Origin of the sequence: Desulfuromonas acetoxidans DSM 684, from assembly GCF_000167355.1 — a bacterium.
Taxonomy (GTDB): domain Bacteria; phylum Desulfobacterota; class Desulfuromonadia; order Desulfuromonadales; family Desulfuromonadaceae; genus Desulfuromonas; species Desulfuromonas acetoxidans.
Genome location: NZ_AAEW02000002.1, coordinates 173,014 through 230,684, shown reverse-complemented (window position 1 = coordinate 230,684; position 57,671 = coordinate 173,014). Strand labels below are relative to the sequence as shown.

Below are 57,671 nucleotides of genomic sequence, written 5' to 3'. Positions count from 1 at the left end.
GTCTCAACCGAAGCCGGTGGCACCTCGGCCAACGGCTTGCGCGATGACCGCGACCAATTGTTGCAGGAGCTCTCCGAGCTGGTCGGCATCAATACCTATGAAGGTGGCAGCGGCATGGTTTCGGTGCAGCTCAGTTCCGGGTTGCCGCTGGTCGAAGGCGGCATTGCCAGCAGCATGAGTTCCAGTCGGGTTGATGGTTTGACCACTCTGAGCCTGGATATGGGCGCGACCACCGTTGAATTGGGACTGGATGATTTCGGCGGCGAAATCAAAGGCCTCATGTCGGTGCGCGATAACGAGATTCCGCAGGTCCGCGACAGCCTTGACCGTCTGGCCTACACCTTGGCCAACGAGGTTAATGCCGTCCACGAGGCCGGGGTGGATCTTGACGGCAATCCCGGAGTGAGTTTCTTCAGCTACAGCACCTCGACGGCGGCAGATGCCGAAGCCTGGACCGGTGCCGCGGCCACGTTGGCCGTGGCCATTACGCAAACCGATCAGGTCGCGGCAGGAGCAACTTCCTCCTCCGGAGACAACACCAATACTCTGGCGATGGTTGCCCTGCAGGATGCTGAAGTGGTTGACGGCAGCACCTTCAATGAGTTTTACAGCCAGATCGCCTCCAAGGTTGGACTGGCCGTTGACCAGAACACGTATGAGCTGGAGACGGCGCAAGATGCTCTGGTCCAGGTGCAGAACATGCGCGATAGCGCCGTTGGCGTGTCCACCGACGAAGAATTGTTGCTGTTGACCCAGTATCAGACCGGTTACAGGGCCGCCGCCCAATATATCAACGCGATTAACGAAATGCTCGACACGATGCTGACCATGGGAGCCTGATTATGATGCGTACGACGACAACCAGTGTTTATCGCAGCATGCAGCTGAATATCGCCAGAGCCGAAGACGAGCTGAACCGGCTCTATATGCACACCGAAAAAAGAGTTAACGTCGCCTCCGATGATCCGTCTGCGGTGCGTGCCATTGAAAACGCCCGTAGTCAGATGACCATGAGCGACCGCTATATTGAAAATATTGAGACGGTTCAGGACGGCATGGACATTGTTGACGGTTATCTCGACACCGTTGAAAATATTATGCAGCGTATTCAGGAGATCACCACCGCGGCAATTAACTCGTCCCTGTCCGATGCCGACGCGGTAACGTACGCGGATGAAGTGGCAACGTTAAAAGAGCAGCTTGTTGATGTCGCCAATACCCAGGTCAACGGCAAATACCTGTTTGCCGGGTTTACCGACGATACCCAGCCGTTTAGCGTCGATGCGGTCAGCGGTGATGTGAGCTATGACGGCACCACGGATATCAAGTATGTTGAAGTGGGGCCCGGAGAAACCGTGCAGAGCAATCTGACCGGCGATGTGCTGTTCACCGACCCGGTTGACGTTTTTGCCGTGTTTGACGATCTCGAAGCCAACCTGCGTGCCGGTGACGTGGCTGCCCTGCAGGTGTCGCTGGACGCGATTGAACCGGCCACCGACCAGATCCGTACCCAGCGCAGCCTGATGGGCAATGACAACGCCCGCCTGGAAGACAACAGGGCGATGCTTGAAGAGGTCAAGCTGCAGATGAAAACCACCTTGTCACGTTATGAAGATGCCGACATGATTGAAGTGTTCAGCGACATGACCCAGGCGGAGACAGCCCTGGAAGCGGCGCTGGCGGTCAGTTCCAGGCTCAACAGTCTGAGTTTACTCGATTATATGTAATGCCTGCGCCGTGCAGCACGAGCGACTTTTTCCGACACTTTTTACCCCACCTCGCCAAACCGGCAGGTGGTTGAAAAGCGGTCTGCAAGAGGGACGTCGCATGGTCTGCTTTCGCGGTTGAAGCTGGCGGCATAAAATTTTAAGACGGCGAAAAATACAGCGGATTTGTCCATATGCAAGAAGAAATCTGGTATGGTTTATCACGTGGAGCACAGCCTTTTGACCCTGTCAGGCTGATGAAAAACAGACTGTGGAGTCCATAGACCGGTGATCAAAATCAAGGACAGGTTTTCAGGTTCTTGATTTTTTGAGCAAGACGCAAATCGCCTTTTCGGCTTGCGTCGTTGGGAAATCCCCGGACGGGACTTTTTCAACATCCTGCCATAACACATCAATTTTGCGCCGTCCGGCCACAGGCCACAGGCCACAAGCATGCGGAGAAGACCATGAAAATCCAGACCATCGGCCGCCCCCAAGGGACGAATCAACACGTTCAGTCCGCAAAGAGTTCAAAAGACGCCTCCAGCTCAGAGTCTTTTGAGTCAATTCTGAGCTCTAAAACGGCAAAGTCTCCTGCCGATTCAAAGGGATTAAATGAGCAGCAACGACAGGTGGATTTTACAAACATGACACGCCAAGAGATGGTTGATTGGATGAATCGCCAAATCCGCAACGGTCGCATCTCGCTGGATGAGACCAGCTCCCTTTTGTCGATGACAATGAAAGTTTCGGTAGCGACAGGTCAGCCTGTTGATATGGCAACAGACCATGAGCACATCGATTTTATAGAAAGGGCCAGTCAGGGCATTGAATGGGCACGGTCGCACAGCGATCAGCAACTGGCCGAAAGGCTGCAAGCAGCCATAGAGCTTATGCAGCGATTCCAAGGTAAAACGACTGAAGAGCAAACGCAGGCAGGGTAAAGATCCGGGTCCGCGCGCTGTCGGCAAACTTCGCCGCAGTTGAAGCGATGGGGTGGCTGTGAAGACGCCTCTCCCTGGTGGGTCTGAAACATCAAGACATGACTCAATCGCCGGTGGATGCTGCGAAAAAATACGGGCGGACAGTGCTGGGGATGGGGAGACTGCCCGCCCATTTCATAGTGACATGCCTAGCCCTGATGGCGGGCCAGATCCCAAATTGATTCCGCGAGAGTCGGATGGGCATGCACCACCTCTTTGAGAACGCCGAGGCTGATATCCTGACTGATCGTCAGGGCCAGTTCGTGGATCAGCTCTGTGGCGTGCTCACCGATGATGGTCGCTCCGCAAATGGTGTTGCTGTCGTTATCTACCAACAGCTTGATATGGCCCTCCAGACGTTGATCGACCAGGGCCTTGGCACTTTCACCGAACGGTTGAAACAAAGCTCGATAGCTGTCTTCCGGCAATTCCCGTTCGGTCAGGCCAACGGCGGCCACTTGGGGGAAAGAGTATACGACGCGGGGGATGGTCGCAGTATTCAGTGTTTTGTTATTGCCGAGCAGGTTGGCGGCGACAATGTCACTTTCCAGCATTGCGGAATGGGCCAGCATCATGGTGTTGATAACGTCACCGGCTGCGTAGATATGGGGCTGGCTGGTTTGCAGTTGATCGTTGACGCAGATGGTCTCACCATCACAGTCAATCCCTGCGGCGGCCAGGTCTAACCAGTCGGTGTTTGGCTTTCTGCCGACTGCCACCAGCATTTGGTCGGCCACCAGTGGTTGGTCATTGCCTTGTAAAACCAATTCTACCTGAGTATCCGTTTTATTGACACGGACAATGGTTTTTCCTGTTAACACGCGAATATCGCGTTGTTCCAGACAGGTCTGCAGCGTCTCTCCTGTATCGCGGTCTTCGCGCGGCAGTAGATGTTCGGCGCTTTCAATCAAAGTCACGTCAGAACCGAAGGCCTGAAACATACTGGCAAATTCACAACCAATGGCACCGCCGCCGATGATCAGTAACCGTTCGGGCAGGCGGGTCTGTTGTAGCATTTGATTGCTGTTCAGGATCAGTGCACCATCGATTGGAATCTCGTCCAATTCTCTTGGGCGGGATCCGGTGGCGATAACGATCTTTTCAGCCTGAAGCTCGACGTGCCCGTCAGGGCCATCGACCGCAATCCGTGTGGGGGAAACAAACGAGCCATGACCGGGTTGAATGTGCAAGCCGCTCTGCAGGGCCATTTGCTGCAGCCGGTTGTTCAGTGTCTTAAGATGGTCGTTTTTGCGCATCACGGTGCAATGGAGGTCCAGCGGAGCCGCTGTTGCTTCGATGCCGTATTCTTCGGCCTGTTTGATGGTCTGGTACACCTCGGCGGTTTTCAGCATGGATTTTGTTGCCATGCACCCTTCATGGAGGCAGGTGCCGCCGAGTCGTTGGGGCCCTTGTTCGACCATGCACACCTTTTTACCGCTCATGGCCAGTTTTAATGCACTCATAACCCCTGCGGGGCCTCCTCCGAGGACGACAACATCCCAGACTTTCTCCATGCGCTAATCTCCGTGGTGTGAATTGAACAGCAAAAGACTCATTGCTGTGACGGGGTGTTTACTGGTAAAACAAAACGGGCGTTCTTACGATAAAAAACCTTCGAAAATCTGACAAGTAGGCACTTTTTGCTACCGACTTTCCTCATGGAAAGTAGAAAGATGAAACGATATGGCGATTGAGAATGTGGCGACGACATTGAGTGTCATGGGAGGAAAATGGAAGCCGCTTATTTTATGTCAGCTATTTAAGAAACCGCGCCGTTTTACCGAACTGCAAACCATTCCCGGTGTGACGCCAAAAGTACTGACGCAGCAACTTCGCGAGTTGGAGCAGGAGGGATTGGTCCGACGAATTATTGTCCAGGTGGTGCCGACCCATGTGGAATATCGGATGACCGACTACGGTGAAACCTTATGTCCCGTGTTGAGAGCCATGGGCCAATGGGGTGAAAAACATGAGCAGCGTCGCGCACAGCACAAAACGGATCACCCGATGGGGGAATCCGCCTGACGTTCAAGCGCTAGCGAAATCGCAGAGATAAAAAACGGCCTTACCGATGGGGAAAGGCCGTTTTTTTTGTCGCCTATGGTTGTGAGGATCAGGAGAGCTTGAGTCGTGCCGGGCTTCCCCACTCGCCGGAAGGCTCTGATGAATCATCCTGGTGGGACACTTGCGGTAACGACAGGTGTTTTTGCGTGACGTTTTTGAGTTTGAATTGTTTGAGCATCTCCTGCATCTGGCTTGCTTGTCCCGACAGCTCCTCTGAGGCGGCAGCACTCTGTTCGGCGCTGGCGGTATTTTGTTGAGTAACCTGATCAATCTGGCTGATGCCGATGTTGATCTGGTTAACCCCTTCAGCCTGTTCTTTGCTGGCGATGGTAATTTCAGAAATCAGATCTGAAACTTTACCGATTTCGCTGACAATCTCTGTCAACGCTTCAGCGGTTTGCTCGGCAATGGCACTGCCATTGGTGGTTTTGGCGACTGAACTTTCAATTAACTCAGCCGTTTCCTGAGCAGCTTTGGCGCTGCGTGCCGCCAGGTTGCGAACTTCTTCAGCGACGACGGCAAATCCTTTGCCGTGTTGACCTGCGCGGGCTGCTTCAACCGCGGCATTGAGAGCCAGAAGGTTGGTTTGAAAGGCAATTTCATCGATGGTTTTGATGATTTTGGAGATGTTCTGGCTCGAGTCGTTAATCTCCGTCATCGCGATGACCATGTTGCTCATCTGCTGGTTGCCTCTTTCGGCCGATCGTTTGGCACTGTCTGCCAAGGCGTTGGCCTGTCCGGAATGTTCGGCATTAGTTGCGGTTTGTGCCGCGAGTTCATTGAGCGACGAGGAAACCTCTTCCAGGGAACTGGCGGATTCCGTTGCCCCTTGTGACAGGGCCTGGCTGGCATCAGCAATTTCATTGGCTGCCGAGGAGATCTGACCGCTCGCTGTTTGAACCTGCCCCAAGCTGTCGTTGAGCCCTGCCACCATTTTTTGCAGCGCCAGACCGAGTTGGTCTTGCGGCGATGCCAGCGTGACATCAACATCGAGATTGCCCTCTGCAATCTGTTCGGCTGCCGTTGCGTTTTGCGCCAGGCTTTCAGCCATATCGTTCAGAGCTTGGGTCATCTGGCCGATTTCATCATGCTGTTCAATGGCCAGTCGTTCGCTGAAATCGCCACGGGCGATTTTTTTTGCCAGCCCGATGCCGGCAATGATCGGCTTTGTGAGGGTACGTACAAGTATCACGGTGGCGATGAATCCCACGACCACGGACAAAATCACCAACGTGACGATGAGTGTCACGGCATGTTGATTTTTATCTTGTAATTCTGGCCCCAGAGTGTCCTGCTCTTTTTTGATATCCAGTTTGACCTGTTCAATCATGTGGGCGATCTCCGGTCCGATCACATCGAGTTTTTCATGGATCAGGGTGTTGCGTGCGCCGATGATTGTGACTACCTCATCAAATGCCTGTTGGTAGGCTTTTTTATCTCGAATCACGTTGTCAAGCAGCTCACGGCGTTGAGGATTTTGTAGTTCTCGATCAAGCTCTTCCAGCATGGTGCTCATTTCGGAGAACTCTTTTTTCACGTGCTCAATCTCACTTTGATTATTGGTGTCCAGGAACTCTTCGGCGTAGAAGGTTGCCAACAGGAAGTTTCGCAACACCAGGGCTGCTCCATAGGCGGCGGTTATGTCATCGTCTCGTTTTGCCGAGGTGAGAATCGCTGTCAGGTCTTGTTCAATAGCCGGAGCCCGGCCAGCCATGACGTTATGGACCAGATTGTTGCGTTTGTGAATATAGTCAACCACGGCGTGAAACGCTTTGTTGTAGCTTTGCAGTTCATCATCGATCCGGTCGATGAGTTCGGCACGTTGCGGTACTTGGATCTCTTTTTGCGCGGAGGCCATGAACGTAGCGGTTTTTTGCCAGTATTTTTCGTAGTCTGAAAAATCTTCTTCGCTGGCCGTAATGATATAGTCCTTCACATTCATGCGAACCATCAGCAAGTTGGCTTGAACCCGTCCTGCCAGATTGGTATCGCGGGCCATGGCTCGATATTCCTGGAATCCCCGTGATGATGTGTCGAGGGTAGAATAGGAGATGCCGCCGACCATCATGAGTAGAATAAGAATGGCGCCAAAACCGGCTGAAAGTTTCTTAGCGAGACTGAGATTCTTAAGCATGATTTTTCCTTCCGAAGTGCACTCATTTGTTTTATGTTATAATTAAACATGCTCCCGTATCATTAAGCAGTCAAGTTAGAATTTTTTGTTGCTAAGGGGTTGTTTTTTCTTTGAAAATGACAATTTTCAAAGAGCCTGAAGTCGGTTTTTGTCGTCTGTTCGCTACGTGGTATTTGCTGCGCCTTGTGTTTGCCTGTCCTTTAAGAGTTTGAAAGCTGAAATATTTTGTAAAATCAGCATGATAGGATTTTTAGTGCGGTGCTTTTGAACGGCCGGGCTGGCTTTTTTCTCGCTTGATTGTTTTTACTACGCAAATCGTGATTTGTTTGTGTTTGCTGGATCCTCTTTCATGTTTTTTGTCGGCCGTATTTTTTATCGAAGCGCTGCAAATTTTGGCTGTGGTTTGAAGATTCTGCTTGACCTGTTTCACTGTTTGGCTAAAATGCCAAATAGCCAAACAGTGAAAGGGAAGACATGATGGATCAGATCAAAAAAGAGCGGTTTGACGCTCGTGCGCGGATTTTGAAAGCGTTGGCGCATCCGACCCGGTTGTTTATTGTTGATCAGCTTGAGCAGCAAGAGCGCAGTGTCAACGAGCTGACCGCCATGGTTGGAGCCGATGTATCCACGGTGTCCAAGCATCTGTCGCAACTCAAGCAGGTCGGTATTGTCCGTGATGAAAAACGGGGTAACCACGTCTTCTACCACTTGGCGGTTCCCTGTGTGATGAACTTTTTTGACTGTGTCGAAGCGGTGATTGAAGAGCAGCACCTGCGGCATATGCGATTGGTAAACGGTGACGGCGATTAAAGAGCGGGATTTTCCCGAAGGAGATAGAGCAAAGAATGCAGTGGAATCGTGAATGGAAATCTGTGGCCCTGATTCTTGGGGTCTTTTTGGTGTGCTACTACTTGCCTGTTGAGGTGATCAGTGCATCGTTGTGGCCGACAAACCCGCTATGGGAAGCGTTGTATTTGGTCCGCTGGTATGCCCAGGAGCATGTGTTGCTGTGCCTGATGCCCGCCTTTTTGATCGCCGGTGCTGTCGGTGTGTTTGTCAGCCAGGCGTCGGTGATGAAATATCTCGGACCCAAAGCCAACAAAATCCTGGCTTACGGGGTGGCTTCGGTGTCGGGTACCGTGCTGGCCGTATGTTCCTGCACCATTCTACCGCTTTTTGCCGGTATCTATCGCATGGGTGCAGGGCTGGGGCCAGCCAGTGCTTTTCTTTATTCCGGACCGGCAATCAATGTTCTTGCCATTGTTCTCACGGCATCGGTGTTGGGGCCGGAGATGGGCATTGCCCGCGCCGTGGGGGCGGTGGTTTTCAGTCTGGTGATCGGGTTGCTGATGCATTTTTTCTTTCGTCGCGAAGAGATGGAAAAGGTGGCTGCTGCCGCTGCAATGCCTGAACCGGAGGTCGCGCGGCCGTTATGGCAGGTGGGCGTGTATTTTGTCAGCATGGTGGGCATTCTGGTGTTTGCCAACTGGGGTAAGCCGCAGCAGATGGAAGGCCTGTGGGCGACCATCTGGATGGAGAAATGGTTGATCGTCGGTGGCTTTGGCCTGTTGCTCGGTCAATGCCTGGTCTGGTGGTTCCGGGTCAAAGGGAGCGCCATCATGGGTGTTGGTATCCCGGTGGTCTTTCTGGCGATTCTGTTTCCGGAGCAACCTGTGATCGCTTTTGTTGCCGGACTGTTTGGCTTAAGTCTGATTCTCAATACTCGCACCGACAATGAGGAATTGCAGGAATGGTTTGATACTTCATGGGATTTTGCCAAGAAAATTTTACCCCTGTTGTTTTACGGAGTGCTGATTGCCGGTGCTCTGCTTGGTCGGCCCGACCATGAGGGATTGATTCCATCGCACTGGATTGCCTCGCTGGTCGGGGGCAATGGTCTTATGGCCAATGTCATGGCCTCGGTGTTGGGGGCGTTTATGTATTTTGCCACTTTGACTGAGGTGCCGATCCTTCAAGGACTGATCGGTGCCGGGATGGGTAAAGGTCCGGCGCTGGCTTTGTTGTTGGCTGGTCCGGCGCTGTCGCTGCCCAATATGCTGGTGATTCGCAGTGTTATGGGCACCAAGAAAACCGTGGTGTTTGTCTGTCTGGTTATTGTCATGGCGACACTGAGTGGTCTGTTTTACGGGGCCATGGTTTAAACCAATATGATGTGAAGGAGAAGATGTATGGTAACGATCCAAATTTTGGGAACAGGCTGTCAGAAATGTACTGAGCTGGCAAACAATGCCGAACAGGCTGCAACAAAATTGGGACTGGAGTACAGCTTAGAGAAAATCACCGATCTGAATCAGATTGTGACATTCGGTTGCATGACGACGCCGGGATTGGTGATTAATGGTCAATTGGTCAGCCAGGGGAAATTACTCAAAGCGGAACAGGTCCAATCGTTGTTAAAAAAATAAATTCAGCAACATAGAACACTATCAAAGGCCACTGCTCTTGCAGTGGCCTTTTTGCGTGGCTTTGCAGCTCTGGAGTGGTATGCAATTTGCTCATTTTTATAAGTAAAACAGGAAGACGCTCAGATGCTCCAAAACAGGACGTATCTTGTAAGTCTCTGATTTTTTTAGAAGCTTTATGCTTTGACCGTGAGCCGATTTTGTCTGTTTGCTGTCGGGAATGTCAGCGCGTGCTCAGATCGGGTTCCCAGAAGCTGCATCATCTCAACACAGACTGTTCCAAAATGCGACGGCATGCTTGTCGTCAAGGAGATGTGCCATGTCACAACCGGTTATGGATATCGTCAACGCGATTGTGTCCGAAGGCGAACACTTGCTCGAAGCTCAGCAGTATCGGCGTGCTCTGCCGTGTTTTATCGAGTCGGCCCGTTTGTGCCGCCAGATCAGTCAGGACGCCTACGTGCGACAGATGACGATTGTTGCCAGTCTTTATTTTGAACTGGATCAGATTGAGGAGTGCCTTGATGTGTATCGCTCCCTTTATGATGGGTTTGCCGCAGAGCAGAATCTGGCTGCCCAGGCACGGGTCCTCAATAACATGGGGTTGATTTATCGGCGCAATGGCCAGCACGATGCGGCGTTGGCGCATTATCAACGCGCTCGTGAGCTGTTTGAAATTCTCGACGATGTTTATCATATTGCCGAACAGTTTGAAAACATCGGCATGGTTTATCGCGATAAACAGGATTACCTGCTCGGTCTGAAAAACTATCACGATGCCCTGAAGTTGTTCACGTTACTAAACAATCGCGGAAAAATTGCCGACTTACATAGTAATGTTGCACAAATTACGGCGATTCAGGGAGATACAGATGCCGCCCTGCAATGGTACCAGGCGGCACTGGATTTGTATGAAGGCGTCAATGATGGGGAGAGATGCCAACATATCGTGCAACATGTTGAAAAATTGCGAGCTGTCGCCAGCTAGCAGGGGCTTAATTGCCACTTGCAGGGATTGGCAATGCGGATGACTGGTGACGAGGTTAAGGCCTGATGCCGGGAGAAACAACCGATGATGACACAGCCGACACAACTGATTGAACGGATCGTCAAGCGGGAACTGGAGATGTTTTTAACCATGCCTGCCCGCCATCAACGCCTTTGTCACGAAGATCCCGAAAGCTTCAAGCAGCATCGTCGTGCGCGCTTTATCTGTTGGTCATTACGTACTCTGGCCAGCTATCTGCAAGATCTTGATACCTCCCATAAAGCCGGAGTCAATCTGATGACGGTAAAATACGCCCACATGGAAAAGCTGATTCCCCGTCACAACGATACGGCTCTTATTGATGCTCTAGTCGCCGCGTTCTGTCACTGGGAGAAGGAGTGTGTTCAACGATATCCTCACTTCATGGCTCAAGGGCAAGCCCCGTTTGTCAATGGCGGGCAGTCGCAACTGGTTCCCTTTGAAAACAGTCTGCGCGGTGAACTGGAGAGTTATTCACTGCAGACTCTGAAGTTGCTGTGGCGCGATGTGCTGCGGCTGCAACAACGGGGGGACAATCTCTCGGAAAAGACCTATCAGTATCTTATTGAGCAATGGGGTCTCGACAGTATTGAACATCTTGAAGAGTTCATGGCCCGACATTCGGCCAGCATGTCGAGAAAAGTGGCCAGAGGTACCAACGAGACTCACGCTTCAACACATCGAGCGCCAGCCTTGAAAGTGCCGGTCCATTAGGCTTCTCCCCACCTCCAGTTAAAATCACGACATACCGTCTTCGTCTTTCAGCGCGCGACGGAGCCCAGTTTCCCTCTTTCGTATTCGCTTTTGAACGTACTGCAGTAGCTGCTTAAATTGTTAGTTATCGCTCACATTTGACATTGTCTTATATATATGTTTGATTAACTCGAGGTGTGTTCCCCCGGATCTGATGCATTTGATGGGAACCATGCTTGGAACGGTCAACATATTTCCGTTCTCAATCGGTTTTAAAACCGTCTCTTTTCGGTCTGGACTGTAGTCCCGACTGTCTATGCAGATCCCGTGTTGCTTCATGAAACGCAGCAAGGGATAACGCAACAATACTAATAGCGCCTGGTCGTGCTGGCTTTTTCTATCGTTTTGCGGGAATTCTGTCTCGTTGAAGGTCGTTTTGACCAGGAGTCATTTAATGGCTGCCGTCATGGTGAGCTGTTTATAAATGCGCTTGGAGAAAAAAGTCATGAGTCATTATGTTGACGAAAAAGACGCCCACGAGAAACAGCAACTCGCTGAAAAATTGAAAAAAGCCGAAAAAGAAGCACGCCGTAAAGCGATCGCCGAGCGTGAACGTTTTACCGGGCTGCAGATTCGGCCGACAGCATCCATCTATGACGATGCTGAGCGTAAGGAGCCCGGTGAAGACAACTGGGTTGGCTTCGGTTTTGACCTGCATCCGCAGGTGACGTTTATGTCGACGGCGGTTCTGATCGCGTTTATTCTGCTCACGATCATGTTTCGAGAGCAGGCAACGGAGCTGTTCAGCACGACAATGTCTTTCATAACAGTCACTTTTGGCTGGTTTTTGGTTCTGGCGGCAAATATTTTTATACTTGCCGCTTTGTTTTTTGCCTTCGGCCCGTTCGCTCATATCCGTATCGGTGGTAACAAGGCCAAGCCTGAATTTACCACGGCAGCCTGGTTTACCATGTTACTCAGTGCTGGCATGGGCATCGGTCTGATGTTCTGGAGTGTCGGCGAACCCATGTACCATTTCAGTTCGCCCTCGCCGATGTTCTCAGGGGTTGTCGGTGGTTCTCCAGAGGCGGCCCAGGCGGCCATGGGCATCACCTATTTCCATTGGGGGCTGCACCCCTGGGCCATTTACACTATTGTCGGCCTCGGACTGGCGTTTTTTGCCTACAATCGTGGCCTGCCTCTGACCATTCGCTCCATCTTCTACCCCATTCTCGGCAATCGAATTCACGGTTTTTGGGGTAATTTTATCGATATCCTCTCTGTTATCGCCACCCTGATGGGGCTGGCCACCTCCCTTGGCCTGGGAGTCAAGCAGGTTAACGCCGGTTTGAATTTCCTGTTCGGCATCAATGTCAGTGTCACGACCCAGGTGATTCTTATTGCCGTGATTACCTGCTTTGCCACGTTGTCGGTGGTGTCCGGTCTTGACGGTGGCGTCAAGCGCCTCAGCCAGTGGAATATGGGGTTGGCTGCTGCGTTAATGTTGTTTGTGCTGATCGCCGGACCAACGGTGTTTATCCTCAGTGGCTTTACTCAGAATCTGGGTTTTTATCTGCGCGAGCTTCCTGAACTGAGTTTGTGGACCGAGACGTTCCGCCAATCCAACTGGCAGGGCTCATGGACGGTTTTTTACTGGGCTTGGTGGATCTCCTGGTCGCCGTTTGTCGGTATGTTTATCGCCCGCATCTCTAAAGGGCGGACCGTACGTGAATTTGTGCTTGGTGTCATGCTGATTCCGACCTTGCTGTCGTTTGTGTGGATGGCGGTGTTTGGCGGCGCTGCCATTGAGATTCAGAGCAGTGGGGCTGCGGATATCATGTCTGCGGTTAAGGCCGATGTGTCAACGGCTATGTTTGTCATGTTTGAGCAGTTTCCCATGACCCATGTTTTGTCGTTTGTCGGTATTGTCCTGGTAACCGTCTTCTTTATCACCTCTTCGGACTCCGGTTCGCTGGTGGTCGATCATCTGACGTCTGGTGGTAAGCTTGATTCTCCGATACCGCAGCGCGTGTTCTGGGCGGTTATGGAGGGTGTGGTTGCTGCGGTGTTGTTGATCGGCGGAGGTCTGGTAACCTTGCAAACCGCAGCGGTGAGTACCGGGCTGCCGTTTGCCGTGGTGTTATTACTGATTATCTATGCGCTCTACATCGGCTTTTCCCAGGAGTTATTTGTGGAAAATGCGGTCAAAAAACGGTTGAGACGCGTGGAGGAAGATCATCGCCTGACCGTGGCCATTGAGCTGGCCAACAGTGATGATGAGTAGCGGTTTAAGCGCCGTGGCCGGGTCTTTTTCAAGACCCGATTGATTTTCCAAAAGTAGAGTACAGAGAAAAAGGGTGCTGCGTGCTTCCCTTTTTCTGTGTAGAGAGAGTTCGGGATTTTCCCGAGTTAACCTGAATGCGGCGGCAGGTCTCCACCTGTCAATGACTGATTCAGGTTCAAGCATGGAGCGGCACCCTGCCAGGGTGTTCCGACTCCGTCCCGCAGAGACCTCGTCAAGAACATCACTCCTGGTGGTTGTTTCATAGAGGTTTCGTCACTTGAGCAACGTCGATCACGATAGATCTGTCGTGACCGGTCGCGGGTTGCTCTGTTCGCAAAACAAGACAAAATATATGGCTCTTTGGTCCGTCCGATGCCGCCAGTTGTGCTGTGGAAGAGGTGTCTCTTTTTTCATGGTGTTGCTGACGTCGATAATGCAGGGATTGGTTTGCCTTGAGCCGCGAAAGGTTTACGCAATGGATGAAGTTAAAGTCCGGGTAGAAAATTTGTATAAGATCTTCGGCCCGCAACCGAAGAAAGTGATGTCTCTGGTTGAGCAGGGACTGACGAAGGAAGAGATCTTTGAGCGCACTGGTGCCACCGTGGGTGTGCAAAATGCTAGCTTTCACATCAATCGCGGCGAGATTTTTGTCATCATGGGCTTGTCCGGTTCGGGTAAGTCGACCATGGTGCGGATGCTCAATCGCCTGATTGAACCGACCAGCGGCAAAATTTGGATTGATGACGAAGAGTTGACCTCGATGAGTCAGGATAAGTTGATTCAAACCCGGCGGCGCAAAATGAGCATGGTGTTTCAGTCCTTCGCGCTGATGCCCCATTTGACGGTGCTCGACAATGCCGCGTTGGGGTTGGAAATTTCAGGGACGGATAAAAAAGAGCGACACGAACGGGCCATGGCCGCTCTGGAGCAGGTTGGTCTCGAAGCCCGGCATGCCAGCTTGCCGTCGGAGTTGTCCGGCGGGATGCAGCAGCGCGTTGGCCTGGCGCGCGGTTTGGCTGTCGACCCCGATATCCTGCTGATGGATGAAGCTTTTTCCGCGCTCGACCCACTGATTCGCACGGAGATGCAGGATGAGCTGCTCAACCTGCAGGCCAAGTCACAGCGTACCATCGTGTTTATCTCCCACGACCTTGATGAAGCGATGCGCATTGGTGATCGCATCGCCATCATGGAGGGGGGCAATGTGGTGCAGGTGGGTACGCCGGAGGAGATCCTGCAGCAGCCGGCCAATGATTATGTGAAGGCCTTTTTCCGTGGTGTGGATCCGACCAATATTCTCAAAGCGGAAGATATCGCCCGTAATACCCAGGTCACAGTGATCCGTCATACCGGCGAAGGTCCGCGTGCCGCCTTGCAGCGCCTCATCAGTCATGACCGTGATTACGGCTACGTGCTCGATGCGCAGCGTCGTTTCCTCGGCGTGGTTTCGACGGAATCGCTCAGGAATTTGATCGAAGACAGCCCGGAAACGAAACAACTCGATGCCGCCTTCCTGGCAGATGCAACAACGGGTCGGGCAGAAGATTCCATGCAGGACATCCTGGCTGAAGTGGTTAATCGCCCCTGGCCGTTACCGATCATTGGCGAAGATGCCCGCTATCTCGGCGTGATCTCAAAAAATCAGTTTTTACGCACGTTACAACGTAACCACAATGACGAAGAGGCCGATTCCGTCACCCAGGTACCGGATAAAAATACAACGAAAGGTGGTGATCAGTGATGGAATGGCTAAACTTTGAAGATCAGCTGATTCCCCTCGACGAATGGGTACAAGACGGTGTGCGCTGGCTGGCGATGAACTATCGGGATATTTTTCAGGCCATTAAGGTCCCGATCGAAAAATCTCTGGACGGTTTTCAGTGGCTGTTCAACAGCTTGCCGCCCATTGTGGTGATTGTATTCCTGGCTCTGCTGGCCTGGCGCTATGCGGGTAAGCGGGTCACGCTGTTCACGGTCAGCAGTCTGTTTCTGATCGGTTTTCTCGGCCAGTGGGAGGCGACCATGACCACCTTGTCGATGGTGGTGTGCTCGGTGCTGTTCTGTGGTCTGGTCGGCATACCACTGGGCATCCTCTCCGGACGCAGTGACCGCTTTGAGATGTTGTTGCGGCCGTGTCTCGACGCTATGCAGACCACCCCGGCCTTTGTCTATCTGGTGCCCGTGGTCATGTTGTTCAGTATCGGTCCTGTTTCCGGCATTCTCGCCACCATTGTGTTTGCCATGCCGCCGATTATTCGCTTGACCAATCTCGGTATCCGTCAGGTGCATCCTGAACTGGTGGAGGCGGCCATCGCCTTTGGCTCCACGCCGTGGCAGGTGCTGTGTAAAGTGCAGTTTCCCCTGGCTTTGCCGTCGATTATGGCTGGATTAAACCAGACCATCATGATGGCGCTGTCCATGGTGGTCATTGCCGCCATGATCGGCGCTGGTGGCCTCGGTGATCCGGTTGTCCAGGGCCTCAATACACTGGAGATCGGCCTCGCCACCATTGGTGGCCTGTCGATTGTTTTGCTCGCAATGATTCTCGACCGTATTACTCAAGGGATCGGTCGTAAATAACAAAGTGATGTAACGAAAGGGAGAGAAAAAATGAGATGTTTTTTGATGCTGTTGTTGATGTGTGCTCTGGCGTCGCCGGTTGTGGCAGCGGACGCACAGCTTCCAGGGAAGGGTGTCACTGTTAAACCAGCACGCGCAACCTGGAACACCGGCTATTTCCAAGAGGCTCTGGTCAGTGAAGGACTCAAAGAGCTGGGTTACAAGGTCAAGCGCCCCAAGGAATTGCAGAACCCGATTTTCTACCAGGCTGTTGCCTTCGGTGATGTGGATTACTGGACCAATGGCTGGTTCCCCAATCACGATGGTCAACTGCCGCCGGATTTTTACAAAGTCGCTACCAAGCTCGGCTATGTGGCCAAGGCCGGTGGCCTGCAAGGCTATCTGGTGTCGAAGGAATTTGCCGATAAATACAACATCAAATCCCTTGACGATTTCAAACGTCCGGAAGTGATGAAAGCGTTTGACGCTAATGGTGACGGCAAAGCCGATCTGACCGCCTGCCCACCAGGCTGGGGTTGTGAGACGGTGATCAACCACCACTTTGATGTTTATGACCTTGATCCGTATATCAATCAGATCAAGGCGTCCTATTCTGCCAGTATGGCCGATGCCATTGCGCGCCATGATGCTGGTCAGCCGGTGTTCTTTTACACCTGGGCTCCGAACTGGACCATTTTTAAACTCAAGCCGGGCGAGGACGTGGTGTGGATCAATGTGCCCAAGATCATGCCCAAGGAATCACAAAAATCCGGTGAGGATCGTATGACCATGAGCGGCATTAAAGGGGCGGTTTCCGATCCGGTGAAGCTGGGCTTTGTTGTCAGTGATATTCAAGTTGTCGCCAATAAAAAGTTTCTTGAAGAGAATCCGGCTGCAGCGAAATTCCTCGAAGTGTTCACCCTGCCTCTGGCGGATATCAACGAGCAGAATACCCGCATGCAGAACGGTGAAAAATCTCGCAAGGATATTGAGCGTCACGTCAAGGAATGGATTGAGAAAAATCAAGTCACCTGGGATGGCTGGTTGGAGCAGGCCCGTCAGGCGGCAATGTAATTTATGTATGGGGAGATGATGGACAGACCTGCGTCGTCTCCGTGTTGAGGTTTTCGATGATGAAAGCCCTGTGATGGAAGGAGTAAAGGAATGAAGTGGATGAAAAACCTGCTGGGAGCCTGCGGGTTGCTGGCAATGCTGACCGTGCTGGCCGGACCGGCCACGGCCGTTGAGCAGGCGGATTATGACGCACTGTTGAATGAGGTTCGCCAACTGCGCACCCAGGTGCAGCAGATGGCAACCATGGAACAACGCCTGCAGCAGTTGGAAACCCTGCTGACCTCACAGCAGCAAGCGCCTGCCGCAACACCTGTTGTCGCCAGTGAAGAGAGCAAGGCTACCGTTAAGGAAGTGGTGGAAGAGGTGTTCTCTGAAAAACAACCGATTCATTTCGGTGGTGCCATGCGCATCAACTATGGTTACAAAGACTGGGATGAGACCCGCGACGAAAAATACGGCGACGCCGGATTTGACGTGTTTCGTATCAACGCTGATGGAGCCATCAACGATTGGATTCTGTCGGCCGAGTACCGTTTCTATTCCTATATGAATACCGTGCATCATGGCTATGTCGGCTACAATGTCAATGACCAGTGGCAGATCCAGGCCGGTATCCACCAGGTGCCGTTTGGTCTGCAGCCGTATGCCTCACACAACTTCTGGTTCAGCGGTGCCTATTATGTCGGTCTTGAAGATGACTACGATATGGGTGTCAAAGCCCTGTACAGTGACGGACCTCTGAGTCTGGCCCTGGCATTCTACAAGAACGATGAGCTGGCCAGTGCCTCCAGTGCCGACCGTTACTCCATCGATGTCAACAGCAGTGCAACCGGCGGCTATGCCGGTGCTCAGGATGCTGGCAACGAGGAGACCAATCAGTTTAATGCCCGCCTGGCATACAATTTTGATCACGGCGATGCCGGCAATACTGAACTGGGTGTTTCCGGTCAGTGGGGCCAACTCTACAACAATAATACCGATGACACCGGTGATCACTGGGCCGGTGCGATTCACTTGAACGGAAACTATGGTCCGGTCAATGTTCAGTTGGAGTATGCCTCTTACGAGTACGATCCGGAAAATCCTCTGGGCATGGATGATGATATCATCACCATGGGTGCCTTTACTTATTCCTGGGGGGCGCCGGCCCAGGCGGATATCTATATCGCCAACGTGGCGTACACCATTCCCACGGACAGCCTGGCGTGGCTCGACAGCATTACCTTCTATTCCGATAACACCTTCATCGATCCCGATGCCGGCGACCAACCGGATATCTGGCAAAATGTGGTTGGTGCTCTGTTCGCCAGTGGGCCGGTTTACACCTATCTTGATGTGATCTCTGGAGAGAATATGATCTTCAGTGCTGGCAACATGGTGGATGAAACCGTCAGCAGCAACAATGAGCGCACCACGCGGGTCAACCTCAATATTGGTTATTACTGGTAAGAGCTGATCTGCGATTGAAAAAATCCTCGCCTTTATGGCGGGGATTTTTTTTGCCTTTTTTTCCATTTCAGTGTCGAAAACAGCAACTATTTTACCCTGGAAGCCGTATACGGAATATGGGACTTGTTCCTGCTTTATGATGTGTGCTTTATTGAAAAAGGAACGAAGAATAAGGGAGTTGAAACGTTTTAGCGCGGAGATGGTCTTTGAGGTGTGGCAAGCACTGATGGGAAGGAATGGGCAACGATGAGCGTACGTGCAGAGCAGGAACTGATGGCAGCGAGTGAACGACTCAATCGCGAGTTGCAGACAGGCCAGTTAAGTCAGATTGCCGCGAATTCGTGGCGACGCTGTTTGCAGCTCAATGTTGACCCCTCGCGCCATGTGCGGGTCGATATGGGGGCCCGCGAATTAAAGAAACGGATCGAAGCCCATCAGGATCTGGTCACCGTGGCCACGCCGACCATGGAAAACATCTATAACTTTGTCAACGACTCCGGGTTCCAGGTGGTGTTGTCTGACAATCACGGCTACCTGCTCAAGGTGCTGGGGGAGCGCAAGACGCCCTGTCCGTCGACACTGGCGCGGTTGTTCCCCGGCGCGAACTGGAATGAATCTCTGCGCGGTACCAATGCCATCGGCACCTGCCTGGTGGAGCGGAAACCGCTGAAAATTCATGCTTCCGAGCATTTCTTTGAAGAGAACCAGACCCTGACCTGCAGCGCAGCACCGATCTTCTCCCCCGAAGGCGAATTGCTGGCGGTGCTCAACCTCAGCGGCGATCATCGCTATGCCAACGATCTGGCCCTCGGCATGGTGGTGGCCGGAGCCAACGCCATTGAAAATCAGCTGCAGTTGCATCGGGTCAATACCAAGCTGTATGCCTCCTACAAATATTCCGACACCATCATTCAGTCCATGTCCGAGGGGCTGGTTATTGTCGATCCCGCCGGTGAAATTACCAAGATTAACCAGGTTGGCGCGCGTATTCTCGGTGTCAGTGCCCGTGAAGCCATCGGTCTCCATATCAGCAAGATGTTTGGTGACAACGCGCCGGTCCTAGATCTGCTGCGTACCGGCATTGCCTATGAAAATAAGGAAGTGATGCTCGATGGTGGCCAGCGGGCCTTTTACTGCTCGGCCACATTGCTGCGTGATGATTACGGTCAGATGATTGGTGCCGTCTCCGTGCTGCGGCCGCGCAGTTCCAGCAAACGCTCACGCTGCTTGCCGACGACGCAACGGGCCCGCTACAGCTTTGATGAAATGATCGGTGACAGTGACGCGATGAAAAAAACCCGTCACATGGCGGAAAGGGCGTCGCGCAGCCTGTCCACGGTGCTGATTCAGGGCGAGAGTGGTACCGGTAAAGAGCTTATTGCCCAAGGGATTCACAATGCCAGTTCGCGTCATGGCCAGCCGTTTGTTGCGGTCAACTGCGCTGCCATTACCGAAACGTTGCTGGAAAGTGAATTGTTTGGCTACGAAGAGGGCTCGTTTACCGGGGCCAAAAAAGGCGGTCAGCCCGGCAAAGTAGAGATGGCCAACGGCGGGACTCTGTTTCTCGATGAGATCGGTGACATGCCGTTGCAAATGCAGGTTAAGCTGCTGCGCATGTTGCAGGAGCGACGTATCTGTCGCGTTGGTTCGAGTGAAGAGATCAGCATTGATGTGCGGATCATTGCCGCCACGCACCAAAATCTCAAGCAGGCCGTTCAGGAGGGCTGTTTCCGCAAAGACCTTTACTATCGCCTCAATGTGTTGCCGATCACCATTCCGCCGTTGCGTGAACGGATGGATGACCTGCCGGCGTTGGCAAAATTTCTTGTTACAAAACTCAGTGGACGTTTCGGCAAGGAGCCGGTTGCTATCAGTAGCCTGTTTATGCGTGCCTGTCAGTCGTATGATTGGCCGGGTAATATTCGCGAGTTGGAAAATGTCATTGAGCGCGCCATGAACATGGTGGATGATGGAGATGCCCTGACTGCAGAAATGATTGATCTGGATCCGGTGGAACTTCCTGCCGACCATGCTATTCCTGATGGGGTGCGGCCACTCAAAGAGGTGGAGATGGAGATGGTGGTGCGCGCACTGGAGATGTCGCGCGGGAATATTGTTCATGCTTCATCGTTGTTGGGGATCAGTCGCAATACCATTTATCGTAAAATTAAGGAATATGACATCGTGGTTTGATGTATCTTCATGATCCGCTCTGCGTCAGTTATTTAGCACCTAGCCCTCCCGTTCAGCAGCGCCGAACGAAGAGAACGGTCACTGCGGTGGTCGTCGGCAACCTGTTTGAGCGTCAGCGAGTTTTGCCGACATCGCGGTGTAAGTGAACGCAGAGAGGGAACCCGTAGGGCGCAATGACGGGAGTCGATTTTACGCCTCTTTTGTCGACGCAAAAGGGGCCTGAGGTGTGGGCGCGGCAGCCCACGTCACGTGAGCACCACCATCGCGAACGGATGATGTCTGCCAGAGCAATCCGTTTCGAATGACGAACCACTAAAAGACAAAGTCAAGGTCGCCGGGTTTCGTCCCGGCAGCCGACATACTTTTGACTGGCCGCTCAAAAGTATGCAAAAGCCAGCTTGAACACCTCCTGAACCTGGATCAACCTACACTGTGTCTGTTTCCGTGATGCTTTATGGATTCGGCTCGCCGCCCTTTAGGTCGACGAATCATGCAACTCATCATCTTTGGCGTAAAACATTGATAACGATGTAACGCTGCTCTCTAGTTTTTCCGTGGCACCGATTAAACGGGTGGGCAGTGCCCAGCCTGTCTGGGTTTGTTATTTAGCACCAAAGCTCTCCCGTTCAGCAGCGCCGAACGTAAAGAGTGTCGGTGTGATGGTCGTCGGCAAACTGTTTGAGCGTCAGCGAGTTTTTGCCGACATCACGGCGTAAGCGACTGAAGAGAGGGAACCCGTAGGGTGCAATAGGGTTGTTATTAATCAGATGAACGAGAGGTGTTGCGTGAGATTTTTTGCGTCAGCAAGGCAGAGGGAGGAGCTATAGTCGTTCTATGGCGACGACCGATAACGCCGCTGACGTGAAAAAGATCCGCAACAACTCCGTGAAGGCTGATTGATGACAACCCCTTGGGAGTCGATTTTGCGCCACTTTTGTCGACGCAAAATGTGGTCCGAGGTGTGGGCGCGGAAGCCCACGTCACGTGCGTACCAACATTACGAGCGGATGAAGTTTGCCAGCGCGATCAGTTCCGTATAACGAACCACTAAAGATCAAAGTCAAGGTCGCCGGGTTTCGTCCCGACAGCCGACAACCTTTTGACTGGCCGCTCAAAAGTATGCAAAAGCCAGCTTGAACACCTCCTGGACCTGGATCAACCTACACTGTGTCTGTTTCCGTTATGCGTAACGGATTCGGCTTACCTCCCTTGGGCTCGGCGAATCGTGCATCTCATCATCTTAGGCGTAAAACGGTGATAACGGTTTGACGCCTCTCTCTATTTCATCCGTGGCACCCTTAAAACGGGTGGGCAGTGCCCACCCTGCGGCAGAGTGTTGTTTAGTGATGTGGATAGATGGAGTTGTTGTAAGTGTCAAAGGGGGGTGTCTGCCGTCGAGTCGCCAAGGGCCAGCGAGTGGGGTATGATGGAGAAAACATCCACCAAAGGAGGGCATAATGGACACGGTTGATGTGGTCACTGCATTTATCCGCAGTCACGGCAAGATTCTTTTATTGCAACGCAGCCAGAAAGTCGGCAGCTATCGCGGCTGTTGGGCTGGTGTCAGTGGTTATCTGGAACAGGACACAGCATTGCAGCAGGCTTTGACAGAGATTCGTGAAGAAACCGGGTTGCAGGCCACTCAGGTTGCGTTGCAGGTTGAAGCGGCGGTGCTGGAAGTCAAAGATTCGGATCTCAACCGCTGCTGGCGGGTGCACCCGTTTCTATTTGAGTTAGATGACGACACGGCAGACATCCATATTGATTGGGAGCATGATGGTTATCAATGGCTTGATCCGAATAACATGCGACAGCTTGAGACTGTACCATTGCTGATCGAAGCCTATCAGCGCTGTGTCGGGGGCAACGATGGCGTGTGAGCCGTTTGCTGATCTTCTGCACCGCTTCAGACAAGATCGCCAGCATGGTGCCAGCGAATTGGCCCGTCAGGCCCTGGCGTGGCTGGGCCAATCCGTCGCTGAACGTGCTCAGGTGGATGACGCTGTACGGCAGATGCTGAGGGACCAGATCAGTCAACTGTGCGCGTTGCGGCCAAGCATGGGTGTGGTCGCGCATCTGCTGCAACGCTGGCAATACCAGCTTGAGTCCTTCGACCCTTCTGCGAATGATGTCGGTGCGTTGGTGGCTGGCGCCAATGAACTGTCTGCATTGTCTCAGCAGGCGGTCGACGGTTGTGTCCACCACGCGCACTCGCTTATCTCACCGGGATACACCCTGCTCACGCACAGTTGCAGTTCGACCTTGATGCAGCTGTTTTCGTCGTTACGTGAAACGGACTGTCACATTGTCATCTGTGAATCGCGGCCTTTGAATGAAGGGGTGACGGTCGCGCGTCAGCTCAACGACTGGAACATCCCCTGCACCTTGATCACCGATGCCCAGGCCGGTCTTTATACGGCTCAGGCCGATCTGGTGATGGTCGGCGCCGACAGCCTGCTGGGTGATGGTGCCGTGGTGAACAAGGTGGGAACACGGTTGCTGGCTCTGGCGGCGCAACGCGATCATTGTCCGTTTTATGTGGTGGCCGAATCGTTCAAACAACGACCGCCATCAGCCGATGCGTTGATTCTGGAACAGATGGATGTGGCCGAATTAAACCACGATCTGCCCCATGAGCAGATGGCCAACACCTATTTCGATATCACCGAAGCTGATCTGATTAGTGCCTGGGTGGATGAGCGTGGCGTGCACCGTCAATTCAGCCCGGTGGTATGGTGATTCTTCTCTATTTTTGACGCTCCAGATCGACAATCCAGTGCTGCGCCGTAGCGCGCACCAATTCCCGCTGCTGGGGGTCAAAGACACGTGCCTCAAAGGTGAGCTGGCGCTCCTGACGTTCCAGCAGTTGTGCGCGAATGGTGAAGAAATTCATGTTCGGTACAATGGGGCGCCGGTATTTCAAGGTCAGGTGGCGGGTGTAATTGGGGGGAGCCACCAGCATGCTCAACGGTCCGATGGTGTTGTCGATTGCTGTGGCGATCATGCCGCCCTGCACCGAACCGTAAGGGTTAAGGTGGGCCTGCTGGATTGGAAAACGGATCTCCAGACAGCCGCCATCGCCATCATAACTGACGACCTCGCCACGGGTCACATCAAGGACCGGTGGCGGAATCTGCAAGGGCAGGTTGAGGTCTTTGAGGTGGTCGTCGAGTAATTTGGCCAGGTCAATCGGTTGTGATGAGGTCATAATGGTTCCTGATAATGCCGCTGTGTGATCACGAAGTGCGTTGTCCTTGAGCGGGAAATAGGGTAGAGTGCTTGCTGTTCATTCGTCTCTTGTTTTGGTCGTGAAAGGAACAGATAAACCATGAAGATTGTCGTTGATCCGCAAAAATGTATTGCATCCGGGGAGTGTGTGACCGTGTGTCCGCAAAATGCCATTTCCATTCAAGACGGAGTTGCCGTTGTTGATGACAACTTGTGTGATTACGATGGTATCTGTATTCCGGCCTGCCCTCAGGGGGCGATCAGCTTTTCCGAATAAACAGAGCTCTAGACCTGTTATTGTTGTTTTAAGCAGCGCCTTTTTCCGTTACGAAAAGGCGCTGCTTGTCGTTTGAGCCGTTTCGTTAATCGACCTGAGCGGCAAAACGGGCGCGCACCTCTTCAGCGACTGTGGTGGGTTTCTTTGTCGCATGATCCACCGGAAACCACCAGGTCAGGGCTTTGGCGACAACTTTGCCGTCCTGCTCGCGGCGAATTTCGGTATGGCGTTCAAACCGGCGCCGTTGCGCTTTGCCGACCCAGGTTCGAGCAATCAGCTTATCTTCGGCAAACACCTGACGCAGGTAGTCGATCTCATGTCGGGTGACCATCCACAGTAAACCGGCTTTTTCTTCATCTGTTGCCGCATGGTTCCAATGGGCTGTCGCGACGTCCTGAACCCAACGCAGATAAACAATATTATTGACATGGCCCATCAGATCGATGTCTTGAGGTTGAATAATAATGGGCATCTCATATGGTGCAACGCTTTGTGTCACGGGGGGGCTCCTTAAGAAAAATGAACCAACATAAAAGTGGCGCGAGTATAGCATTTTTGCGCTTCGGTGGTGAATAACTGTTCAGCGCGACCCGACCTATTATGTGTGATTTATAATTTTAATCTTTTTTTCAGGTATGATAAATATAGCGAATCATCTAGATACGTTAGACTCTGAAAGAGGGATAAAGTTCAATGATGCGTTATCCGCTGACACTACTCTTGTGTGCCCTTCTGGTCGTGGTTTCCGGGTGTGATCCCCGCGAACATCCAGATGTGCGGCGGGAGCAAAAGGATGAATTGCTGATTTATAGTGGCATGACCATGATCAAGCCATTGCTTGAGCTGGCAAAAATTATGGAGAGTGAGCATGACTGTGTTGTCAGGGTGACCTATGGCGGGACCGGACACATTGCTAAGTCGGTACGTGTCAACCAGATCGGTGATATCTTTTTTCCGGGCGAAAACTCGTATATCCACGCGTTGCAGAATGATGGGCTGGCGACGGATGTTGTTACTGTTGGAGTCAACCAGGCGGCGCTGTATGTCCAACGCGGCAATCCGTTACACATCAGTGCCTCTCTGCAGGAACTCGCTGAACCGGGGTATCATGTGGTTCTGGGCAATGAGCTTTCCGGGGCCATTGGCCGGGAAACCAAAATTATGCTGTCTGATGCCGGATTGTATGATGATGTGATTGAAAATGTCCTCTATATGGCGACGGATTCGAAAGGGTTGGCCCAGGCCATCCGTCATCAGGATGCCGACCTGGTGATTAATTGGAAGGCCGTGGCGTTTTTACCGGAAAACAAATACGTCATGGAGGCTTTGGAACTTCCAGAAACGGTTGCCCCCAAACATCCCCTGCAGATGGCGTTACTGAGTTATTCGCAGCATGCTGCTCTGGCGCGTGCCTTTTTGGAGCTAGCGCGTTCTGAGCGGGGGCAAACGATTTTTCGCGATTATGGATTTGCTGACGGATCATGAAGCGCTTTTTTGAAAATGTCTGCGGGCAGATCCTGTTGCTGCTCATTCTTGCTATCCTGACTGTGACCGGACTCCATTTGGGGCACCGCTATCTGGAAGCCCGCCAAACCTATCTTAACGAACTTGTGTCCAACGAGCAGGTTAAGGTTGAAATTTCCCATCTGCTGCAAAAGAAACTGTTAGCGATCAATACCAACCTTCAGGATCTACTGCATTCCAATTCGCAAACCGAAATTGTCCAGGTCACCACTCGGCTGAAACAGTTACAAGAGCAGATTTTTTCTTTTCTCCATGTCATTGAAGCAGGCGGTATTGCAGAAGAGGAATATCCGGTGAACTTCAGCGCCGAGGAGAGCGTTCACAGACAACTGCACTACACCAATTATGCACCTGGCCGGATTAACATCGAGGCGTTGGAATTACGGGCCAAAATGGTCGAACTGGCCGAGATGATCCAGTCGTTTAAGCAACTGGCCGAACACCGGGTCGTGATCTTGGAGTTTCGTGATCCGATGATGACGGCAGACACCATTCGCCGGGTGAGCTTTCAATATAAGGCGATCCATCCTTTTTTCAGCCGTATTCTGGAAAACGCCAATCGGTTGCACTTCACCAGTCAAAAAGAAGCCGGCCGCCTGCAGGAATACAATAAACGTTTCAGTGAGACGTACCGGCAAACGGAACTGCTCTCCATCGTGCTATCGGTGTCATTGTTGCTGGTGATCGGCGGCGTGGTTCTTTATCGCAGTCGGCGGATTTTTGCCGAACGTCAGCGCTACCAGCAGGAGCTGGCGACGATCAATGAAAATCTTGAAAGCATGGTGCAGTCGCGTACCCGTCAGTTGGAGGGGGAGATCTCTGAGCGGCGTAAAACCGAACAGCAACTTTCCGAACAGGCGCGTTTTCTCACGACGACCTTGGAATCACTGGATCATCCCTTTCTTGTTATCAGCGTTGCCGATTCAAAAGTCGTCATGGCCAATTCGGCGGCTCGCGATCTGTGCGATGATTGGCATCAGCCCACCTGTTATGCCCGCACGCAGCGCCTGAATGGGAACTGCAGCGATGGCGATCATCCCTGTACTCTTGCACGGGTTAAGTCTGAGTTGAAACCGATCACTATTGATTATGTTCATCCAAACGTCGACGGCGAAACGATGTATGTCGAGGTGCATGGCTATCCAATTTTCAATGATCATGGAGAACTGGTTAACATTATTGAATATTCCCTCGACGTTACTGAGCACAAACGTGCTCAGCAGCAGTTGCAGGAAGCGAAAGATCAATTGGAGGTGCGGGTTGAAGAGCGCACCGGCGAACTGAAAAAGGCGCAGAAGATTCTGGCATCGCGTGAGCGCCATTTCCGTCGTTTGATTGAAAATGTGACCGATATCATCACCATCGTCGATGCTGACGGTATCGTCGGATACACCAGCCCGGCTGCGGAGAAGCTGTTTGGCCGCTCTGTGGAGGACATGGTTGGGCACGATATTCGTGAGTTTGTCGTCCAGGATGATCTGCGTCATATCGATCTGCCGACATTGCATCAACAGTTCGGAACCACCACCCCGGTGGAATATCGGGTGTATGACCATGCCGGTCAGATCCAGGTTCTTGAATCGTTCATTGAACGGTTTGAGAACGAAAGCGGTCTGGAGCAGTTTATCCTCTGTTCCCGTTTGATTACCCAGCGCAAAAGGGCGGAGGAGGAAAACCGGGTGCTGAGCATGGTGGTGGCTCAGAACCCCAGCAGTGTGGTGATCACTGATGTTCATGGCCAGATCGAGTACGTTAATCCCTATTTTGAACAGGCCACCGGCTATCGCTTCGATGAAGTGGTTGGCAAAAATCCGCGGGTGCTCAATGCGGGAAAAACGCCGAAACAGGTGTTTACCCAGATGTGGCAGACGATACTTGATGGCCATGTCTGGCAGGGGGAGTTTGTCAATCGCAAGAAAGACGGCACGTTATACGATGAAAGTGTCCTGGTATCGCCGATTAAGAATGATCAGGGTGAGATCAGTCACTTTGTTGCATTGAAGGAAAATATTACCGAATTGAAAAAAGCCCGCAAGCAGGCCGAAGAGGCCAACCGGGCCAAGTCGGAATTTCTGTCGCGGATGAGTCATGAATTGCGGACTCCGCTTAACGCCATCAACGGCTTCTCTCAATTAATGCTGTCGAGTCGCAAAAATCCGCTCAACGACAAACACCGCTCCATGGTGGAACAGATCGACGGTGCCGGGAAACATCTGCTTGAACTGATCAACGAAGTCCTTGATCTGGCGCGTATTGAAGCGGGCAAGTTGTCGTTATCGGTGGAGGCGGTTGATCCCTGTCATATCATCAACGAATGCCTGCCGTTACTGCACAGCCTTGCCGAGCAACATCAGGTTACCTTTCACAGCTGTTGTGGTGAGCAGACCTTCCCGTTGGTGAAGGCCGATTACACGCGCACCAAGCAGGTGCTGGTTAACTTGCTGTCTAATGCGGCAAAATACAATCGCCCCGGAGGTGACGTGACCATCCATGTCCAGGCCAATGAACCGACGGGATTTTTGCGCTTTCAGGTGATCGATAATGGTCTGGGCATTGCTGAAGAGAAACAGAAACAGTTGTTTGTGCCGTTTGCCCGCCTGGCTCAGGATTCCGAGAATATCGAGGGCACTGGAATCGGCATGACCATCACCAAACAATTGGTTGAGGCCATGGGTGGGCAGATCGATTTTGAGAGCCGCTATGGCCAAGGCAGTACGTTCTGGTTTACGTTGCCATTGGCTGACGAGGTTGTCGAGGATGAGGTCCCAACGCTGAGCGCAGAGACAATTATTTGTGGTTACGACGAGGCTGCTGTCGATAGCCACGCCAAGGTGCTGTACATCGAAGACAATCCCGGTAATCTCAGCTTGATGACCGGTTTTTTTGAAGAGTGGGAGCGCGCTGCGTTGGTGTGTTGTGCTGATGGTGAAAGTGGCCTCGCCATGGCCGCAGAGGTTCTCCCGGCGGTGATTCTTCTAGATCTCAATCTGCCTGGTATTGATGGCTTTGAGGTATTCCAACGGTTGCGCCAGGATGAACAAACCGCTCAGATCCCGGTGATTGCCGTCAGTGCTGATGCCATGAAACAGACCTTGCGCCGAGCCGGTGAATTGGGCTTTGATGGTTTTCTCGCCAAACCGGTGGATTTTGAACAGATGAAATTTCTGCTTGAAGACCTGATGGAGACGCGCCGATGACGCCGCTGATGTCTATAAGTGAATCCAAAATACTGATCGTTGATGACAATCCCGCCAATGTGGCTCTTCTTGAAGCGATCCTTGAAGAGGACGATTATCTGCACCTGTTCAGCACCACGGACCCGCGTGAGGTGGTGACGTTGTACCACGAACATCAGTTTGACCTGATCCTGCTTGATATCCGTATGCCGTGGCTGAGTGGTTTCGAGGTGATGGCGTTGTTGGATGAGGCGATTGGCGAGGATTATGTGCCGGTCATTGTCCTGACCGCGCAAACCGATACTGAAACCAGAAGGCGTGCTCTGGATGCTGGAGCCAAGGATTTTCTTACCAAGCCGTTTGAAGCTTGGGAGGTGTTGCTGCGCATTCGCAATTGCCTGGAAACACGCATGTACTATACGCGCCAGGTACTGCGAGCTGAGACGCTGGAAAAAGAGGTGTGTCAGCGCACCGAAGAGATTCGTCAGACCCAGTTGGAGATTGTGCGCCGTCTCGGTGTGGCGGGAGAATTTCGCGACAACGAAACCGGTGCCCATGTGGAACGGATCAGCCATTTTTCCAGTTTGTTGGCCCGGTTGCACGGACAGGACTCGGATTATACCACCATGCTGTTTTATGCCAGCACCATGCACGATGTTGGTAAGATCGGGATTCCCGATGCCATTTTGCTTAAACCGGCGAGGTTGACAGAGGAGGAGCGGTTAGAGATCAACCGCCATCCGGTGATCGGCAGTCAGATTATTGGCGATCATCCCTCGGAACTGATGACCATGGCCTGGGAAACGACCCGTTTTCATCATGAAAAATGGGACGGAAGCGGTTACCCACATGGACTGGCCGGAGAGGAGATTCCCCTGTGTGCGCGAATTGTCGCGGTCTGTGATGTGTTTGATGCTTTGACCAGTCAGCGCCCCTATAAAGAGGCTTGGTCGGTGGAGGATGCCGTTGCCGAGATTCAGCAGCAAGCCGGGCACCATTTTGATCCCCAACTGGTGGTCTTATTCGTTGCTCACCTTGACCAGTTTGTCACCATTCGCCAGCGTTTTGCCGATGAGGACTGAGGCTGCCGGTCAACCGATTGTCAACCGATTGCGCCCGTTCTTTTTACTGGTGTAAAGCAGTCGGTCCGCGCGTTTGATGAGGCTGTCGAGCGTATCATCGTTTTGCGCCAAGGTGCCGCCGAGAGAAACGGTAACCGCCAGCCGGTGCTCCCCCCATTTCAGGTACGATTGTTCCACCAGCATCCGTAACCGCTCGCCGAAAGTGAGCAAGTTCTCCCCATCGAGGTTGCGGATAATCGCGATAAACTCCTCGCCGCCCCACCGTCCGTAAATATCAAAAGCCCGACCATTGTCGATCAGGGTTTTCGCCAAAAATTTCAACACTGTGTCGCCGGCATCATGACCGTAGGTGTCATTGATCTGTTTAAAATGGTCGATGTCGAAGAAATAGACGGCAAACGGCAACTGGGTGCGACGAAATTCAGTCAGATGTTTCTCCAGTTGTGATTCAATGTAGCGGCGATTGGCCAGTTGGGTCAACTTGTCGACCAGGGCCAGTTGTTCAAGTTCTTTGACGCGCAGCTCATTAGCGCGATGGTCGGAGATGTCGGAGAACAGTTCAGCCGCACCGATCACCGCCCCGGTTTCATCCGTGAGCACAGAGATGCGCACGGAGACCGGAACACGGTGGCCCTGTTTATGGTGCAGATACACCTGCGCCGCCCGAGGCGATTGATCCGTGATCGTAGCCGCCAGTGGGCAATGGCCGAGGCACAGGTTGTTGCCGGTGTCATCAACATGAGTGAGGATATCATCCCCGCAACATGAGCCGATCACTTCTTCGGCGGTAAACCCGGTGATCCGTTCTGCGGCCTTGTTCCAGAAGGTGATGGTTCGGGTGTGGTCGACGAAATAGAGACCGTCGTAAAGTTCATTGAGAATGGTACGGAAATTTTTTTCGTCGAGACTGCACATGCGTTTGTCCTCAGTCCTGTGTGAAAACCGAAAGCTGCTTTCATTGAGGATCTTTTTTAGAGGGCTACTTTGTTAGGTTCCCATGGTGATTTATCACTTTTTGTATTGGCATTAAAAGCGGTTTTTTCGCTGACGCAGATCGGTGAACACCTCAACAGCAGAGGCCTGCTCCATTTTCAATGCCCGCTGCAGCTCTTTTTCCTCACAGCGTAGAAATGGATTGCACAGCAGTTCTTCGGCCAGAGTTACCGGCAAGGTGGGTTTTCCGTGGTTGCGCAAATAGTGTACCCGTGACAGTTTGTCATGGACAGTAGCCGAGCTGGGTTCGATGCTGGCGGCAAAACGGTAGTTCTCTTCGGTGTATTCATGACCGCAGTACAGTCGGGTCGTTTCCGGCAGGGCAGTGATTTTCTGCAAGCTGTGGTAGAGCTGCTCCATGGTGCCTTCAAACACCCGACCGCAGCCGCCGCTGAACAGGGTGTCGCCACAAAATAATGCCTCGCATTGCGGAAGATAGTAGCAGCAATCGCCTCGGGTGTGGCCGGGCGTGTGCATAACCTGAAGGGGCCATGGCAGGCCGGGAAGAACACTGTCTTCCTGTAACAGACGGTCCACGCCGACAATGCGCTCGTCACCACCGGCAATATGGCAGCCGGTGAGTCGTTTGAGAGTCAGATTGCCGCCGCAATGATCCTGATGCATGTGGGTGTTGAGGATCAGCGACAGGGATCGGCCGTGTTTTTCCAGATAGTCGAGGACTGGCTCGGCTTCCCCGGGATCAATGGCAATGGTGGTGTCGCCGTCGCTGATCATGTAGGCGTAGTTGTCGTCATGGGCCTGAAGCAAAGTGATCTCAACCATTGGCTCCTCCTTCACTCTAAAAGAACATCGTCTTTCCAGAGTATAGTGCCTGAGGCGAAATCTCAAGTGACGCTTTGGTCAACACCCTGTTATAAACCGTCAAGCTGTAGCCGGTCGACCTGTTTCAACGGATCCGGAGTGTGCCCAGTGGGCTTGGGAGTGCACGACAGCCACAGCAGGGCCGCAAGAGCCAGGACGCTGATGATCAGAACGAAACGCATGGTTTCTCCCCTTTTTTAGACGTGAAAAAGACATGGTTCAAGAAAAACAAAAAAACTGTTTACAAAACAGATACAGAAAACTTAAAAAATGATCAGTACAGTTTTGCGTGGGGAGAACCGTTATGAGTGATAGTCCGTTTCGTTATCAGGCCGTGGAAAACCATATTCGTTCGATGGCCCAGCGCGGGACATTGACTGTTGGCCAGCGCCTGCCGTCACTGCGTCAGCTGAGTGGCTCATTGCGTCTTTCCATCGCGACCGTCAATACGGCCTATCAGGAACTCGAGCGCAAAGGCCTGGTTGAAGCTCGCCAACGTTCCGGGTTTTTCTGGTGCGGTGAAAGCTGCCCGCTGCCGCAACCGCAAGGGGAGGGACGGGTGGATGATCAGCCACGCGGCGTGTCTCGACCGGAGTTGACCCGCGACGTGTTGGATACCGTGGGCTGTACCGACCTGCTGCCGTTCAGCGTCATTTGTCCGGACGTGTCGCTGTTGCCGGGCAAGGCGCTCAGTCGCCTGCTGCAACAGCAGATGCGTGAACAGGGCGATCTGATGCTCGGGTACAGTGAGATCAGCGGTGATCGCTGGCTGCGCCAGCAGATTGCCCGTTACGTGGCTACGATGGGGATTCAGGTCGATGCCGATGAAATCATTGTCACCTGTGGTGCCATGGAGGCTCTTTATCTGGCATTGCGCAGTCTGACGCGTCCTGGCGACAGCGTTGTCATTGCGTCGCCCACTTATCATTGTTTTTTACAACTGATTGAAAACTGCGGCTTGCGTGCTATTGAGCTGCCATCTGATCCACAGCGTGGCATTTCACCGCAGCAATTGGAGAAGGTCCTGCAACGTCAGCCGGTGAGTGCCTGCATTCTGTGCGGTAATTTCAACAATCCGGACGGTAGCCGGCTCAGTGATGCTGCCAAGCAGCAGATTGTCGAACTGCTGGCCCGTTATGACGTGCCCCTGGTTGAAGATGATGTGGCGGGTGAGCTGTATTTTGGCGAGCAGCGGCCCTCGACCTTTAAAAGTTATGATCGAAACAACCAGGTGTTGCACTGCAATTCGTTTTCCAAAACCCTGGCTCCCGGATTTCGAGTCGGTTGGCTGTTACCGGCGCGCTATTATGACCGGGCGCTGGAGATGAAATACACCACCAACGTCTCTTGTGCCACTCCTACTCAGCGGACTGTGGCTGCTTATCTGGATGCAGGTTACCATACCCGTCATCTGCGCCGCTTGCGGCACTGTCTTGAAACATCGATGCACGCCATGTTGCAGGCTTTGGGGCGAACCTTTCCCGATGGTACGCGTGTCACCCGCCCAGAGGGCGGCAGCGTGTTGTGGATGGAATTGCCACAGCGTCTTGATGCGGTAGACTTTTTCTTGCGTGCCAAACAGCGGGGTATTGCCGTGGCTCCGGGGGCGATCTTTACCACTCAGGATTGTTACGGCCATTTTATCCGTCTCAGTTACAGTGGCGTGTGGAACGACAATCTCGAAAGAGGCGTGGAACACTTGGGCCGGTTGGCCGGGGAGATGATCGATGAACAGTGATTCGCACCATGACAACGACATCCCTGCACAACCCGATCCGGCAACCGGGCCGGTGTCTCGCCACACCTGGCGAAACCGACTGTTGGTTGTCGTCGTTCTGGTTGGTGTGGTGGTGGCATTATTGCCTGAAGCGTTACGTTTTGTCGCAGTCACCTGGCTGGATCGCCAGCCCGAGTTGAGTGCGCGGTTGGATGATGTTGATTTTAATCCGTTCACCGGTCTGTTGCGCATCGAAGGGCTGCAGGTGACGCGCAACGGTGAGGACGTTGCACTGGCCGAGTTGATAGAAGTTCAGTTGGACTGGTGGCCGTTGTTCAAGCGTCGTCTTGATCTTGAGCAAGTGACGCTTGGTAACGTGCTGTTGATGGTTGAACAGCTCCCGGACGCGCCGTTGACCATTGCTGGCCTGGTGCTGAGTCGCGAGGATTCTCTGGCCGACGAGACTGCGCCTCCGTCAACCGGCCAACCCTGGGGGATCAGCAGCGGCGTGGTGACCTGTGATCAGGTTGCTGTGGTATTGCGCCACCGTCATCAGGACACTCGAATCGACATTGATCATCTCACCAGTTCGCCCCTGGTTTCTTGGTTGCCGCAGCAGGCCGGCGCACTCGATCTTTCACTGTCAGTCGCCGGCGGAACGCTCCGTTGTGTGGGAGAAAACTATCCCTTTGCCCGTCCTGCTCGCAGCGAGATGACTTTGGATGCTCAAAATCTTGATCTTGAGACGCTTGATCCCGTGCTGACGGCGCTGGGGTGGAGCCGCACGCGTGGTCATGTTGACGGCCACCTGCGTGTACAGGCCTCGGCCGCTGTGGAAACGCAACCGGCGCGACTGAAGGTCGAAGGGCAATTGAGCGGTAAGGGCCTGGCCTCTGATCATGCTGCGTTGTGGGTGAAACAGTTGGATCTTTCCTGGCAGGGGCAGCTTGAGATGCTGTTTGATCACAATCTGCACCTTGCCGGACATCACCGCCTCGAAATCGGTCCGGCGCAACTGGTGTTGCAACAGCCGGGTCTGGAAGTTGCTTCCGGTCAGTTGATTTGGGAAGGGCTTTTGACCCTCAATGGCCAGATCGAGGTGAACGGAACGGTCGAGGTGGACGACCTGAGTGTTCTGGACTTAGCAGGTGGCACGACATTGCTGGGTGTGGATAGTGGTCGGATTGGCCCGTTTGCGTTCAGTTCCCCGGGCACACTGAGCGTGGATGAGTTCTCCCTGGCCCGCGTCACTCTGCTTGGCCGGGGCGATGTTGCGCTGCCGCGACAACCGCAGGTCTTCTCTCTGGCGAAGCTGACGGGGGAACAGGTGTCCTGGCTGGCGCAGCAGCATCTGTCCATTGCGCGCCTGCATCTTAGCGGGCTGGCTGGCGATGTTGTGCTGTTGCCGGGCGGTGCTCTCGAAGCGCGGCAGTGGCTGCCGCAGTTCGTCGCACAGGCGTCGCCGCAACAGGGGGATGCGCGTGATGATTCCCCACCGTTGGCCGTTGTCGTCGGTGCATTTGTGGTGGATGGCAACAGCCAGCTGGTGATCGAGGATCAGGGTGTGACTCCATCGGTTCGTCTGCATGGTGATGATCTTCGTTTGCGTTTGGGGGCGCTGGACAGCCGTCGCTCTGAACAGCGTTCTTCCGTGGCGCTTGACGCCCGTCTCGATGCGTATTCCCGTTTGCACCTGCTTGGCGATGTGGCGTTGTTTGCCCAGCCGTTGTCGCTGAATCTGACAAGTGAATTAAGCGAATTTCAGCTTCCCTCGATTTCCGCTTATGTTGAGCGAGGTATCGGTTATCGTCTCGAACAGGGCCAGCTCAATCTGCACCTGGAGGGGCCCGTCGAGCAGGGCGTTGCGGCGTTGACCAGTCAGGTTCATTTGAAGCGTTTACAATTGCGCCCCTTAACACCTGAAGATGAGCTTGAGGTGGGTGAACGTCTCGGGCTGCCGGTCAATATGGCGCTGTCACTGTTGCGCGACCGCCAGGGCGACATTGCGCTACAGATGCCGATTCGTGGAGATCTGTCCCGTCCTGATGTTGCGATGGGCTCCATTGTACGTAAAGCGGTGGTGGGGGCGGTGAAAAATACGGTCACGTTGACTCTGGCACCGTTGGGCATTGTTGCCAAGGCCGGACAATTGGTGGGGATCGGTGGTCAGCTAACGTTTCAGCCGCTGGTGTTTGAACCCGGCAGCACGACGTTGACATCGGACAGCCTGGTTTACCTTGAGCGTGTTAAATCCTTGCTGGCAAAGCGTCCCCAACTGACCCTCTCGTTGTGTGGTCAGGTCTCTGTGGCCGACCGGGAAAGTCTTCTGAACTCAGCGCGGCAACGCTCTGGTGAGACCGCGGATTCTACGGTTCTGTCACAAGAGTGGATTCGTCAGTTGGCAATGCAGCGTGCCGAGTATGTCAAACAGTTACTCAGTCAGGAGCCGCTGGTGAAGTCCTCTCAGTTGCTGTTGTGCAATCCGCCGACCGAGCTGGTTGACGGCCCCGGTGCCGTTCTGGTGCGTCTGTAGCGTTATCCGGGCAAGAATTGCAATTTGAGCCGCGCTTCCTGCAGTGCACGCTGGAAGCGGTAGGTGGTTGGTTGCAATTGCGCGGCGCGTTCAAATTGTTTAACCGCTTTGTCAACGGCACCGTTGGCCAGATAGGAGCGGCCCAGCCAATAGTTGGCGTGGGCGTTGTCCGGTTCAAGTGAGACCTTGCGCAAGCCGTAATCAAGCGCCTGCTTGTGGTGAAATGCCATGCGCTCGAGATTGCCGAGCAGTTCAAAGGATTGTGCCAGGGAGAGATTGACGGCAATGTTCCCCGGTTCCCGCCCATAGCGGCGCATATCAAGGCGAATGGCCTCTGTTAAGGTTTGGGCTGCCTGGAGACCGTGGCCAAGTTTTTTTTCGGCAAAGGCGAGGCGTTGTCGCAACGCAACCGATTCGGGGCGCTCCTGCAGCAGTTTCATGTACAGATGTCGGCTGTGATGCCACTGGCCATAGCGGCCATAGCGGTCGGCGAATTTTTTTACACCGTTGTCGATACGCGCTTCCATGCCATGGCGCAAGCGGGGACTGCTGTAGCACAGTCCGGTGGTGAAAAGCGCCAGAAAGATTACAGTGCACAATGCTGTTGCCTGGGGGCGCACTGAAGATTGATGAACCACGGATGGTGCGTGGCGGTGCAGGTAGTGCAGGGTGTAAAGGAGCATGGCTGCGCCAACGAGGATCTCCGCCAATTCCGCTTCATTGAAACGCAGTAAGCGCAGTTCAAACAGGGCAGCGGTACAAAAGTATGGCCAGAGAAACAGCGGCGGTGGCGGCAACCACCGTTTCAGGGCCGCCACTCCGGGAATCCGTTCGCTGATGCGCAGGGCATACAGGGTGCTGAACAGGATAAGGGCCATGGCCAGCGCGATTTCAATACTCTGTTTGAGCAGGGTGTTGTAGGGACCGGTGATAAAGTTGTGCAGGTTGGTCTCCTGTTGCAGGTTGTGTTGCTGGAAAAACGCCGGTGTTTCCAGATTCAGCAGGCGTTGCCCCCAGGAGATCTCCTCGCCGCTGACATACAGGCAGGACAGCGCGAGCAGGGCAAAGAAAAACCGCCAGCGATTTTTGTGCCGTGCCAGAGTTGCGGCGCACACTAGCGTGGCGGCAAATAGATAAAACTGACTCCATTCGCCGAGCAGATCTTCATAGGTCAGCCAGATGTAGCCCATGGGTGAGAGGGTTGCCAAGGAGGCGAAGATCACCATCAACATGACGTAAAACATGATGGAAAACGGCCTTTCGAGGTTGTTTCGCATCGCACCCTCCTGAAAAAGCCTCCCCCGCCGGAGGCTTGGCGGGGGAGAGAAGCAGTCGGCTAATGTCGACTCGTAGGATGTTGAAAAGTCCCATCCGGGGCCTTTTCAATGACGCAAGCCGAAAATACGATTTCCGTCTTGCTCATAAAATCAAAGACTTGAAAGCCTGTCTTTGATTTTAGTCGCCCGTCCATGGGCCCACAGGCTGTTTTTCAACAGCCTGCTAGTGGTAGTCGTAGTAGTCATAGTAATCATGATCATCGCTGTCGCTGTCGCTGTCGCTGTCGTGATCATAGGTGGTGTCCTGGTTGACACAGTTTCCACCGACTTCGACTTTGGGGGACCAGTAAACACCGGTGGCATAGGCCGGAGCCTGCCAGTTGAATTCCAGTGTTGTGGTGCGGTCAGCGCCAAGATAGGTTTCCTGACACAGGTGACCGATGACGGTGCCGGCGTCGTCATAGCCGAACAGTTTGACGGCAGCGCGAACCGTGTTGTGAGTGACGTTGTTAATTTCCGCCTTAACCATGGCTTGCTGGTTGATTTGGACCTGAGTGCCGGCCTGAGCCATGCTGACGAAGATAAAGGTCAGCAGGATGGCCAGTAATACATTCTTCGAAGTTTTCATTGATTCCTCCACGTATTGATGCGTTCAACAATTAAGGGGTAACGGTTGTCGGAGCCGTGATGGACACGACGAAATCCTGGGGATCGGTCGTGCCGGGTTCGGCTTGGGCAACGGTTGCATCAAACGTCGGGGTGATGCGGATGGTAAACGAGGCGTTGCCATTACCATCATTGGTCGGCCAGGAATCAATGTTGCCAACGGTCATGTAGCTGTTGACATTGACATTGGCCAGGTCATCAATGTCGCCGGGAATCCACAGTGGATCATTAGCCCAGGCTTCCAGGGTGGCGGCATCAACGGGAATCGGTTGACGAACATCGGTGCCGACAGAGGGCGGAATGGTCCAGGTGCCGTCGCCATTGTCGACAACATCCACTGACTCGCGATAGGTGACCCAAGTGCCGTCACAACCGGCATTGGGGGCGCCGGCCAGAGCGGCCGCTTCGTCAAATACGCCATCACAGCTCGCCATCAGAGCGTTATCGGTGTAGACGATGCCGTCCATGTCGAAGAAGTAACCACCCTTCATCTGGTCTGCAGGCAGCCACTCACCAAACATGTCGCGGTGCACCTGACTCAGACCGGTGGTCTCGATGTAGGTTTCACCTGCCAGCAGGCCGAAGGTCGCACGCACATACGGGTTAAAGTAGCCTGAAGATGTGTGGTGTTTGTCCGGAGCGCCGAACAGGCCGTGAGCCATCAGAGAGTCGAGTTCACCTTGGTTGGCCATGCTGCTCGGGGTCGGAGCGGTGTTGGAAAATTTGCTGCCGTTGCGCAGGCAGAAGGACAGGCCCTGTCCGGGCAGGGCTTCGGTGAAGTTGCCGTTCGCGTCGAGGAAACCGAGCTGGGTGGTGTAGCCGGTAACACGCTCGCCGGTGTGGTTGCCATATTTCTCCAGGATACGGTAGATCTCTTCCGTGGCGGTTTCGCTGACCTGGAAGGTCAGATCAACGGAGCCGTCGAGAACATAACTGACCATCTTGAAGCGCTTACTGGACTGCCAGGGATCGGAACATTGCTTGACATCAACGCCCCACCAATCGCTCATCTCAAGGGCGTCGGGGGTAGAGTCAGGGTTCCAGCCGGCGGACATGATGCAGTTTTCGCCGGTGACATCATCGTTGTTGACGATGCTCAGGCCGGGACCCTGCGTGTCACGCTCTTTCCAGGTCATGGCGCCGTTGGTGAAGAAGTTGGCACCAACAACGTATTTGGCATAACCACTGGGCATAAATCCGCCCGTTGCCACGGCTCCGGTATTGGGGTCTGTCAGGGAGCCTTCCGGAATGTAGTTATACTGATCAAACACAAAATCCGGATCAGTGACAGTGGTTGACGGACCGATTTCAACGCTGCTCATATCCCAGCTGGTGATCTGGGATGCCTCGGCCGCATTAAAGGTTGCCAGCGTACCGACGGCGACGCCAATGGCAATGGCAGTTGAAATCATGCTTTTTGCTCGTTTCATTTACCTCTCCTCTTCGTGCTGGTTGGGGGGGTGAACATTTTCTGCTCCTTGTCTTGCTCATCGATGGAACACATCTTTTCCAATAAAAGATGGTGGCAGTTTGCCATCGATGTTGGCTGGCCAGCCGAAATCGAATGTTCATTTTGTTCGGGTTCTCTATCTGCAGAGGCTATGCCACAAATTAAAAACCAAACATAAGTGATCTGGATCGCAGGTGTTTTATTAAGCCATTAAAATTATTATTGGAGCCATAAGTAAAACTTGCGGGGGATTTGCCCCGTGAAAAGCTGTGTTTTAGTGAATATTTTTTAAATAAAGGGGGAAAAGGCCCAGAAAAGCACCTGGTTAGACTATTGGAAAGGTTTTTTCTTGGCAAACAGCATAATATAAAAAATATCATTAGTTAATGCACATGTTGCGTTTTTTTGTGATGGCTGGGCACTGGCCAGAGAGGTCTGAAAGACGTTATAATAAATAGCGGATGCCGATCTGTTCTACGTTTTTCCAGGGATGAGCTTATCGACATTCGACTGAGGAATACGCTAAGATTGTGCAGGAAATCTCTTTTTTCGTTAAGCGGAAAGTGCCCTCATGAATGGGGGGCGAGTTGTTTTTTCTGGAGTAATCAGGATGATCTCTTTTTCTTCGACATGGATGTTGGTCATGATTCCGGCCGTGATTCTTTTGGCGACAGCCGTTTTGTTCGGCAGTCGTCATCATGGTTCCCTGCGCCATCTTACCTGGCGCTGGAATCTGCTGTTTATTGTGGCGGCTTTGGGGTTTTTGTCGTTTTATACCTTGCAAACCTACCAGCAGCAGTTTCACCGACGCACGGAGCAGATTGAACAGGAGTTTCTTCAGCAGGCTCGTGATCAGGTTCGTCAGCGGGCGTCGTTTGTTCATGATCTGATTCTCGATGAGAAGAAGGGCTCTGAACAGCAGTTGAAGCAGAGCCTTCGCCAAACGGTGCTCCAGGCCGTTCATCTCGCAGAAACGTTGATAGCGCGCTATCAAAATCAGATGGATTCAGTCGAGCTGACCAGGCTGGTGGTTGAATCCTTGCGGCCGTTGCGCTATCGCAATGGCCGTGGTTACCTGTTTGCTACCCGCCTCGATGGTACCGAGCTGCTGTTTGCTGACCACCCTGAGTACGAAGGACGTAATATGGTGGACATGCAGGATCAGGATGGCGTCTTTTATGTTCGTGAGATGATCCGCTTGTCCCGTCAGAAGGGCGAGGGCTTTGTGTCCTACCGCATCAGTCAACCGGGGGACACAGGATGGCATCATAAAAAAATTGCTTATATCCATTATGTTCCTGAACTTAAAGCATTTATTGGCACTGGAGAATATCTGCAAAGTTTTGAACGCGAGGTACAACAGAAGATTATCGACAAGTTGGACCGGCTGGTGGGAGAAGGGCCGTTGAGTATTTTTGGCGCCAGTTACGAGGGGACTTCACTGTTCGGGCCGGCAAAGGGGAAAAACGTACTCAACGTTCAGGATAATAATGGGATCTTTGTGGTGCATGAACTGATTCGTACGGCAAAGAAAGGGGGGGGCTTTGTACGCTATGAAATGCCGGACTCCCTGGGCAAAGGCCATTATGAAAAAATCAGTTATTGCCTGCCTCTTGAGATGTGGAATTGCTATGTCGGCGCCGGAATCGACTTGAGTTTTGTTCACCAGAACATTGCCTGTGCCCGCCAGGCGTTGATGACGTCACTGCGTTCGCAAATTGCCCAGGGAGCACTGTTTATCGTGGTGCTTGGTTTTATCCTGTGGGCTGTTGGCCAACGGTTATCCCGCTCGATCAAGGATAATGTTACCGTGTTGAATCGCGCTTTGGAGACAGTGGCAGGAGATGGGCGTGAAGTGGAACTGGATGATGTGAAGTTTGATGAATTTATTGCCATTGGCCAGGCTGCCAACCGCATGCTCGAACAGCGGCGGATCGCCGAGGATGAACTCAATGACACTCGCCTGCGGTTTCGCACGGCTTTGGAGCGTGCTCCGCTGATGGTGGCGCTGGTTGATCCTCAGCGCTACATCCTGTTCAGCAATAGTATGTGGAACGATGCTGTACCCATGGATGTCTGTGCTGCTCATCTTGAAGCGCACTGGTTCAGTGAGGCGTCCTGGGTGAAATTCGACACAGCATTCGACCAGATGGTAAAGGGCCGTCTGCAACAGGAGCGTTTTGATATCTGCCTGAAAAACGTCCAAGGGGAAAAACGCTATTACGATATGGCACTGGCGACCATTCAGAATGCCGACGGCGAGAATAGCTCCATTCTAGTGATGGCGCGTGATATTACCGAACGGCGTCAGGCGGAGGAACGTCTTACCTGGCTGGCTCATTACGATGCTCTGACAGGTCTGGCACACCGAAATTATGCCAAGGAACAGCTCGAACAGATGCTCACCGGAGAGGTGGCGGACGACCTGTGGCTGCTAATGTTTGACATCAATCGGTTCAAACGGATTAACGAAGTTTATGGGCATGCCATGGGCGACTTTGTTCTCAAGGAGCTGGCCCAGCGTCTGCAATCACTGCAACCGTCGCCGCGCATTTCAGCGCGACTGAGCAGCAATGAATTTATCATCGTGATCTCTTTGCCCGATGACGAGAGCATTGACGAAACGGTTGAACGGTTCAAAGCTGTTTTATGCGCCCCTTTGCAGTGTAACGACAACCGCTTGGTTGTTGATACGCGTATCAGTGGTGTCTGCTGTCATCAGGTCGAGGATGCCGCAGAGTTGCTGCATCGAGCCGATGTTGCGTTGCGCGAGGTGAAAGAAGGGCGCCACACCCAAGGATTCATGGTTTACGACGAGCGCCTCGACCAGATTTACCAGGAAAACGAATTGCTGGAAAAGGCCCTGCGCCTGGCATTGCAAAGCCCGGAACAGTTTCAGCTGCATTTTCAGCCGATCTGGTCGTTAAACCCACAACACTTGAAAGGGTTTGAAGCCCTGGTGCGATGGCAACATCCCACCTTTGGTCTGATCTCTCCGGCACGATTTATCCCTCTCGCGGAACAACGTGCGTTGATTGTGCCTCTCGGACAGATTATTTTTAAACGGGCTTGTGAGACGCTGGCGCAGTGGCTGAAGCGTTATCCGACGGTGCAGCAGGGCATGGTGCGGCTATCGGTGAATATGGCACCACAGCAGTTTGTGACGGAAAATTTTATTGAAGAGATTGAAGCGACGTTAGAGCTGTGGAGCTTGCCTCCCGAGATACTGTGTATCGAAATTACCGAAACCAGTCTTATGGAGGATCCCGAACTAGCGATTCAGAGAATACGCGCTCTCAAGGAGATGGGCATTGCCATCTCTATCGACGATTTTGGCACTGGCTATTCGTCACTGAGTTATTTGCAACAGTTTGATGTCGATATCATCAAGCTGGATCGCTCGCTGGTCGTTAATATTGCCGAAACCCATTCAGCCCAGCGGATTATCGATGCCGTAGTGCGCCTCGGCCATGACTTGGATTTGACCATTGTGGCCGAAGGTGTGGAGACCTTTGATCAGCTCCAACAGTTGCGTAAACTCAATTGTGATGCGATTCAAGGCTATCTGACCGGCAAGCCGTGTCCCATTGAAGGGGTGCATGACTGGCTCAGTGCGCCGGAGAAGTTTCCGTTGAGTCGGCTTGATTAAATGATGATTGTCCTGTGTGGTTGGCGTTGATACCGTCGTGGCTTGAATGACATATTTAGGTCTACACGTTCCGTTTGGTGCTCAATAACAAACCTCGGCAGGGTGGGCACTGCCCACCCATTTAACAGGTGCCACGAAAGAAGTAGGGCGCTGCGTTAAACCGTTATCACCGTTTTACACTAGAGATGATGAGTTGCACGATTCGACGACCTAAAGGGCGGCGAGCCGGATCTGTGAAGCATCACGGAAACAGACGCATTGTCGGTTGGTCCAGGTTCAGGAGGTATCCAAGCTGGTTTTTGCATACTTTTGAGCGGCTAGTCAAAAGTATGTCGGCTGCCGGGACGAGACCCGGCGACCTTGACTTTGATCTTGATCTTCAGTGGTTCGCAATTCGGAACAAATCACGCTGGCGAACATCATCCGTTCGCAATTCTGGTACGCACGTGACGTGGGCTTCCGCGCCCACACGTCGGGCCCCTTTTGCGTCGACAAAAGAGGCGTAAAATCGACTCCCGTCATTGCCCCCTGCGGGTTCCCTCTCTTCATTCTCTTACATCGCGATGTCGGCAAAACTCGCTGACGCTCAAACAGGTTGCCGACGACCATCGCGCTGACGTTCATTGCGTTCGGTGCTGCTGAACGGGAGGGCTGGGGTGCGAAATAACATACTATTGTAGGGGGGAACCACTGCTAAATCAGAAATGCAGCGCTAAGCGAAGAAAAAGGAACTGCGGGTTATTTGCAGTTGGGTGGAAAGCCTGCGCAAGTACCTTGCAGATTTTGTTGCATCAGTTCCAGAGCCTGTTCGTCAGATTCGCAGTCCTGACTGACCCGGGCATTAATGGCCAACGGCAGCAGACCGAGCATCATGGTGCGCAGATTGCCACATCCTTCACTACCGCCCAGGCGCTCGCGTAGTTGTTCACTGAGGCCTTTGCCAATGGTCAGCCCTTCCAGTCTGGAAAAACGCTTCTCCGCCTGAGAACAGAGCGGTGATGGGCTGCGGTGGAACTGTACCGTTGCTGTGCGGATCTCCAACGTGTCCGGTGTCGTGGTCAACACGGTTTCAATGTCGTGCAAGCGATCTTCAAGGTGGGCTTTAAGGATAAAATCACCCTGCTGGGGTTGTTGCGAAATGGAATAGTGCACTGTTCGTTGAAAGTCGGTTTGTCGTGACACCGGTGTGATCCTTGTCGTAAGAGTGGTGAGCTGGTTGTGCTGTTATGCTGAAAAACACAACAACAGGACGACCAAGAGCCGTCCTGTTGTTGATTGGTGCGATTACGTGGGGTTTATTTGCCCCATTTCTGCCGAATCCGCTTAACCGCTTCTTCGACATTTTCCCGCTCGCCAAAGGCGCTGAGACGGAAGTAGCCTTCACCACTGGGGCCAAAGCCACTGCCCGGAGTTCCGACAACGAAGCATTCGTTGAGCAGCTTGTCAAAGAAATCCCAGCTGGTCATACCTTCCGGAGTCTTCAGCCAGATATAAGGAGCGTTAACACCGCCGTAGCAGGTGATGCCGGCTTCCTGCAGACCTTCACGGATGATGCGTGCGTTTTCCATGTAATAGGCGATGATCTCCTGAACCTGCGCCCAGCCTTCGTCAGAGTAGACAGCGGCAGCCGCTTTTTGTACCGGGTAGGACACACCATTGAACTTGGTGCATTGACGACGGTTCCACAGTTGGTTGAGAGAAACTTTCTCGCCGTCGGCTGTGCTGGCCATCAGGTCGTGGGGAACCACGGTCAGGCCGCAGCGAACTCCAGTGAAACCCGCAGTCTTGGAGAAACTGCGAAATTCGATAGCGCACTTCTTGGCCCCGTCGATTTCATAGATGGAGTGGGGAATGCCCGGCTCGGTGATAAACGCTTCGTAGGCGGCGTCAAACAGGATGACGGCGTCGTTGTCCAGCGCATAATCCACCCAGCTTTTCAGCACCTCTTTGGTGGCGACAGTACCGGTGGGATTGTTGGGGAAGCACAGGTAGATAATGTCGACTTTCTCACTTGGGAAAGCCGGTGCAAAGCCGTTTTCCTCGGTGCACGGCATATAGACGATTCCCTCGTAATAACCTTTTTCATCGGCTTTGCCGGTACGGCCGACCATGACATTGGTGTCGTTGTACACCGGATAGACAGGATCGCCGATGGCCACCTTGCAGCTCAAATCGAAGATGTCGAGGATGTTGGCACTGTCGCATTTTGAGCCGTCGGAGATGAAGACCTCAGAGGCTTCCAGCTCGACACCAAGGGGCTTGTAGGCTTTGTCGATGATGGTTTGGGACAGCCAGCTATACCCTTGTTCCGGACCGTAGCCGTGGAAAGATGCACCTTTGGCCAGATCATCAACACCGTCATGGAACGCTTTAAGAACAGCGGGAACCAAGGGCTTAGTGACATCACCGATGCCGAGACGGATCACTTTATCGTTGGGATGGGCATCAGCAAACGCGGTAACTCGGCGGCTGATTTCAGGAAACAGGTATCCCGCTTGAAGTTTGAGATAGTTGTCGTTTAAACGTGCCATGGAAAATCATGTCCTCCTGAGGGCGAAAAGACAGAGTGCAGAACCGGTCGCCCAACTGCCGGTTCCGATCAGGGTAATTCGTGATGTTTTTTGTAAAGGCGTTATTGATCTGAAAGTTTTTCGTGGATCCAGTCCCCGGCGTGTTGCATATCGCGGTAGAGTCCCCGTGATGTTTCGCAGCCGCTTAACAGGATAATGGCCACTGCAGCCATGATGGCAATAGATCGGGACATGGGTTATTTCAGATCGAGAACATCCTGCATGTCGTACATGCCGGGAGCCTTGTCTTTGATCCATTGACAGGCGCGCGCCGCCCCACGGGAAAACATTTCACGGCTCATGGCGCGGTGAGTGATCTCAATGCGTTCACCCATGCCGATAAAGTAGACCGTGTGCTCACCGACGATGTCACCGCCACGCACTGTCTGCATGCCGATCTCCTCCTTGGTGCGCTCGCCGCACATCCCTTCGCGATGGTAGTTGGCCACTTTGTTGTAGTCGCGGCCCAACGCATCGGCGACCACTTCACCCATGCGCACTGCAGTGCCGGAGGGGGAATCTTTCTTTTTATTGTGGTGCAGCTCCACCACTTCAACATCAAAGCCGTCACCGAGAATGTTGGCCGCTTCTTTGAGCAGTTTGAAGCAGGCATTAACGCCGACACTCATATTTGGTGCCAGCATCACGGCGATGTTGCCGGTGGTATCGGCCAGTTGTTGACGTTGCTCCGGAGTGAATCCGGTAGAGCCGATCACCATGTTGGTCTTCACTTTGGCGCAGATTTCGGCATTGGCCAGGGTAACGTCGGGAAATGTAAAATCGATAAGGACGTCTACTGCTTTCAGGGAGGCTTCAAGCTGGTCGCTGATCAGCACATTCAGAGCACCACAACCCGCCAAAATACCGGCGTCCTGGCCAACCATAGGGTGGCCTGGGCGTTCAATGGCTGCGGCGAGGGTGATTCCTTCGGCGTCGGTAACCGCTTTGATCAGATGGCCGCCCATGCGACCGGCGGCTCCTGTGACTGCAATCTTCAGCATAAAACTCTCTTTCGTAACGTTTGAATCGGGTGAATACAGCATATCCGGGGTCGCGGGCGACTCCGGATATGCTGATGAATCAGTAATTGTTGTAATTGTGAGACTTACAGCAGTCCGTAACCTTGCATGACCGTTTTGAGCGTTTCAAGGCTGGCCGGCTGCAGGTCGCACAACGGCTGACGTATGGTCGGCTCGCATTTACCAAGCAGGGAAACCGCCGTCTTGACCGGTACCGGGTTGGACTCAATGAACATGGCGTTATGGATGTCGAGCATCTTCAGATGCATGGCGCGGGCGTCATCCCAGCGATTTTCCTCAATCGCTGTCACCATGGCTTTAACCTCTTTGGGCATGATGTTGGCGGTGACGGAGATGATCCCCTTGGCACCACATGCCATCAGCGGCAGCGTCAGGAAGTCGTCGCCGGACAGCACATCGATTTTGTCGCCGGCCTTGCTGATAATTTCACTGGCCTGAGTCACATCACCGGACGCTTCTTTGATGGCAACGATATTGTCGATCTCTGCCAGACGGATGGTGGTGCCCGGCAGCATGTTCATACCGGTACGGCCGGGAACATTGTAGAGAATTTGCGGCAGGGCCACTTCTTCAGCGATGGTCCTGTAGTGCTGATAGAGACCTTCCTGGGACGGCTTATTATAATACGGGCTGACCAGCAGTAAACCGTCAGCACCCATCTCTTTGGCGTGACGGCTCAGTTCGGTCGCTTCAGCCGTGGAGTTGGATCCGGTGCCTGCGACAACCGGAACGCGGCCATTGACCTGATCGATGCAGGCACGGATCACCAGATCGTGTTCCTCGTAATTGAGGGTTGCGGATTCACCGGTGGTGCCACAGGGCACGATGACGTCAGTGCCGTTTTCAATTTGAAATTCAACCAGTTCACGAAATTTGTCTTCATTGACGGAGCCATCACTGTTGAACGGGGTGATGATGGCGACCATGGAACCTTTAAACATGTTGTCCTCCTCCAGACAAACGAGAATGCATAAAGAGCCTTTTGTCAAAGGCTCGTGGAGCCCATGGATGGGCAACCAAACAGCCGAGTTCGTTTACGACTCGGCGATTTTGAGAGCTTTTCAAAACGATGCTTTTAAAAGCGTTTTTGCCAAAAGCCAAGGAGGGCTTTTGGCAAGGACTGCATAAATAAACAGGCGCAAAAACAACCTGATAACATAACTGACTGCTAAAGTAAAGTTACTCTGCCGTGTGGCACAGCGCAATTTCGCTGCTTATCAGGGCCGTTGCGGCTTCAGGTTGATGGGTGACGACAGCGGACTTTCCAAGCGTTGGTCGGCGAGGTCAATGACGGTGCGCACGGCATACGTATACAGCGTGCCGTTATTCACTTGGAAATCCTCATACGCGGTTTCAATCACCGGTGTGTCATTGAGAGGCTGTGCGGCAAAGTAGTTGTCGCCGCTACGTCGGTAGATGTTGTAGCCGACGATGGTCACACCTTGGCGTGATTCTTCTGCCGCCGACCAGCTCAAGCGTACCTGTTTGTCGAGTGCTTCTCCGCTCACATCCATGGGCGGGTACGGCGCGCTGTAGCAGGGGCGGTGGATCAGAATTTCGGCACCGGCATGCCCCTCGATCGTTATTGGAACGATACGATAGCGAAAGCCGACCTCCTCTTCGATGCCACTGTCCCACACAAAGATCCGTTTGCTGTTGCGGTTGGTGCTCTGGTAGTAGGCCAGATCCACCTGGCGCAGCAGGTTCTTGGGCGGACGACACTCCGGGCAGCCTTTGGCCAGGTTGTAATCGGAACGGTAGATGTCAAAGCCCTTTAAGTTGTTCAGCGGGCTGCCGTCCTGGTTGGTGGTCGGGATGTCCCAGGCCAGTAGCAGGGCGTTGCCTTTCTGATCCAGAGTGGCGTTGTTCACCGCCGAGGGCAGGGCTTTTTGTAACGGTTTGACCGGTCCAACCTTGCCGCAGGCCACAAGCAGGGTCAGGCAGATCATAATGGTCAGGCCGTGTCGCAGCTTCATGAGGTTGTCTCCTGGCGTTGCTGGCGGGCACGGGCGATCTCCGATTCGACAGCGCTACGTGCGGTTCCGCCGGTGGCGCGGCGGGCATTGACTGATGCTTCAAGGGTAACGAAGTTGTAGATGTCGTCTTCGATGGCATCGCTGAACTGCTTGAATTCGTCGATGGTCAGCTCGGGAATATCTTTGCCGTTCTCAATGCAGTAACGCACGGTTTTGCCGACGATCTCGTGGGCATTGCGGAACGGGATGCCTTTGGTGACGCAGTAGTCGGCCACGTCAGTGGCCGTGGAGAAACCCCGTGCTGCGGCAATGCGCATGTTGTCGGCTTTAACACCCATTTCAGCGATCATGTCGGCAAAGATTTTCAGGCTGCCTTTAACGGTGTCGATGCTGTCGAACAGGGGTTCCTTATCCTCCTGCATGTCCTTGTTATAGGCCAACGGCAGTGATTTCATCAGGGTCAGCAGGCTGATCAGGTTGCCGTAGACACGGCCGGTCTTGCCGCGCACCAGTTCCGGGACATCCGGGTTCTTCTTTTGCGGCATGATTGAGCTACCGGTGCAGAACGCATCCGTCAGTTCGATGAAGTTAAAATCAGCACTCGACCACAGAATCAGCTCTTCGCTCAGGCGTGACAGGTGCATCATCAACGTGGCGGACGCGGCGCAGAATTCCAGGGCGAAATCGCGGTCGGACACCGAATCGAGGCTGTTGCGGGTCACGCCGTCAAAACCGAGATCTTTGGCCACGGATTCACGGTCAATGGGAAAGGTGGTTCCGGCCAACGCGCCGGCACCGAGCGGCAGGACGTTCATCCGTTGCAGGCAGTCGTTCATGCGGCCGCTATCACGCATAAACATCTCATAGTAGGCCAGCATATGATGGGCAAACAGCACCGGCTGCGCGGTTTGCAGATGGGTATAGCCCGGCATGATGGTGTTGAGGTTGGCCTCGGCCTGATCGAGCAGCGCACCCTGCAGTTTATCGAGATAGGTGAGGATCTCTTTCATCTCGTCACGCAGATAGAGGCGGATATCAACGGCAACCTGGTCGTTGCGGGAGCGACCGGTGTGCAGCTTTCCGCCCACCGAGCCGATTCGCTCAATGAGACGTGCCTCAATGTTCATGTGGATATCTTCCAGAGCCACGGAAAACTCAATGTTGCCCGCTTCCATGTCGGTGAGAATATCCTGAAGCCCGGCACAGATCTGCTGCGCTTCATCAACGGTGATGATCTCCTGACGACCCAGCATGCGGGCGTGAGCCATTGAGCCCTGGATGTCGTAACGGTACATGCGCTGGTCAAAGTCGATGGAGGCAGTGAACTCCTCGACAAATTTATCGGTAGGCTGGGTGAAACGGCCACCCCAGAGTTTTTCGCTCATATGTTTGCTCCTTTAAACAGTGTCCGTATCAACCGGACTGAAATTGATCCGCTGCCAGCCGCCGGAGGTGTCCGGGGCGAAAATGCTGTGAACCTTGAGTGGCATGCGCGTGGTGCGCGGGTCAAACTCATGGAACACCGGTAAGTTAAAATAATACAAACGCGTCTCCGCGCCAAAGCGTAATCGGCACACCGACAGACCGCCAAAGGTGTCGACGGAAAATTCGTCAAGTTTGCGCGGAGCCATTTTGTGGTTTTTGTGAATGATCACCGACGAGTGGCCGAAGGTGTCTTGCGCAGAGAGTTCCGGTAGGCTGTCGCGGGTCGCTTCGGCGCTGTTGCAGAACACGGTGATGGTTTCGCGGACTCCCGGAGCCGAGGCCAGGTATTCACCATAAAAACCGTTGATCACATCACGGAAGGTGGTGTGCTCCGGCTTGGGGTTGCATTCGAGAATCGCCAGAAAATCCAGATGCTGCCGGGTTCTGAAAAACAGTTCATTGGCGTGCTGAATCACCGTACTGATATTCGATTGGTAGATGGTGCGGTAGATGTAATCGAAGCAGATCATCGCCATGAAATTGAATCCGGTTGCTTCACTGTGAAACAGTGGGAAAACTTTGCCGTGGTAGAGGTCGTGATTGTCGAGGCTCTCTTCACCGGCAAACGGATGGCTTTTTGCCTGAAAAAACACCCGCATCCGCCGATCCGATTCTTTCACGACGATGGCGGCCCAGTTGACGCGTAATTCATCGATCTCGCCACTGTTCCGATCGGTCTCAATAGCGTCTAACATCTCCTGATTGTCGTCAGCATAGGCTTCGACTAATCGGGTAAAAGCGTGCAATGGCATGTGTTCCATGCCGAACATGGTAACGGTGTTGACGCAAAACTGCTGGTCGATGATGGTCAGAGCTTCATCAAGATAGTCCACCGGCAAAGTCGCTTCCGGGAACAACAGGAAATGGAGCTTTTTCAGATTTCCCGGGCCCGTGGCGACCAGATCGAGTACGGAACGTATCCGCTGCCATTTTTGGGCACTGATCTGTTCTGGATACTCTTCCTGGTCAAAGCGGATATGGTTCGGCAGTTGGCCGATCATACAATGAAGATGGTGTCCGAGTGGAAAATCGAGCTGAACCGTTTTGTCAACGATGGTGAACATGCCGCTCTAGCCTTTTTCCACAGGGCAGACGCCGGGAATTTCACAGTTGGCCAGATCTCCGGGTGGCTCAAGGTGGCTCCAGGCCAGTTGTGGATGGAGCTGGGCGAGAATATGGCGGCAGCCGGGGGGCACGTCAATCTTCGGCAACTGCTCCGGCGCAAACCACACCGCTTCACTGAGCTCATCCGGATTGATGGACAGCTCAAAACTCTGCGGCGTGGCGCGGTAATAGAGGATGATGTAGTGGTCGCGCCGTTCTCCAACGGTAACGTGTTCATAGACGTCGATCAGGGATTCAACCGTGACTTCAAGACCGACCTCTTCCTGGACTTCCCGTTTTAATGCCGTGTGGATCGGCTCACCGTGATCAATTTTTCCGCCCGGCATCACCCATTGACCGAAAAACGGCGGAATGTTGCGCCGGGTCAGCAGGATGCGCTGCTGTTCGTCGACAATACAGGCGACCACAGAGGTCTTGATCTGTTTTTGTAACGGATAGTCCATGGAACCTACACAAAAAACGGGAAAAGCCGGGGCCGCAACGGACCCCGGCTTGCAGGATCGTGCGGTTACGCTTTTTTGTTCATCATGCTGCGAATGCGCAGACGCAGAGCGTTGAGCTTGATGAAACCTTCGGCATCCGCCTGGTTGTACACTTCATCCGCCTCAAAGGTGGCGAATTCAACATTGAACAGGCTGTCGGTGTCCGACTTGCGTCCAACCACGCGGCAGTGGCCTTTGTACAGTTTGACGCGCGCCATACCGTTAACGGTTTTCTGGGTGTCATCGATCAGCGTTTGCAGGGCTTCACGCTCCGGGGCGAACCAGTAACCGTTGTAGACCATCTCCGCATAGCGCGGGATCAGTGAATCACGCAGATGCATCACTTCGCGGTCCATGGTGATGGACTCAACGCCGCGATGAGCTTCTTCGAGAATAGTGCCGCCCGGTGTTTCATAGACGCCACGGCTCTTCATGCCGACGTAACGGTTTTCCATCAGGTCGATACGACCGATGCCGTGCTTGCCACCCAACTCGTTGAGCTTGGCCAGCAGGTTGGCCGGGGACAGTTGTTCGCCGTTGATGGCGACCGGGTCACCATTTTTGAACTCGATCTCAACGAATTCCGGTTGGTCCGGGGCATCTTCGGGACGAGTGGATAGGACGTACATCTCCTCCGGTGCTTCTGCCCAGGGGTCTTCAAGAATGTCACCCTCAAAAGAGATGTGCAGCAGGTTGCGGTCGCTGCTCCAGGGGAATTTCTTGCTGGTCGGTACCGGAATGCCGTGCTTCTTGGCGTAGGCCTCCAGAGCACTGCGGCTGTTGAGATCCCATTCGCGCCATGGTGCGATGACATGGATACTCGGATCGAAGTGGTAGTAGCCCAGCTCAAAACGGACCTGGTCGTTGCCTTTGCCGGTGGCGCCGTGGGATACCGCATCAGCGCCTTCGGCGAGGGCGATCTCCATCTGCTTTTTGGCGATCAACGGACGGGCAATGGATGTGCCGAGGAAGTAACGGCCTTCGTAAATGGCGTTGGCGCGGAACATCGGGAATACGAAGTCGCGGACAAACTCTTCGCGCAGATCTTCGATAAAGCATTTGCTGGCGCCGGTTTTCTTGGCTTTCTCAGGGATGAAATCGAGTTCTTCACCCTGACCGAGGTCGGCTGCGAAAGCAATCACTTCACAACCATATTCTTCGACCAGCCATTTGAGGATGATTGAGGTGTCCAGGCCTCCGGAGTAGGCGAGGACCGCTTTTTTGATAGTGCCTTTTTTTTGCATGAGCGTCTCCTTGTGACACAAAACAGTGACGGTGGTGTTCACCGCCTGTGGAATTATACTTTAATAACCCGGGTTCGGGCCATCAGGTCGTGCAGACCACGCTTGTCGGCACGGAACGCGACCATCAGGTAGCCGATACACAACAGCACCCCGGAGAAAAACTTGCCAATGACTTCACGAACAAACGCCTGACCGTAGCCGACACCGCCGCCATCGTTATGGATGACCTTGATACGCAAGGCCATTTTGCCCGGCGTCTGGCCATTGTAGCCGGTGAAAAAGACATAATAAGCGATTGACAGGACCATACCCATGGCCAACATCAACAGGGCCACCGTGGGGTCCGCTTCCGGGTCCATGGTGCCGCCGAGAACCATCTGCATGCCAAAGCCCATGCCGAAACCGATGACTTGTAGCAGCACTGAATCGATAATGGATGCCAGAACACGAACCCAGAAACCCGCTGGAACATCCTCCATCGCCGTTGTGGTCGCCGGTTGAGCGACGGGTGGTGTCGGAGGAACGGGTGCCGTTGTCGGCATGGTCGCATCTTCTGTCAGCAGTGGTTCTTCCTCAATGACAACGTTGGGTGCCTCAAGGGTGAACTGTTCAGAACATTGCGGACAGGTCACCTTGGCCGGTAACGGCGGCAGTTTGTCGTCGGCAATCTCTTTGCTGAACTGACAGTGTGGACATTCAATGTTCATCGCTTACTCCTTGTTCATCAGGGTGGCCATGATCGCTTTCTGGACGTGAAGGCGGTTTTCCGCTTCATCAAAGACCACCGAATGGCGACCTTCGATAACGTCGTCGGTAATCTCTTCGCCGCGATGTGCCGGCAGGCAATGGAGCACCAGGCAGTCACCATCGGCGGCATCAATCACTTCGGCATTGATCTGGAAGCCAACAAAATCTTTTTCGCGCTGCAACTGTTCCTGCTCCTGGCCCATGCTCGCCCATACATCGGTATTCAGCACATCAGCACCCCAGGCGGCTTGCAACGGATCATTGGTGTAGGTGATCTTGGCACCCAGTTGTTCAGCCCGTTCAATCACCGAGGTATCCGGCTCATAGCCTTTCGGCGTGGCCACGCGCAGCTCAAATCCGAGCACAGCCGCGGCATTGATCCACGAATGGGCCATGTTGTTGCCGTCGCCGATCCAACAGTAGACCTGATCTTTGTAGCTGCCTTTGTGTTCCAGAACCGTAAACAGGTCGGCCATTACCTGGCAGGGGTGATAACTGTCGGTCAGGGCATTGATCACCGGCACATCGGCATAACGGGCCAGCTCCTCGATCCCCTCTTGGGAGAAGGTGCGGATCATGATGCCGTCAACGTAGCGTGACATCACTCGCGCCGTGTCTTTGATCGGTTCTCCGCGGCCAAGCTGGGTGTTGCTTGATGACAAAAACAATGCGTGACCACCCAATTGGTACATGCCCACTTCAAAGGAGATGCGGGTGCGGGTGGAACTCTTCTCAAAAATCATTCCCAGGGTTTTTCCGGCCAGCAGCGGATGGGCAATGCCTTGCTTCTGTTTGTCCTTGAGCTCTTTGGTCAGAGCAAAAATGGCATCAAGCTCTGCAGCCGTCCAGTCGGTCAGACAGAGAAAATGGTTAGTCACAATAACACTCCTGTTTATGGGGCCATCGCCTGGCGGCAGCCCGATCAGTGAACCGCTTAGCGGTTATAGTTGGGACGATCTCCCTCGTAATATTTATACGGTGCATGATACTTGCCGCGACTTGGTGCAAAATGATTCCAAATCAGGGCGGCAATCACCAGCGAAAGGATAATAATCGTTCCGATGATGGCTTCTCTGGATGGTTTCATTGACTCCTCACTAGCTTAAAAGTCATGCCGTGTTGTTATCTGTTTTTCTCCACCTCGCTCAACACCTCGCCAAGGATCGTCATGGCCTGGTCGATCTCTTCGCGGCTGACGATCAATGGCGGCACGAAACGCAACACGCTGCCGGCAGTGCAGTTGATCAACAGCCCTTTGGCCATGGCTTGTTTGACGATGTCCGCACCGGGAGTCTCCAGTTGCAGGCCGAGAATCAAACCACGACCACGCACGGCTCCGGCGAAGGAAAACCGGCTGCTCAGTGCTTCGAGTTGCTCACGCAGATAATCACCCATGGCCACGCAGTTGTCGAGCACGCCGTCATCAAGCAGACAACGCATGGCGGCGACGGCAGCGCTGGTCATTAGCGGGTTGCCGCCAAACGTGGAGCCGTGCGTACCAGGGACAAAGGTTGCGGCGACCTCTTCAGTGGCGACCATGGCACCGATGGGCGGACCGCCGGCCAGAGCTTTGGCCAGAGTCATAATGTCCGGAGCGATCTCGTCGTGTTGATAGGCGAACAGGGTTCCGGTACGACCGCAGCCGACCTGAACCTCGTCAAATACCAGCAGCAGGTCCTGCTCATCGCACAGTTGACGCACCGCCTTGAGGTAGCCTTCAGGTGGGACATTGACGCCGCCTTCACCCTGAACCGGTTCCAGCATGACCGCACAGGTGTTGGGGCTGATGGCACTACGCATGGCGTCGATATCGCCGAACGGCACATATTTGAAACCGGGAACCACCGGAGTGAACCCTTTGCGTACGGCGTCCTGGCCGGTGGCACTGATGGTGCCGATGGTGCGGCCGTGGAACGAGGCCAGCGCGGTGATCACTTCAAAGCGGTTTTCACCGTGCTTTTCAGCGCTGTACTTGCGCACCAGTTTCATGGCCGCTTCGTTGGCTTCAGCCCCAGAGTTGCAGAAGAACACCCGGTCGCCGAAAGAGTGCTCGCAGAGAATCTCCGCCAGCTCAATCTGGCTTGGAATATGGTAGTAATTCGAGCAGTGGATCAACGTTGCCGCCTGCCGCTGCAGGGCCTCAACCACTTTGGGATGACAATGGCCCAGGTTGTTGACCGCGACACCGGCGAGAAAATCGAGATATTTGTTGCCATCGGCATCCCACAGCCAGCAGCCTTCGCCTTTCACCGCAACCAGCGGGTAGCGGCCGTACGTGGTTGTAATATGCTGATCACCGCGGGTGATCCAGTCTTGTGATGTGCTCATCGTTTAAACCTCGCTACAGCGGTGCCGATCCCTTGGTCGGTAAAGATTTCCAGCAGACAGGCATGTTCCATGCGGCCATCGATAATGTGGGCTTTTTTCACCCCTTCCATCACCGCATCGACACAGCAATTGACTTTGGGGATCATGCCGCCGCCAATGGTGCCATCGTCTATTAAGCCGGGAACTTCATCAATGTCAATGGTCGAAATCAGCTCGCCCTGTTTGTCTTTGACCCCTTCAATGTCGGTAAGCAGAATCAGCTTCTCGGCATGCAGGGCTCCAGCCACTCGACCGGCAACCAGATCGGCGTTGATATTATAGGTTTCACCGTTGACACCAACACCCACCGGAGCAATGACCGGGATAAAGCTGCTCTCCTCAAGGGCGGTGAGGACCGCCGGATTGATGGAAGCCACTTCGCCGACCATGCCGACATCGATGATTTCCGGAGTCAGAGTGTCTGGATTGATGCGTTTCATCTCCAGCTTGCGGGCGGTGATCAGGTTGCCGTCCTTGCCGGACAAGCCAACCGCTTTGCCGCCGAAGTGGTTGATGTTGCCGACGATCTCTTTGTTCACCTTGCCGCCAAGCACCATTTCGACGACGTTCATGGTTTCGTGATCGGTGACGCGCATGCCCTGGACAAAGTCCGTTTCACGGCCCATCTCCTTAAGCACTTTGCCGATTTGTGGTCCACCACCGTGGACGATGACCGGATTAAGGCCGATCAGCTTGAGCAGGATGATGTCGTTGGCAAAGCTCTCTTTAAGGTGCTCTTCGACCATGGCATTGCCGCCGTACTTGATGACAATGGTTTTATTGTTGAAGCGCTGGATATACGGCAATGCCTCGACCAGCACTTTGGCTTTATTGATAATTTCCTGCATGCTTGAAACCCTTTCAACCGCTAGAGAATAAAGCGGGACAAGTCTTCGTCACCAACGATATCACCAAGACTTTCCCGGACCTGAGCCACGTCAATGGTCAGGGTTTTCTCGTTCATTTCCGGAGCGTCAAAAGAGAGCTCTTCGAGCAGTTTCTCCATGATGGTGTGTAAACGACGTGCACCGATATTTTCTGTCTGTTCGTTGACTTGGGCGGCCGTGCGGGCAATTTCGTGAATTGCCTCGCTGGTAAAACTCAGGGTGATGTTTTCTGTGGACATCAGGGCCTGATACTGGTTGACCAGCGAATTTTTCGGCTCGGTGAGGATGCGAACAAACTCCTCCTCACCCAGATTGTCCAGCTCAACGCGGATTGGAAAGCGCCCCTGCAACTCCGGGATCAGGTCCGATGGCTTGGCCACATGAAATGCTCCGGCGGCCACGAACAGTATGTGGTCGGTTTTGACCGCACCGTACTTGGTGTTCACGGTACTGCCTTCAACAATGGGCAGAATGTCGCGTTGTACGCCCTCACGGGACACTTCCGGTCCTTGACCACCGTCTTTGCTCGCCACTTTGTCGATTTCATCAATAAAGATGATACCACTTTGTTCGGTGAGGTCACGGGCTTGTTGTTGGACATTGTCCATATCGACCAGTTTTTCCGCTTCCTGATCAATGAGAATCTGGCGTGCTTCGCTGACGGCAATGCGGCGGCGCTTGGTTTTCTTCGGGAACATGTTGCCGAACATCTCCTTGATGTTCAGGCCCATATCTTCAGCTCCCGGTGGCGTTAACACCTCCATG

General features: G+C 53.4%; 49 protein-coding genes (2 of these 49 only partly in view). 24 read left to right on the top strand and 25 right to left on the bottom strand.

Annotated features, from left to right (window positions below; translation table 11 throughout):
• The 3 genes from flgK to DACE_RS02365 form a co-directional block, all read left to right on the top strand.
• A protein-coding gene (gene flgK, locus DACE_RS02375; RefSeq protein WP_005998028.1) for a flagellar hook-associated protein FlgK crosses the window boundary here: on the top strand, positions 1–840 show its 3' portion. The gene continues 558 nt to the left of window position 1, outside the view; 840 of the gene's 1,398 nt are visible here — the last part of the coding sequence; its start codon lies beyond the left edge, outside the window; its stop codon occupies positions 838–840.
• Between the two features lie 2 nt (positions 841–842).
• Positions 843–1,727, top strand: coding sequence for a flagellar hook-associated protein FlgL (flgL, locus tag DACE_RS02370; protein ID WP_005998027.1), 885 nt, complete (start codon positions 843–845; stop codon positions 1,725–1,727).
• A gap of 446 nt (positions 1,728–2,173) precedes the next feature.
• A complete protein-coding gene (locus DACE_RS02365) occupies positions 2,174–2,650 on the top strand; it encodes a hypothetical protein (RefSeq protein WP_005998026.1) in 477 nt (158 codons plus the stop codon).
• A 188-nt stretch (positions 2,651–2,838) separates the two neighbouring features.
• Here the strand turns inward: DACE_RS02365 and lpdA are convergent, their stop codons facing one another.
• A complete protein-coding gene (lpdA, locus tag DACE_RS02360) occupies positions 2,839–4,203 on the bottom strand; it encodes a dihydrolipoyl dehydrogenase (protein ID WP_005998024.1) in 1,365 nt (454 codons plus the stop codon).
• A gap of 169 nt (positions 4,204–4,372) precedes the next feature.
• Between lpdA and DACE_RS02355 the strand changes: the two genes are divergently transcribed.
• Complete coding sequence (locus DACE_RS02355; RefSeq protein ID WP_005998022.1) at positions 4,373–4,714, top strand: winged helix-turn-helix transcriptional regulator; 342 nt, start codon at positions 4,373–4,375, stop codon at positions 4,712–4,714.
• A gap of 88 nt (positions 4,715–4,802) precedes the next feature.
• Here the strand turns inward: DACE_RS02355 and DACE_RS02350 are convergent, their stop codons facing one another.
• Complete coding sequence (locus tag DACE_RS02350) at positions 4,803–6,887, bottom strand: HAMP domain-containing methyl-accepting chemotaxis protein (protein ID WP_005998021.1); 2,085 nt, start codon at positions 6,885–6,887, stop codon at positions 4,803–4,805.
• Positions 6,888–7,361: 474 nt separating this feature from the next.
• On the opposite strand from DACE_RS02350, the gene DACE_RS02345 reads away from it, so the two are divergent.
• The 13 genes from DACE_RS02345 to DACE_RS16955 all read left to right on the top strand — a co-directional run bounded on the left by DACE_RS02345 (position 7,362) and on the right by DACE_RS16955 (position 23,328).
• On the top strand, positions 7,362–7,697 hold the full coding sequence (locus DACE_RS02345; RefSeq protein WP_005998020.1) for an ArsR/SmtB family transcription factor: 336 nt from the start codon (positions 7,362–7,364) through the stop codon (positions 7,695–7,697).
• A 35-nt stretch (positions 7,698–7,732) separates the two neighbouring features.
• Positions 7,733–9,049 (top strand): permease, encoded by a 1,317-nt coding sequence (locus DACE_RS02340; protein ID WP_005998019.1) that lies wholly within the window; start codon positions 7,733–7,735, stop codon positions 9,047–9,049.
• Positions 9,050–9,076: 27 nt separating this feature from the next.
• On the top strand, positions 9,077–9,313 hold the full coding sequence (locus tag DACE_RS02335) for a thioredoxin family protein (RefSeq protein ID WP_005998018.1): 237 nt from the start codon (positions 9,077–9,079) through the stop codon (positions 9,311–9,313).
• A gap of 316 nt (positions 9,314–9,629) precedes the next feature.
• Positions 9,630–10,298, top strand: a complete 669-nt coding sequence (locus tag DACE_RS02330) for a tetratricopeptide repeat protein (protein WP_005998017.1) — start codon at positions 9,630–9,632, stop codon at positions 10,296–10,298.
• An 84-nt stretch (positions 10,299–10,382) separates the two neighbouring features.
• Entirely contained in the window at positions 10,383–11,051 is a 669-nt protein-coding gene (locus tag DACE_RS02325; protein WP_005998016.1) for a DUF4125 family protein, read from the top strand.
• 484 nt (positions 11,052–11,535) lie between these two features.
• Positions 11,536–13,314, top strand: a complete 1,779-nt coding sequence (locus DACE_RS02320) for a BCCT family transporter (RefSeq protein ID WP_155808965.1) — start codon at positions 11,536–11,538, stop codon at positions 13,312–13,314.
• Between the two features lie 475 nt (positions 13,315–13,789).
• Positions 13,790–15,055: a glycine betaine/L-proline ABC transporter ATP-binding protein ProV gene (proV, locus tag DACE_RS02315; protein ID WP_050769956.1), complete on the top strand. Its 1,266-nt coding sequence runs from the start codon at positions 13,790–13,792 to the stop codon at positions 15,053–15,055.
• Entirely contained in the window at positions 15,055–15,894 is an 840-nt protein-coding gene (locus DACE_RS02310) for an ABC transporter permease (RefSeq protein WP_005998013.1), read from the top strand. The genes proV and DACE_RS02310 overlap by 1 nt, the downstream gene beginning before the upstream one ends.
• Positions 15,895–15,939: 45 nt before the next feature.
• Positions 15,940–16,947, top strand: coding sequence for a glycine betaine/L-proline ABC transporter substrate-binding protein ProX (proX, locus tag DACE_RS02305; protein WP_420196327.1), 1,008 nt, complete (start codon positions 15,940–15,942; stop codon positions 16,945–16,947).
• Positions 16,948–17,037: 90 nt separating this feature from the next.
• Complete coding sequence (locus tag DACE_RS02300) at positions 17,038–18,396, top strand: porin family protein (protein WP_005998011.1); 1,359 nt, start codon at positions 17,038–17,040, stop codon at positions 18,394–18,396.
• A 246-nt stretch (positions 18,397–18,642) separates the two neighbouring features.
• On the top strand, positions 18,643–20,589 hold the full coding sequence (locus tag DACE_RS02295) for a sigma-54-dependent Fis family transcriptional regulator (RefSeq protein ID WP_005998010.1): 1,947 nt from the start codon (positions 18,643–18,645) through the stop codon (positions 20,587–20,589).
• Positions 20,590–22,046: 1,457 nt separating this feature from the next.
• The gene (locus DACE_RS02290) at positions 22,047–22,469 is read left to right on the top strand and encodes an NUDIX domain-containing protein (protein WP_005998009.1); all 423 of its coding nucleotides are present in this window, start codon (positions 22,047–22,049) and stop codon (positions 22,467–22,469) included.
• Entirely contained in the window at positions 22,459–23,328 is an 870-nt protein-coding gene (locus DACE_RS16955; RefSeq protein ID WP_005998007.1) for an eIF2B alpha/beta/delta subunit family protein, read from the top strand. The genes DACE_RS02290 and DACE_RS16955 overlap by 11 nt, the downstream gene beginning before the upstream one ends.
• 7 nt (positions 23,329–23,335) lie before the next feature.
• Here DACE_RS16955 and DACE_RS16950 read toward each other — a convergent pair whose 3' ends face one another.
• Positions 23,336–23,797 carry a PaaI family thioesterase gene (locus DACE_RS16950; protein WP_005998006.1) on the bottom strand — a complete coding sequence of 154 codons (462 nt, stop codon included), beginning with the start codon at positions 23,795–23,797 and terminating at the stop codon, positions 23,336–23,338.
• 120 nt (positions 23,798–23,917) lie between these two features.
• On the opposite strand from DACE_RS16950, the gene DACE_RS02275 reads away from it, so the two are divergent.
• A complete protein-coding gene (locus DACE_RS02275; protein ID WP_005998004.1) occupies positions 23,918–24,094 on the top strand; it encodes a 4Fe-4S binding protein in 177 nt (58 codons plus the stop codon).
• 85 nt (positions 24,095–24,179) lie between these two features.
• Here DACE_RS02275 and DACE_RS02270 read toward each other — a convergent pair whose 3' ends face one another.
• Positions 24,180–24,593, bottom strand: coding sequence for an acyl-CoA thioesterase (locus DACE_RS02270; protein ID WP_005998002.1), 414 nt, complete (start codon positions 24,591–24,593; stop codon positions 24,180–24,182).
• Positions 24,594–24,787: 194 nt separating this feature from the next.
• Between DACE_RS02270 and DACE_RS02265 the strand changes: the two genes are divergently transcribed.
• From DACE_RS02265 to DACE_RS02255, 3 genes are read left to right on the top strand one after another with little or no spacing between them, the layout of a single operon-like run.
• Entirely contained in the window at positions 24,788–25,579 is a 792-nt protein-coding gene (locus tag DACE_RS02265; protein ID WP_005998000.1) for a substrate-binding domain-containing protein, read from the top strand.
• Positions 25,576–28,815: a PAS domain S-box protein gene (locus tag DACE_RS02260; protein WP_005997998.1), complete on the top strand. Its 3,240-nt coding sequence runs from the start codon at positions 25,576–25,578 to the stop codon at positions 28,813–28,815. The genes DACE_RS02265 and DACE_RS02260 overlap by 4 nt, the downstream gene beginning before the upstream one ends.
• A gap of 8 nt (positions 28,816–28,823) precedes the next feature.
• The gene (locus DACE_RS02255; RefSeq protein ID WP_202898946.1) at positions 28,824–29,876 is read left to right on the top strand and encodes an HD domain-containing phosphohydrolase; all 1,053 of its coding nucleotides are present in this window, start codon (positions 28,824–28,826) and stop codon (positions 29,874–29,876) included.
• Positions 29,877–29,885: 9 nt separating this feature from the next.
• Here DACE_RS02255 and DACE_RS02250 read toward each other — a convergent pair whose 3' ends face one another.
• From DACE_RS02250 to DACE_RS18765, 3 genes are all read right to left on the bottom strand, one after another.
• Complete coding sequence (locus DACE_RS02250) at positions 29,886–30,791, bottom strand: sensor domain-containing diguanylate cyclase (RefSeq protein WP_005997994.1); 906 nt, start codon at positions 30,789–30,791, stop codon at positions 29,886–29,888.
• A gap of 111 nt (positions 30,792–30,902) precedes the next feature.
• Positions 30,903–31,652, bottom strand: coding sequence for a hydroxyacylglutathione hydrolase (gloB, locus tag DACE_RS02245; RefSeq protein WP_005997992.1), 750 nt, complete (start codon positions 31,650–31,652; stop codon positions 30,903–30,905).
• An 89-nt stretch (positions 31,653–31,741) separates the two neighbouring features.
• A complete protein-coding gene (locus DACE_RS18765; RefSeq protein WP_272940844.1) occupies positions 31,742–31,873 on the bottom strand; it encodes a hypothetical protein in 132 nt (43 codons plus the stop codon).
• Positions 31,874–31,995: 122 nt separating this feature from the next.
• Between DACE_RS18765 and DACE_RS02240 the strand changes: the two genes are divergently transcribed.
• Entirely contained in the window at positions 31,996–33,429 is a 1,434-nt protein-coding gene (locus DACE_RS02240) for an aminotransferase-like domain-containing protein (RefSeq protein ID WP_005997990.1), read from the top strand.
• Positions 33,419–35,941 carry a DUF748 domain-containing protein gene (locus tag DACE_RS02235; RefSeq protein ID WP_005997989.1) on the top strand — a complete coding sequence of 841 codons (2,523 nt, stop codon included), beginning with the start codon at positions 33,419–33,421 and terminating at the stop codon, positions 35,939–35,941. Before DACE_RS02240 ends, DACE_RS02235 begins: the two co-directional genes overlap by 11 nt.
• A 2-nt stretch (positions 35,942–35,943) precedes the next feature.
• Here DACE_RS02235 and DACE_RS16945 read toward each other — a convergent pair whose 3' ends face one another.
• The 3 genes from DACE_RS16945 to DACE_RS02220 all read right to left on the bottom strand — a co-directional run bounded on the left by DACE_RS16945 (position 35,944) and on the right by DACE_RS02220 (position 39,314).
• Positions 35,944–37,218, bottom strand: a complete 1,275-nt coding sequence (locus tag DACE_RS16945; RefSeq protein WP_005997987.1) for a tetratricopeptide repeat protein — start codon at positions 37,216–37,218, stop codon at positions 35,944–35,946.
• Positions 37,219–37,441: 223 nt separating this feature from the next.
• Positions 37,442–37,846 carry a hypothetical protein gene (locus tag DACE_RS02225; protein WP_005997984.1) on the bottom strand — a complete coding sequence of 135 codons (405 nt, stop codon included), beginning with the start codon at positions 37,844–37,846 and terminating at the stop codon, positions 37,442–37,444.
• A 31-nt stretch (positions 37,847–37,877) separates the two neighbouring features.
• Complete coding sequence (locus DACE_RS02220) at positions 37,878–39,314, bottom strand: choice-of-anchor F family protein (RefSeq protein WP_005997982.1); 1,437 nt, start codon at positions 39,312–39,314, stop codon at positions 37,878–37,880.
• 630 nt (positions 39,315–39,944) lie between these two features.
• Here DACE_RS02220 and DACE_RS16940 point away from each other — a divergent pair.
• The gene (locus tag DACE_RS16940) at positions 39,945–42,983 is read left to right on the top strand and encodes a bifunctional diguanylate cyclase/phosphodiesterase (protein WP_005997979.1); all 3,039 of its coding nucleotides are present in this window, start codon (positions 39,945–39,947) and stop codon (positions 42,981–42,983) included.
• A 738-nt stretch (positions 42,984–43,721) separates the two neighbouring features.
• On the opposite strand, the gene DACE_RS02210 is transcribed toward DACE_RS16940, so the two are convergent.
• The 15 genes from DACE_RS02210 to hslU form a co-directional block, all read right to left on the bottom strand.
• On the bottom strand, positions 43,722–44,165 hold the full coding sequence (locus DACE_RS02210) for a DUF2889 domain-containing protein (protein WP_005997977.1): 444 nt from the start codon (positions 44,163–44,165) through the stop codon (positions 43,722–43,724).
• A gap of 113 nt (positions 44,166–44,278) precedes the next feature.
• Positions 44,279–45,514 (bottom strand): LL-diaminopimelate aminotransferase, encoded by a 1,236-nt coding sequence (locus DACE_RS02205; protein ID WP_005997976.1) that lies wholly within the window; start codon positions 45,512–45,514, stop codon positions 44,279–44,281.
• Positions 45,515–45,750: 236 nt separating this feature from the next.
• Positions 45,751–46,554: a 4-hydroxy-tetrahydrodipicolinate reductase gene (dapB, locus tag DACE_RS02200; RefSeq protein ID WP_040365909.1), complete on the bottom strand. Its 804-nt coding sequence runs from the start codon at positions 46,552–46,554 to the stop codon at positions 45,751–45,753.
• A gap of 104 nt (positions 46,555–46,658) precedes the next feature.
• On the bottom strand, positions 46,659–47,534 hold the full coding sequence (gene dapA, locus DACE_RS02195; protein ID WP_005997974.1) for a 4-hydroxy-tetrahydrodipicolinate synthase: 876 nt from the start codon (positions 47,532–47,534) through the stop codon (positions 46,659–46,661).
• A gap of 276 nt (positions 47,535–47,810) precedes the next feature.
• Complete coding sequence (locus tag DACE_RS16935) at positions 47,811–48,569, bottom strand: fibronectin type III domain-containing protein (protein ID WP_005997973.1); 759 nt, start codon at positions 48,567–48,569, stop codon at positions 47,811–47,813.
• Positions 48,566–49,954, bottom strand: a complete 1,389-nt coding sequence (gene argH, locus DACE_RS02175; protein WP_005997972.1) for an argininosuccinate lyase — start codon at positions 49,952–49,954, stop codon at positions 48,566–48,568. Before argH ends, DACE_RS16935 begins: the two co-directional genes overlap by 4 nt.
• 12 nt (positions 49,955–49,966) lie before the next feature.
• The gene (locus DACE_RS02170) at positions 49,967–51,118 is read right to left on the bottom strand and encodes a hypothetical protein (protein ID WP_005997971.1); all 1,152 of its coding nucleotides are present in this window, start codon (positions 51,116–51,118) and stop codon (positions 49,967–49,969) included.
• A gap of 6 nt (positions 51,119–51,124) precedes the next feature.
• Complete coding sequence (locus tag DACE_RS02165; protein WP_005997970.1) at positions 51,125–51,622, bottom strand: nucleoside diphosphate-linked moiety X motif 17; 498 nt, start codon at positions 51,620–51,622, stop codon at positions 51,125–51,127.
• Positions 51,623–51,687: 65 nt separating this feature from the next.
• Positions 51,688–52,905 carry an argininosuccinate synthase gene (locus DACE_RS02160; protein WP_005997969.1) on the bottom strand — a complete coding sequence of 406 codons (1,218 nt, stop codon included), beginning with the start codon at positions 52,903–52,905 and terminating at the stop codon, positions 51,688–51,690.
• Between the two features lie 53 nt (positions 52,906–52,958).
• Positions 52,959–53,612, bottom strand: a complete 654-nt coding sequence (locus DACE_RS16930; protein WP_005997968.1) for an RDD family protein — start codon at positions 53,610–53,612, stop codon at positions 52,959–52,961.
• A 3-nt stretch (positions 53,613–53,615) separates the two neighbouring features.
• Positions 53,616–54,530 carry an ornithine carbamoyltransferase gene (gene argF / locus DACE_RS02150; protein WP_005997966.1) on the bottom strand — a complete coding sequence of 305 codons (915 nt, stop codon included), beginning with the start codon at positions 54,528–54,530 and terminating at the stop codon, positions 53,616–53,618.
• A gap of 56 nt (positions 54,531–54,586) precedes the next feature.
• Positions 54,587–54,739: a hypothetical protein gene (locus tag DACE_RS18035; RefSeq protein WP_155808963.1), complete on the bottom strand. Its 153-nt coding sequence runs from the start codon at positions 54,737–54,739 to the stop codon at positions 54,587–54,589.
• Between the two features lie 35 nt (positions 54,740–54,774).
• Positions 54,775–55,980, bottom strand: coding sequence for an acetylornithine transaminase (locus tag DACE_RS02145; protein ID WP_005997965.1), 1,206 nt, complete (start codon positions 55,978–55,980; stop codon positions 54,775–54,777).
• On the bottom strand, positions 55,977–56,867 hold the full coding sequence (gene argB, locus DACE_RS02140; RefSeq protein ID WP_005997964.1) for an acetylglutamate kinase: 891 nt from the start codon (positions 56,865–56,867) through the stop codon (positions 55,977–55,979). Before argB ends, DACE_RS02145 begins: the two co-directional genes overlap by 4 nt.
• A gap of 20 nt (positions 56,868–56,887) precedes the next feature.
• Positions 56,888–57,671, bottom strand: the 3' portion of a protein-coding gene (gene hslU / locus DACE_RS02135; RefSeq protein WP_005997963.1) for an ATP-dependent protease ATPase subunit HslU. The gene runs 545 nt beyond the window's last position; 784 of the gene's 1,329 nt are visible here — the last part of the coding sequence; its start codon lies beyond the right edge, outside the window; it ends in the stop codon at positions 56,888–56,890.

Coding starts and splice junctions, on each gene's coding strand:
- DACE_RS02350 (WP_005998021.1), bottom strand. CDS start 6,887: ATGCTTAAGAATCTCAGTCTCGCTAAGAAACTTTCAGCCGGTTTTGGC.
- DACE_RS02160 (WP_005997969.1), bottom strand. CDS start 52,905: ATGCAAAAAAAAGGCACTATCAAAAAAGCGGTCCTCGCCTACTCCGGA.
- DACE_RS02170 (WP_005997971.1), bottom strand. CDS start 51,118: ATGTTCACCATCGTTGACAAAACGGTTCAGCTCGATTTTCCACTCGGA.
- argB (WP_005997964.1), bottom strand. CDS start 56,867: ATGCAGGAAATTATCAATAAAGCCAAAGTGCTGGTCGAGGCATTGCCG.
- DACE_RS02260 (WP_005997998.1), top strand. CDS start 25,576: ATGAAGCGCTTTTTTGAAAATGTCTGCGGGCAGATCCTGTTGCTGCTC.
- DACE_RS16945 (WP_005997987.1), bottom strand. CDS start 37,218: ATGCGAAACAACCTCGAAAGGCCGTTTTCCATCATGTTTTACGTCATG.
- argH (WP_005997972.1), bottom strand. CDS start 49,954: ATGAGCGAAAAACTCTGGGGTGGCCGTTTCACCCAGCCTACCGATAAA.
- DACE_RS02325 (WP_005998016.1), top strand. CDS start 10,383: ATGATGACACAGCCGACACAACTGATTGAACGGATCGTCAAGCGGGAA.
- DACE_RS18035 (WP_155808963.1), bottom strand. CDS start 54,739: ATGAAACCATCCAGAGAAGCCATCATCGGAACGATTATTATCCTTTCG.
- flgL (WP_005998027.1), top strand. CDS start 843: ATGATGCGTACGACGACAACCAGTGTTTATCGCAGCATGCAGCTGAAT.
- DACE_RS02330 (WP_005998017.1), top strand. CDS start 9,630: ATGTCACAACCGGTTATGGATATCGTCAACGCGATTGTGTCCGAAGGC.
- dapB (WP_040365909.1), bottom strand. CDS start 46,554: ATGCTGAAGATTGCAGTCACAGGAGCCGCCGGTCGCATGGGCGGCCAT.
- DACE_RS16940 (WP_005997979.1), top strand. CDS start 39,945: ATGATCTCTTTTTCTTCGACATGGATGTTGGTCATGATTCCGGCCGTG.
- DACE_RS02345 (WP_005998020.1), top strand. CDS start 7,362: ATGATGGATCAGATCAAAAAAGAGCGGTTTGACGCTCGTGCGCGGATT.
- DACE_RS02320 (WP_155808965.1), top strand. CDS start 11,536: ATGAGTCATTATGTTGACGAAAAAGACGCCCACGAGAAACAGCAACTC.
- DACE_RS02340 (WP_005998019.1), top strand. CDS start 7,733: ATGCAGTGGAATCGTGAATGGAAATCTGTGGCCCTGATTCTTGGGGTC.
- DACE_RS02235 (WP_005997989.1), top strand. CDS start 33,419: ATGAACAGTGATTCGCACCATGACAACGACATCCCTGCACAACCCGAT.
- DACE_RS02275 (WP_005998004.1), top strand. CDS start 23,918: ATGAAGATTGTCGTTGATCCGCAAAAATGTATTGCATCCGGGGAGTGT.
- DACE_RS02300 (WP_005998011.1), top strand. CDS start 17,038: ATGAAGTGGATGAAAAACCTGCTGGGAGCCTGCGGGTTGCTGGCAATG.
- DACE_RS02335 (WP_005998018.1), top strand. CDS start 9,077: ATGGTAACGATCCAAATTTTGGGAACAGGCTGTCAGAAATGTACTGAG.
- DACE_RS02310 (WP_005998013.1), top strand. CDS start 15,055: ATGGAATGGCTAAACTTTGAAGATCAGCTGATTCCCCTCGACGAATGG.
- DACE_RS02220 (WP_005997982.1), bottom strand. CDS start 39,314: ATGAAACGAGCAAAAAGCATGATTTCAACTGCCATTGCCATTGGCGTC.
- DACE_RS02365 (WP_005998026.1), top strand. CDS start 2,174: ATGAAAATCCAGACCATCGGCCGCCCCCAAGGGACGAATCAACACGTT.
- DACE_RS02145 (WP_005997965.1), bottom strand. CDS start 55,980: ATGAGCACATCACAAGACTGGATCACCCGCGGTGATCAGCATATTACA.
- DACE_RS02255 (WP_202898946.1), top strand. CDS start 28,824: ATGTCTATAAGTGAATCCAAAATACTGATCGTTGATGACAATCCCGCC.
- DACE_RS02295 (WP_005998010.1), top strand. CDS start 18,643: ATGAGCGTACGTGCAGAGCAGGAACTGATGGCAGCGAGTGAACGACTC.
- DACE_RS18765 (WP_272940844.1), bottom strand. CDS start 31,873: ATGCGTTTCGTTCTGATCATCAGCGTCCTGGCTCTTGCGGCCCTGCTG.
- DACE_RS02225 (WP_005997984.1), bottom strand. CDS start 37,846: ATGAAAACTTCGAAGAATGTATTACTGGCCATCCTGCTGACCTTTATC.
- DACE_RS16955 (WP_005998007.1), top strand. CDS start 22,459: ATGGCGTGTGAGCCGTTTGCTGATCTTCTGCACCGCTTCAGACAAGAT.
- DACE_RS02240 (WP_005997990.1), top strand. CDS start 31,996: ATGAGTGATAGTCCGTTTCGTTATCAGGCCGTGGAAAACCATATTCGT.
- DACE_RS02205 (WP_005997976.1), bottom strand. CDS start 45,514: ATGGCACGTTTAAACGACAACTATCTCAAACTTCAAGCGGGATACCTG.
- DACE_RS02265 (WP_005998000.1), top strand. CDS start 24,788: ATGATGCGTTATCCGCTGACACTACTCTTGTGTGCCCTTCTGGTCGTG.
- lpdA (WP_005998024.1), bottom strand. CDS start 4,203: ATGGAGAAAGTCTGGGATGTTGTCGTCCTCGGAGGAGGCCCCGCAGGG.
- proV (WP_050769956.1), top strand. CDS start 13,790: ATGGATGAAGTTAAAGTCCGGGTAGAAAATTTGTATAAGATCTTCGGC.
- DACE_RS16950 (WP_005998006.1), bottom strand. CDS start 23,797: ATGACCTCATCACAACCGATTGACCTGGCCAAATTACTCGACGACCAC.
- DACE_RS02250 (WP_005997994.1), bottom strand. CDS start 30,791: ATGTGCAGTCTCGACGAAAAAAATTTCCGTACCATTCTCAATGAACTT.
- DACE_RS16930 (WP_005997968.1), bottom strand. CDS start 53,612: ATGAACATTGAATGTCCACACTGTCAGTTCAGCAAAGAGATTGCCGAC.
- DACE_RS02290 (WP_005998009.1), top strand. CDS start 22,047: ATGGACACGGTTGATGTGGTCACTGCATTTATCCGCAGTCACGGCAAG.
- DACE_RS02165 (WP_005997970.1), bottom strand. CDS start 51,622: ATGGACTATCCGTTACAAAAACAGATCAAGACCTCTGTGGTCGCCTGT.
- dapA (WP_005997974.1), bottom strand. CDS start 47,534: ATGTTTAAAGGTTCCATGGTCGCCATCATCACCCCGTTCAACAGTGAT.
- proX (WP_420196327.1), top strand. CDS start 15,940: ATGCTGTTGTTGATGTGTGCTCTGGCGTCGCCGGTTGTGGCAGCGGAC.
- gloB (WP_005997992.1), bottom strand. CDS start 31,652: ATGGTTGAGATCACTTTGCTTCAGGCCCATGACGACAACTACGCCTAC.
- DACE_RS02355 (WP_005998022.1), top strand. CDS start 4,373: ATGGCGATTGAGAATGTGGCGACGACATTGAGTGTCATGGGAGGAAAA.
- DACE_RS16935 (WP_005997973.1), bottom strand. CDS start 48,569: ATGAAGCTGCGACACGGCCTGACCATTATGATCTGCCTGACCCTGCTT.